We start from the raw sequence: 57,671 nt of genomic DNA, 5'->3' as shown, positions 1-57,671 counted from the left end.
GGATGGACGACCACTTGGATCTGCTCCATTACGCGAAGCAGATTGGAGATACCGCATGGCAGCAAGAAATTGTACGGACACTGGAAGATGCTAAGCGTCGGATCGAGCAAGCGAAGCTCGAAATACGCACGGAAGCATTGTGGCGGCAGTTCGATGCGATTAACACGAAAGTAGTGGAGTTGTACCGGCAATTGCGGGAGACGGGGAACGCTTATATCGCGGCGAAGATAACCGAAGAGGTGTGGCAGTTGAAAGTACGGCGCGTCGAGATTGGACGACAATTAAATGCTGCATTGCAGAAAACCTGATCACAATAAAAAAGCCCACATGCAGTGATCTGCTCTGTCGGACATCGGGTATAACTATCCAGTTGTTACATATGTGCGTGCAGTTGACTGCTCCGCAGCTTGATGTAGACGACCTTACACTTACGAGTGAGACGGGTATCCATTCCAAGATGGATATGTAAGATATAAATAATAGCTAAATCGACAACCGCTTGTATATGATTACGCCTTGGCAGAGGGGGAATCTTATACGGCGGTTTGTTTCATTTGACGCATCATGCTCATCATCATCGTCATCATCTCGTCGCACTTCTGCATGTTCGCCATCATGTCGTCCATGTTCGTATCCATCATGTTCATCTCTTGCATTTGGTCCATCATCATCTTCATCGTCGTCATTTCCATTGTTCGCACATCCTAGCTAATGGGTTTTATATGCATTCATTTCTGAGTGCGGAGGTTAGCGAGTGGCGTTCACTGATTTTATTTGTAAAAAGAAAGGTCGAGATCTGCTTGGCGGCAGCTGTCTCGACCCTTTTTCATTCAAACCTACAAATCAATGCCGATCATCGACTGTGCGGTCTCAGGAGTATCGGTGATAACACCATCGATTTTGAATTTAAGCATTTCCTTCAAATTGTGGCGTCCATTCACGGTCCATACCCAGACTTCGCGTCCGGCAGCATGGGCTCGATCGACAAGCTGCTTCGTTACCATGACCTGCTCTACCGTATAGAAATCGACGTCCAGCGACGACAGGTTCCCGACGGCAAAATACATGATTTGGCCGATTCGGATCTCGGGAGCGAGCTGACGGATTTGCCGCAGCGTGCTGCTGTCGAACGACTGAATATAGACGTCCTGTTCCATCTCGTAGTCGTGAACTAACCTTACGACTTCTTGCACGAGCGGCCCGCTTGGCCCCGTCGGCTTCAAATCGATAAGAACCTTGACCTGCCCTTGGGCTACATCCAATACTTCATCAAGCGTGGTGATAGGGATAGGCAACCCGTCCGGGTCATGGCCGATCGTGAGCTTGCTGACTTGAGCATAAGTCAGGTCGGCGACCCGTCGTTTCTCGCCAGCCATCCGATAGAGTGTAGCATCGTGATTGAGGACAGCTACGCCATCTTTGGTGAGCTGTACATCGATCTCAATGGACTGAATGCCTTTGTCAATCGAGTTTAGAATGACTGGCATGGAGTTCTCAGGACCGTTCGCGATGTCGCCTCCGCGGTGCGCCGAGATCAGGACGCTCCATTTGGCATAAACCAGATGGCTGCTCGCTCTCAGACCTACGAATAACATAAGAGAAACATAGACAACGGCCGCTGCGGCGAATAGTGCCCGTCTGCGGGTAAGCCGCTTTATGATGCTTGCCAGTCTATGCTCCCAACGTCCGAGGAAGCTGCGGTACAGCTTGAGATGATCCTGCGGCGCTTGGCCTTTCTCCCATTTGAATACATAGAACAGACGTGTTAACACGATGATGTTAAGCGGCATGATGGCCAACGTCAGCATGTATGTAAGCACAGTGGTAAGCGTCAAGGAATAGTGATCCGTGAATGCCTTGAGCACGTTATGATTAAGCCAGTTAGGCAGGAACGACAGCGATGAGAGCGCTGCGAAGCCTGTACCGACGACGAGTACGTTAATGAGGAACAACGAGACGAGCACTCTCGACTGTTTCCCCCGCGTTAATTCTTGACTGCTCCGGATCGCATTGCCGATCGTTCGGCCTTCCAAGACGATGTAATGGAGCACGAAGATCCAGCGGAGAACCAAGTAGATTGCCGCGATAAGAATAACAACGTAGACGGCAGACATAATCACGGACAAATGCAACACATTGCGCTCCAAGAAGACGGGCACGTTGAATAGGGCATAGAACGATTCCGACATCGGTGAATCGACGAACGGAATCAGTACGAGCAGCAGGACAAGCAGCTGTACGGTACCGAACCCGAGCAGGCGCGGCGTCTGGCGGAGAGCGGTTAAGAGCGCATCTGCGATAGCGACCCGGTTACCCCATAAGCGCTGCTGTACGATAACAACGAGTACACACAACTCGATGAATACGGCGAAAGATGCAATGAGACCAATGGCGGTCAGTCCTAGCATCCCCTTCCAATTCAGTCCGAGCTGGGCGATATCTTCGTTCATGAGCGAACCGGAACCAATAACCGTGAGAACACGGTTGAAGATCAGTGTAATAATCGGAACGATGATGACGCTGGTAAGCAGCATATATAAATATTCAAAAAACAACAGCTTGGGGTAAGCGGCACGGAAGTCGCGGATGCTTCGACTAAGCAGCTTAAGCATGGCGTTCATCCTTTCTTCAATGCAGCCTTAGTGTCATTCTTGTACAAGGCATAATAATAAAAATACAGGATTACCCGTCATAATACCAGCTTATGACGAATAGGACCGAACAGCTTCTCCGTAGAGAGCTATCGGTCCATGCAGACAGCGATAATTCGTGTGGGCTAGTCCACAATGATTTTCTTATTCGGATCTCGGTTATATTCGAACATGAGCTGAAGCTGTGTAAGCGTATTTCGTTCTACAGACAGCTCAGGAAGATTGTTCTCCTCGAAGAAGTCAACCGCACTCGTTTCGATGCCAGTTTGCGCATCCCCGCCGACGATTTCGCATTGGATGAACATTTTGTAGATATGATAAGGCTCGGGCGGGTGGTTGTGAAATTTCTTATCCAGGACAGCCAGCAAGCGCAAAGGTTTCACCGTATAACCGGACTCCTCTCGAACCTCCTTCACCGCAACCTCAGAGGGAGAAAGTCCAATATCGGCCCAACCGCCGGGCAATGACCATGCGCCGTCGATTTTCTCGCGAACAAGCAGTATTCGGTCCTGATGGAAGACGACAGCCCTTATATCTACCTTAGGCGTGGCATACCCCGTGTCGCTGGCAAAAGTAAGCGTAATCTTCTCTTCGCCAACCATCGTGTATTCCGACAAAATCTCGATGCTCATTTCTCGAAGGGCCTCATAGCGCTCGATATCATACACATCCTTGGCATAGGTCAGCCCTGTCTGAGCGATGGCTTGTATTTGTTTTGTCCACTCCAGCCACTTCAATTCCATCTAAGTCATGCCTCCCTTGCGATTACCTCGTGAATAGATTAAAAATACAACATTGTCCTTGTTTGCGCCAGCCAGACCAAACGAGCGAAATGGCCGCCGACTCTACGGAGCGTTTATTGTGGATGGTCCAGATACTCGATATTCTTGCATTATAGGAGGTGGGCATGATCGACAGCTATAAGGTGGGAAGGTTGATTCTGAGTCTACGTCAGGAGAAACACATGACGCAGAAGGAGTTAGCCGACCGGATGAATATTAGCGATAAGACGATTTCCAAATGGGAGCGCGGACTTGGATGTCCGGATGTGTCCCTTCTCAGTGAACTTTCCCAGGTGCTAGGGGTGCATATCGAGAAAATATTGCGGGGGGAGTTAGATTCGAGCGAACAGAATAAAGGGAATATGAAAGCCATTCGTTTCTATGTATGCGCCGGCTGCGATAATGTCATGACGAGTACTGGAGCATCAAGCCTATCATGCTGCGGTCGGATAATAGAGCCGCTTATTCCCCAAGCAGAGAATGAGGAGCATCGAATAGCGGTGGAAGAGGATGAAGATGATATGTTCATTGCACTTCAGCATGAGATGCGCAGAGACCACTACATAACCTTCGCCGCTTACATTTCTTATGACAGGCTGCAGCTCGTCAAATTGTATCCGGAGCAAAACGCGGAAGCAAGGTTTTCCAAGACGCACGGGGGTACCTTGTATATATACTGCAACCGACATGGATTATGGAAGCGGGAAATCATGAGACGCAGAGCAAAGGGGGGGAGACCGAAATGAGTAAGGCGCTTCTCATTATTGATATGCAGACGATGCCTTTCGTGTGGAAGGATTATGGCGGGAAAGCGCTCTATAAAGAAGAGAAACTAATAACCAATACGAAACATTTGATTGAGAAAGCCCGTAAGAGCGGTGCCCCTGTATGCTATATCATGTTTACCGAGCCGGAAGGCTCTCCGCGAGCGGAGAACCAGCCTCTATGGAAGGTTCACGAACACATCTCACCTCTGCCGCAAGATTTAATCATTATTAAGCATTATGCGGACTCTTTTCTTAAATCCGGGCTCCATGATCGGCTTCAAGCACATGGAGTGGATACGCTGGTGATGTGCGGATTGCAGACGGAGTTTTGTGTAGATGCGACAGTCACAAGCGGTTATTCGCACGGTTATCAAGTCGAATTAGTGAAGGACTGTCATAGCACCTATGACGCCGATGGACTAACGGCAGAACAGATTATCGACCATCATAATCGTATTCTAATTCAATTTGCTGACGTTATTCCCTCGGATCAGGTTGAGTTTCAATAAGACAATCCATTACAGACCGCTGCGAGATGCTTCGGTCTATTTATCATTTACTGGCGTCCATGCAAGGGATAATATGGTGTAGAAAGCAAGTGGAAGGGGGCATTTCGGAGAATGGTTCAATACGACGACACACAACTATTGAAAGCGGTTTCCAATCGTATGATTCCCGGAGATGAATGGCCATCGGCGGCAGATGGAGGCGTACTGACCTACTTGGAGCGCCATGCGGCCGAAGATACCTTGACCTGGGCGAACGTTATTGAGCCAGGGCTTCGTTCGCTGCACGAAGAGGCGCTAATGCGTTATGATCAGCCATTCTCCGAACTGACAGCGGATGAGCAGGATCAACTGCTGCGTGATGCGGAGCATGATGTTTATAAGGGCTGGCCGATTTCATCCAAGCAGTTCTTCCACACGCTGCTCAATTTAGTGGCCGAGGGCTACTATGGAACACCTGAAGCAGGCGGCAATATCGGGGGCAAGTCATGGGAGATGATTGGCTTTCGTCCCGGTCCGATAACGAATGCAGATACACCTGTTCCAGAAGCTGATTTGCCGCAAAAATCGATCGATCAGCTGCGTGACCGCTATGATGCGATCGTCATTGGAGCAGGAGCGGGCGGTTCGGTCGCTGCAGCGGTGCTGGCCGAGGCGGGCCTTCAAGTGCTAGTCGTTGAACGCGGCAGCTGGCTCCGCTACGGTGAAGTCGGCCGAGACCACTTGCGTAATCATCGGCTCAGCCATTACGGGCATAACACGGGGCCGTCGATGGACGGTCACCCGCGCACCATTATGATGACAGATGGCGATGAGCGGACTACAGCTCCCCATACAGGAGACTATCACAACAATGCCATGACGGTCGGGGGAGGAACGAGGGTCTACGGCGCACAAGCGTGGCGCTTCCATCCCGATGACTTCCGAATGGCAAGCCGTTATGGCGTTCCAGAAGGAAGCTCGCTGAGCGACTGGCCGATCCGCTATGAAGACCTTGAACCCTATTACGATCGGGCGGAGTGGGAGATTGGCGTCTCGGGTGACGGAAGCGCGCACTCGGGACGAGGGAAGCGGGAGCGTCCGTTTCCGATGCCTGCTATGCCGCTAACGCTGGATGCGCAGCGGCTGGCCCAAGCTGCGGAGAAGCTGGGTTGGGAGACCGGCCCTGTGCCGCTGCTCATTAACTCCGTGGAGCGAGATGGACGACCGGCATGCGGCCGTTGCGGCGAGTGCGTAGGCTTCGCATGTCCGACCAACAGCAAGAACGGCGGGCACAATACGATGCTTGTCAGAGCGTTGGCGACAGGGAACTGTGATCTGATCTGCGATACGATCGTAGAGTGTATCGATACCGAAGGCGGCAAGAATGCGACAGGCGTTCGTCTTGTACAGGAGATTGAAGGCGCTGTGCATCGGCGGCAGATCAAGGCTGGACATGTGGTGGTAGCCGCAGGCGCTATTGAGAGCGCGCGGCTCCTGCTTAACTCCGCATCAGATGCGGAACCAGATGGCATAGGCAATCGAAGCGGACAGGTGGGAAGGCATCTGCAGGGTCACGTCTATGCGGGTGCATACGGATTGTTCGATGAGATCGTTCAAGACGGCCTTGGCCCTGGGGTCAGCATTGCGACCTTCCGATTCGATCATAGCGGTCAGAATGCGGTGATCGGCGGCGGGCTGCTGGCCAACGAATTCACACGTCTGCCGCTTATTCACTGGTATCGGGCACTGGCGCCGAATGCAGCTCGATGGGGCATCCGAGGGAAGCAAATGATGCGCGACAGCTATCTGCGCACGAGCCAGATCATGGGCCCTATCCAAGAGATTCCGAGCCCGGAGTCCCGCGTCCGTCTGTCGAAGTCGGTCAAGGACCGCTTCGGCATACCTGTAGCTAGTCTATCGGCAGCGTTCATCCGGAGTCGATTCGGGCCGGGAACATGCTGGGCGAGCAAGCGGAGAAGTGGCTGTGGGCAGCAGGAGCGCGCGAAGTATGGCGAACGGGTCCTTATGGCGGCTTAAGCGCCGGCCAGCATCAAGCGGGTACGCTCCGAATGGGCAGCGATCCGCTGACTTCGGTTACCGACCCGCTGGGCCGTGTCCACGGATATGACAATCTGTGGGTCAGTGACGGTTCCGTTCACGTGACCAACGGCGGCGTGAATCCCGTGCTGACGATTATGGCGCTGGCTTTCCGCACAGCAGACAACCTGGTGAAGCAGGGTTAACGAACGATACATGAACGACGAGCATTCCTCGAGAGGGGGATGCTCTCTTTTTGCCCATTCCAATAAATATTTAACCAATTTCGGTAAAGATTTATTGTAAAACGATAAATGATCGGTTAGAATCAGATCAGAAACAGCCCTTACTGTGACCAAGATTAGGGTTAGGGAGGCATGAAGATGAGTGTTATCAACCGGGTTGCGGAGCATATCCATAACCCCCGCGAGCTGGAACGGATGTTCAGGGAGGAGCCGGAGTCGTTCCGCCAGTCATTCGCCCACGCGTGGGAACGCAATCCCGACTCGCAGGTTCTTGCCGTATGGAATGAGCGGCTTCATTATCAGGAATCGACAGCGGAGAAGAAGACCTCGTGGTTCCAGCGAGATTTTATAACTATGGGCATTCTAGCGATACTTGCGGGGATTTGCACGAGGATCCTGTTCCATTACACCGAGCGGGAAGATATCGCTATCGTGAACCTCGCATTCGGGGTGCTGCCCTTTATTGCCGCGTATTTCGCAGCAAATAACCGTCCGAGCAGACATGTGGCGTACACCCTGGCATCCTTATTCGCGATTGCGATCATCTATCTGAATCTGCTGCCGATGAAGGAGACGGACAGCGTCATTCTAGCGTATTGGCATCTTCCGGTGTTCTTATGGGTAGTCGTCGGGTTTGCATTTACGGGCAATGAATACCGCAGCGGAAGAGCAAGGCTGGCTTACCTGAAATTTAACGGCGAGTTCGGTATCCTGTACGCTTGCATGGCGATCAGCGGCATGCTGCTGACGGGTATTACGATGAATTTGTTTAGGCTGGTCGACCTCGATATAACGGAATTTTACTTCACGAACATCGTCGTCTTTGGTGCTGCCGGTCTTGCTGTTGTGGCCGCTTACCTGGTGTCAAAGAATTTGAAGCTCGCGAAAAATATAGCGCCGTATATCGCACGAATCTTCAGCCCGCTCGTATTGGTGACGCTGACGGCCTACCTGATAACGGTGGCTTGGGTTGGCCGAAGTCCATTCTCGGACCGCGATTTCCTCTTGTCCTTCAATGGGATCTTGCTTGGCGTGCTGGTCGTCACTATTTTCTCGATTACAGAAAGAGGATTCGACGAGCGGAAGAACATGACGGATTATGTGAACGCCGCACTAATTGCCCTTGCGCTTATTATTGACAGTGTTGCTCTGGCGGCTATTGTGTTCCGACTGTCCTCTTACGGCATTACAGCTAATCGTCTTGCTGTTCTGGGCATCAATGTTCTGATCTGGGCGAATTTGATCTGGATTATTAGTGCGTATATCCGACTTCTGCGCAATCGGACGGGACCTTCTACCGTGCAGGATGCTGTTACGAAGTACTTGCCGATCTACGGACTGTGGGCGGCATTCGTTACCGTTGCTTTTCCGCTTATTTTCTAACCTGACGCATGTGCAAATAAGGCTTATGGCTGCTCCTAAGGGCGGGTCGTAGGCTTTATTTGTTTTATAAGTTCAAACGATAGGAGTCCCAGATATGCTTGAGTTAAATGGATTTATCAGGATTAAATGGAAGCGGATTAGCGACAAAATGCTTTTATACCCGTATTTTTGAACTTGAATAGTCGATCAAGAAGCCATAAAATTGTAGGACGTAGTCTTTTATCACATTGATGAACTGAACATGAGCACCATTCGACATAAGACCGAGACAGGGTTCGAACATAGTAAGAGGCTGCAGATCTATTTTTGTAAGCGCTATCTTGATTAGCGTTAATGTTAATTCATCGGCTGGGCGATTGGGCCGGTGAAGAGAGGAGAGGCAGAATGAAACGATTTCCCATCATGCTGCAGCTGACGCTCATCATGTTTTGTGTAATGGCTGTACCGATTTCGATCCTGACCTGGTACAGCGGCACACAGATTCTGAAGCATTCGGAGAGTGCGATTGCGGAGTCGACGCTCGCGGGACTTAATGCGAATCGCAGACTGAACGAGACGGCTCTGAACAGCTTGGCACAGGATGTCGTGCACCTCGCGGCGACGAAGGTGTTCGATCGGGTTCGCAACTTTGAGACATTGGAAGAATTAAATAGCCAATATGTGAATATTGCCAGTACGCAGGTCGTCTTGAACGAGCTGAACAATCTGAAGAACCGACAGGATGGCATATACTCTTCTTATTTCTACCTGGATGGGTCGGATTATGTGGTCTCGTCTGACAAAGGGATAACGTCGCTTAGTCGTTATGAATCGATGGAATGGTTAAGTACAGCGTTGGAAGGAAGAAGGGGGATCAGCGGCGTCTGGTTTCCGCGCAAGCTGGCCAATGGTAAGAACGTTGTCACATACGTCCTGCCATTGAACCGTTTGTCGACTACGACCAAAGGCACGATCGTCGTTAATTTGGAAGAAGATCGAATCAGCCAGTATTTGCGTACTTCTGAACCGGGAAAGCATAGCTATATGCTGATGGAGGCAGACGGCACGATTATTTCGAACGAAGATAAGAGCCTGTTGTTCACTTCCGGCAAGGATCAGCCTTATATTCAGGAGGTCTTGGATAGCGGCAAGAAGGAAGGGTACGCTTATCATGAGCTTGACGGAGAGCGTTTAATCTATACATGGTCGCGATCAGCGAGCCAATACAATTGGCTGAACGTGAATGTGTATTCGATGGACGAGCTTATGACCAAGACGCATTCGATTCAACGCAATATTATCTTACTTACGATCGTTATTGTGTTCGCGGGGGCGCTTCTGACCATTGTTCTCTCGACTTGGCTGTCCAAGCCGTTGCGCGAGCTGGTTAGAGCGGTTCGTGCTCGGAGCAATCTGGGCATTACGAAGAAGAATGAGCTTGTCTTCCTTGATGCGGCATTCCAACGGATGCAGGAGGAAGAGGAGGGGCTGACTCGTCTGCTTCGGGAACGGGAGCAAGATACACGTAATCTTGCTGTTCATCATTTGCTGAAGGGCGAAGTGACGAGGCAGGTCGAGGGGCTGTTCCCTGAGCACTATTACATGACGGCGATTATGTCGATTGACCGTTACAGACGGTATGTCAGTCACATGAATCCCGAAACGCGCCAATACCATCGGTATGTCCTTGTCCCGCAGTGCAATAGTCTGTTCCCGGAAGGCATTCATGTGCGTACGGTTTATCAGGGCGAAGGCTGCTTTGTCATGATTATTAACTATGACGCGGAAGAGGCAGAGAATGGCGCGAAGTCGGTCCATGAGGCGCTTGCTTCCATTCGCGATATGGCAGCGGAGGTGTTGGGCCATTCGGTGACCATCGGGGTAAGCAGCCAGGCCGATTCGATCGAGATGATCCCTGACCGCGTCGTGGAAGCGATGGAGGTTATTAAGCATCGGATGATCGGCGGCAGCGGGGGCATTACGTACTGGAAGCAGGATGCCGACCAGACCGGCAAATATATTTACCCGGCGAACAGCGAGCGTCGAATTCTGAATTTCTTGGATAACGGCGATCTCGATAGCATTATCAAAGAGCTGGGGCTTATTCGCGATGAAATTCAATCGGTCGAATATATCTCGTACGACAACATTATGTTCATTTACAACCAGATCCTTGGCGTTACGATCAAGCATCTTCGTGAGAATAACGTGAGTACGTCACGTATATTCGCGGGTCGGCGCAATATTTACTCCGCTATTGCAACCAGAGATACGCTGGATGAACTCGACGAGTATTTGCATGAGTTCTTTGGAGATATTATTCAATATCTGGAACGCAGCTCGGGTGAAGCGAATTACGGGGAGCGAATCACTCGTTACCTCGAGGAGCATTATTGCGAAGAGATCGTATTCGAGGATATGGCGAAGGAAATCGGCATCAGTTATTCCTACATGCGCAAAATCGTTATGGAGCTCACCGGCAAGAGCTTAATCGACTATACGAACTCCCTTCGAATTGAGAAGGCGAAGCAGCTGCTGCTGGAGTCGAATCTTAGCATGACGCAGATCGCTGCTGAGGTCGGCTATGCGAATGTACAAAGTTTCAATCGTTTCTTCCGCAAGTATGAGGGTATGCCTCCGAGCAGTTATAAGGCCTTGAAGTCGACTGGTGCATAATCGAACAGAACAACGAATCTAATTATGATCAAAAATGAAGCTGTTCCTCTGGTCCGTCGCGGCCGTGGGGGACAGCTTTATTGTTCTTATATGCTAGTCAAAAATGATAATCATCTCTTGTTCTGCCGGCGAAACATGATTGTCAGCAGGGCCACAAACCGCGTAGTGGCGCGGCAAAATCAAAAATGATAGCTCAAATCAATACTCATGATTTACGATTGCGAGCAATGGAGGGTATGATGCAGACATAGCCCACCATCGTCTGAACACATGCATTCAGTCATCGGGAGGTCTACTGTAAGAGGAGGGTGAGACTGTGAAAGTTGAAAGCGCTTCACTAAAACATGAAAACGTTTTACTACCAAAAAAACAAAAGAGCACTGGATGGATGCACGCTCTTCGCCAAGATTGGCAGCTGTACTTACTATTAGTCGTTCCGTTATCCTTCGTATTACTATTCAAGTACACGCCAATGTTTGGTCTTGTCCTGGCATTCAAGAAGTATAAGATCGCCAAGGGCTTCTGGGGCAGCGACTGGGTCGGATTCCAGATGTTTAGAGAAGTCTTCGACAAACCTGACTTCGCTCGCGCTGTACGTAATACATTGATGCTGAATAGTCTCGATCTGTTGTTCAGCTTTACGATGCCGATCGTACTCGCATTACTATTAAGTGAGATCAAGAGCGCTCGATTCAAGAAGATCAATCAAACATTCTTGTATCTGCCGCACTTCTTCTCCTGGGTTATTATCGGGGCGCTTGCTTATCAGCTCCTGAGCCAGGGAAGCGGCGCAGTCAATAATGTCCTTGAGTCAATGGGCCTCAATCGTGTTCCGTTCCTGCAAGAAGATACCCACTGGCTGTTCAGTTACTTGGCTATCGGGGTATGGCAGAGCATGGGATGGGGAACGATCATTTATCTCGCTTCCATAAGCAGCATTAACCCGGATCTCTACGAGGCCGCAACCGTTGATGGCGCAGGCCGCTGGAGAAAGATGTGGAACGTCACGCTGCCTTCGATCCGAATGACGATTGTAACGCTGCTTATCCTGAACTTGGGTAAAGTCATGGACGGCTCGTTCGAACGGATCTACGCGCTTACGAACAAGGCTACCACCGAATACACGACTACGATTCCGGTACTCGTCTATCGTTGGGGTATTGAGTCCGGCAACATTAGCCGCGCGACAGCAGTTGGTTTGTTCCAAGCTGTCATTGGATTTGCACTTGTACTGATTGCTAACCGAGTAGCCAAGAAGCTTGGCGACGATGGGATTTTCTAGAGAGGGGGCGCACCATGAAAGCATCCACTGGCACTGTTGCCATGCATAATAAACAGCGTTTTGACATCTGGGATGTTGTAATTCGCCTCGTTATCATCCTCGTGTCGCTAGCTTGCTTGCTGCCGTTCGTGCACGTTATTGCGAAGTCGTTCAGCGCGGACGCATTCGTTATTGCGAATAAAGTAACGCTGTGGCCAAGAGGATTCACCTTTGGGGCTTACGAGAAGATTTTCCAAGATAAAAGCATTCTGCGTTCCTTGTATATATCCGTTATCGTTACCGTATTATTCACGATTCTAGGCATGATCATTACGATCTTCGCGGCTTATCCACTATCTCGTGGTCAACTGAAGGGCCGCTCGGTACTGACACTTATCTTCTTGTTCCCGATGCTCTTCAGCGGGGGCATTATCCCGGAGTACATGCTGATTAACAATCTTGGCATGATGGATACGCTGTGGGCGCTCATTCTGCCGCTCGCATTCAGTTCCTTTAACTTGCTGATTATGAAGACCGCGCTCCAGACCGGTATACCAATCAGCCTTGAAGAGGCTGCGAGGATCGACGGCGCGAACCACTTCCGTATTCTATGGAGCGTCGTTCTCCCGCTGTCCAAGCCCATTATGGCAACGTTGTCGTTGTTCTATGCGGCTGGCCGCTGGAATGCTTATCAGGACTCCTTGTTCTACATCAAACAGAATGTAGACCTGCGTCCGCTCCAATTGAAGCTGTACTACCTGGTCATTCAATCGTCTGAAAGCTTCCAACTCGAAGCATCATCGGTATCGCTCAGTAACCCTGAGGTGCTGAAAGCGTCGTGCGTTGTATTCGCAACGCTGCCGATTTTGTGTATATATCCTTTCATCCAGAAGTACTTTGTTCAAGGCCAAATGTTAGGTGCAGTAAAAGAGTAACGAAGTATCACAAAATGACTGATGGGGGTAATAAGCAATGGCGAAAAAGAGATTTGGCACTATGTTGTTGTCTTCTCTGGTAGTAATGGGTCTTATCGCAGGCTGCTCGAACAGCGGCTCGGATGACAAGAAAACCGACGACAAGGCTCCGACGACAGACAACTCGACAACGACACCTACGGACACGACTAAAGAAGGCGCATTCCCAGACTATTCGAAAGGTTTCCCCGAGAAAGTAGAACTTAATATCCCAGTCTATGAGCGTGCGTTCGAAGGCTGGAACGTTACAGATAACTACTATACACGCTACATTCAGAAGGAATTCGGCGACAAGTACAACATCAACGTGAAATTCACGGCAATCGCACGCGGCAATGAAGTACAGGACTTCGAGCAATTGCTTGCTGCTCACAAAGCACCGGACCTCATCTTCCACTACGATATGCCGCAAGCGCTTGCATACTACAGCGAAGAAGTTATGCAAGACCTGGATTACAAAGAGATTGAGAACTATGCACCAACATACTGGAAGAACATGAGCGAGACGATCGAGAAATACGGTAAAGTAGACGGCAAGAATGCATTCGTATTCGCTGCTCGTCCGGCTATTGATAACGCAACTTCGCTGATCCGTAAGGACTGGGTTGAGAAAGTGGGCATGAAGGTCGAAGACCTGACTTCCCTCGAGAAATACAATGACATGCTGCAGAAGTGGAAAGACGCAGGTCTTGGCGTGGGCGCTGAAGCATTGAAAGCGAACAACTACACGTTCAACTATGCATTCCGTGACTTCCCAATGGATGACAAGGAGCATGCGCTTTACTCCGATCTGGGCGTAGCGGATCTGACGACGCCAGCTACTGAGAAATATCTGCGCAACCTGAACACGCTGTACAACAAAGGTTTGATCGACAAAGAGTTCTACCTGCGTTCCGACGACGCGAAGATCAAAGCTGAATTCGTTGCAGGCAAAACGGGTACGTATGGTCTCTATCTTGCAAGCAACACTGACGTTATCGCTGCAACGCTTGCTAACAACCCAGGCGCAGAATTCGCAATCGTGCCTCCTGGCGCAGGCGTGCCTGAAGGTTCGAAACCACAAGGCCGTGCTTACTGGCCATTCGGCTTCATCATGGGCGTAAACTATGAGTCGACGCCGCAAGAGCGTGCAGCACTGTGGATGTACCTGGAGTGGATGAGCCAGCCAGCTAACCTGTTCTTCTTGCAGAACGGTGTAGAAGGCCAGAACTATACGCTTGATGCAGATGGCATTGCAGTTAAGAACGCTGACTTCAAAGGCGAGTCCGCACTGTCGCAAAACAACAACAAAGACTACTGGGCACTTGTAACGGAAAGCGCGCAATATGCAGATCAAGCTACAACTCGTAAGGCTCTTGCTCGTCAATGGGCGCCTGCCGGCTATGAAAGCCTGGTAGATCAACTGTTCAAGTACTACGATGAGACTGCAGAATACCGCACGCCGGATCCAATGTTCAGCGTTGTACTGGAGAAAGTAAACGAGTACAAAGCCGATCTGAACGCGCTCTTCCAAGAGCTGTACGTGAAGGTTGCACTGTCCAAGCCGGAAGACTTCGACAAAACGTATGAAGCAGCGAAGAAAACGTACCTCGATGCAGGCTACCAAGAAATTCTCGACGAGAAACAAAAAGCAATCGATGCTGGTCAATACAGCTAATCTATAACTAAACAGACACCCGAGCCCCGGCGAATAGCTGGGGCTTCGGGACTTGGAGGAGAATGGAAGACATGAAGATAACGGCCTCTCAGACGGAATTGAAGCAGCTGATCGATCAAGTGGTAGAGTACACGTTCGGTATGGATCTCACATGGGACTGGCCAGGCGGCGTTGCATTCTATGGTGTCAGCCGCGCGTTCGAAGTAACGGGTGAGCAGGCTTATCTCAATCGGATGAAGGAATGGGTGGACGAATATATCGAGGTTGGTCTGCCTGTATGGACAGTGAATACATGTGCAATGGGCCATATGCTCATTACACTGTATCAACAGACAGGTGATCAGAAGTATCTGGATCTGATCATGAGCAAGGTTGATTATCTTCGCAACGACGCTCTTCGCTTCGGCGACCGCGTGCTCCAGCATACGGTATCGGCGAACAACGACTTCCCTGAGCAAGCATGGGCGGACACGCTGTTCATGGCCGCATACTTCTTGCTGCGCGTAGGCATTATGCTGAAGGAGAAGCCGCTTGTTGACGATGCGTTGCATCAATTCTTCTGGCATATCAACTACTTGCAGGACGAGAACACGGGCCTGTGGTATCACGGTTATAATAATATTAATAAGGATCATATGTCGGGTATGTATTGGGCACGTGCGAATGCATGGGCTGCTTATACGATGTCCCGTGCGGCAAGAATACTGCCGGAAGCTTACCTGTATCCGCCAATGATGCACATCTGGAGCGCATTGCGTGATCAGCTTGCGGCGATTAAGAAGCTGCAGAAGGAAGACGGGCTGTGGGGAACCGTGCTCGATTATCCGGATGCGTACGGCGAAGTGTCGGCGACTGCCGGTATCTGCGCAGCGATGGTTACGCAGCATAACCCGATGCATTCGAAGTATGTACAGAAGGCATTGGACGGCGTTATCGCAAACATTGCAAGCAATGGACGGGTTCAGAACGTATCGGGTGGAACCGCCGTCATGAAAGATATAGAGGGTTATCTGAACATCGATAGGAAATGGGCGCAAGGCTGGGGCCAAGGCTTGGCATTGGCACAGCTCACAGCTGTATTGGAAGTTATCTAGTTATTTAATAGGAGAGATCAGGTGGCGCTTACTTCCAAGAGGGGTAAGCGTCATTTTGTAATGAGATTAGGATCGAGAAGGGAGCATTCGGCGTGTATAACAGACGGTATAGCTTCGCGGAGCAGTATGTTCAAGAAGGAAGCATTCAAGTGGGCGCTGCAAGCATTTATAACGAGGAGGCCGGGTACGGGCTTCTAGAGTGGACGGACCCAGCAGATAATGCCGCCGATCGGTTCAAAGGTTATGGCGGATGGCTTCCCCGTCCGGCGGAAGGTCGGATTGAAGCCGATATTGCTGATACGGTATATGGGGTTGAGCTTCGTGAGCCGGGCCTGCCGCTTCGCTTCCGGGCAGCCGTCCCTGAAGAAGGCGTCTATGCCGTAACGGTTCGCATTCATGGTGGAGATGAGGGCATCACTTCTCTGAACCTCTACACAGGAAGACGCAACATGGTAAGACGGGACATTACGGTTGCGGCGGGAGAGGTGTTCGAATACCGGTATTACGTGCATGTGTGCGACTACATTCCAGTCGTCGGGAAGCCGGCGAGAAGCGATCTATCGATCTACATTACAACTGTAGGCGATATTGCCCGTCTTAGCGAGGTAACGATTGAGCGTTCGGAAGCACCAACCCTGTTCTTGGGCGGCGACTCTATTGTTGGGGATTACGATACACGTTATCCGTACAATCCGATTATTAGCGGGGGCTCTTGGGGTCAAAATGTGCTGCAATACTTTGATGGCGTTGCAGTCGATAATCAGGCGCATGGCGGCATGACGACCAACTGCTTCCGAGACGATGGGCACTGGGCGATCATTACGGAACGAATTCGTCCTGGCGACATCTTCATGTTCCAGTTCGGTCATAACGATCAGAAGCGGCGATACCTTGCACCATACGCAGGCTACTCAGCTAACTTGAGATGGTACATCCAGCAGGTGCGGCAGTTGGGAGCGACGCCGGTTATTGTCACCTCGCTTAGCCGCATCCCAAGTCGAGATGAGGATGGCAGCTATTATGATCTGCTGGAGGAGCATGCAGAAGCGTGCCGCAAGGTAGGCAGAGAGCTGCATGTGCCTGTTATCGATCTGCATGAGCACAGCTTCCAGTTGTTCTGCAAGATGGGGACCGATGCGCTCGGAGGGTATTTCAATGATGCAGCACATACGAATGACTATGGCGCTGTGCTGATGGCCCAATATATTGCCTCGGAAATAAAACGCCAGCAGATTGAGCCGTTGTGCAGCCTCATGAACGATTATGATCCAGCGCCATGGACCCCGGATGAATCGCTGCGCCCGCCGACACAGGTGTCGCCAACAGATAAGCCGGAGCGTCCGATTCTGCCGACCGACTTGCCCGAGCTGCCCTATGTCGACTGCACGGGGATTAAGCAATTAGCAGGAATAAAGCAAGCGATGGCTAGGGGATTGCTTGACCCATGCTTGAAATATTTTCACCCGGAAGCAGAACTGCCGCGTGGACAGTTCCTGTTCCAATTCTTCAAGGCGGCGCAATCTCCGCCGAAGCGGGTTTATCAGGGTAGATACTGCGATATTTATAAGTACGAGTTTGACGCGCAGAACGTACAGGCTGCACTGGATGCAGAGCTTATTGATGAAGCAACGACGCCGAATGACCGTTTCCGACCGGATGATGGCTTAACGGGCAGCGAACTGCTTAGCTTTATCGTGCGCGCGCTTCATGAGCCGGAGGAACGAGCGAAGCTGGGTTTGGCGGCATGCGAGATGCAGGCGCGAGCTTTGGGTTTGATCTGGGACGGGTATGAACGGGATGGCAAGGTGAATCGTGCGGACTGTACTGTCGCGTTGGTTGAGATGATGAAACTGGCAGATGCGGCGAAGAAGAGGGCGGCAGACGTCTAACCGAGCAGCTGACCCGACGAATCTTAACACATCGTTGATTTACAAATGAAGGGAAATGGTTTACCATCTGGGTGAAATCATTCCAATCTGAGGTGATGTGTGTGACGATTAAGGAAGAACTGCAGGGGAAACGCATTATCGTTCCAGAGAACCCAGTTTCTAATTTTCTGTTCAACAACACGAGATCCGGACTGCTATGGTTAATCATTCGGCTGTACTTAGGTTATGCGTGGATCAATGCGGGTTGGCATAAGCTTACGAACGAGAACTGGGTCGGAAGCAAGGCAGGCACAGGGCTTACTGGCTTCGTGAACGGCGCTCTCGGCAAGGCGGCCGATGGGAAGGACGTAACGGGCTGGTACGCATCATTCCTTGAGAATATGGTGCTGCCACATGCCAAAGTGTTTTCTTATATTGTAGCTTTTGGCGAGACGGCGGTCGGGCTGGGGCTTATTCTCGGCTTATTGACGGGCGTTGCGGCCTTCTTCGGAGCCTTCATGAATGCGAGCTTCCTGTTCGCCGGCACGCTGAGTACGAATCCGCTGCTGTTTATTCTGGCGACATGGCTTGTCCTAGGCTGGAAGGTAGCTGGCTGGTATGGGCTCGATCGGTGGGCGCTTCCGATACTAGGCACGCCGTGGAGCAGGCATAAGACGAATTCGAACGATCATTCCGCTTCGGTATGATAATCAGTGGGACTCCCGCGGGTAAGTGGCGGGGGTCTTATTTTATTTGCCTAGGAAGGACGTACTTAATTAATAAGCGAATAACTACACTAGGTTTTTTATTACGGTTAGGAGTGATGCGCTATGACCAAGACCAATATGACAGCCGCTATAAGAAAGGTTACAAAATAATCGCAGAGGATGGATTCCTCTGCAATACGGAGGAATGATCGCGTGACAGTTACCCTACAGCCAGTATCGATCGACAACTGGTATGCATGTACCCAGCTTAATGTTACACCCGAGCAGCGCAGTGTTTTTCCTGCACCTGTCGTCTACTGGATTGCAGAGTCTAAGTTTGTCCATGACTTTGAATTGCGTGCCATTTATGCGGAAGGCCGCGTAGTTGGATTCCTCGTTTATTGTACGAGCGCGGATCAGGATGATAACTGCTGGATTCCAGCCCTCATGATTGATGAACAACATCAAGGCAAAGGTTATGGCAGGGAAGCGATGGAGGTCCTGATTCAGCTGATGAGTGAGTTAAGCTGCAAGAGAATTATGATTGGGCATAGGCCAAGTAATGAAATTGCAGGGAAGTTATACGAATCGTTAGGATTTATGCGAGTTAGTGAAGAGGTAATAGACGGCGAGATCGTACGTCTGCTTCAGCTCGAATAGTCCTAAACATGGACTGCCGGCATCCGTCGGCAGTTTTTCATTATTGAAGGAAATTTATTGAGTGTGTCCAAAAGAAAATCGCCTTCCCGCAGGAAGGCGATCCATCTTTACTTAGGGCTTACCGTAATCCATTCGCCAACGAAGCGATGCTTGTTGGCCCGGATGATCTCATCCAGCGGAGTTGCTTCATCGAAGTCTCCGTCGAAAGCGATGAATCGAATGTACGGTCCCGTCGACTTCTCCTTGAAGCTTGTGCCATCAGGAAGCGTGATCGTACCCCCGCTGTCCGTATACATTCCGCTTAGCGAGAACTCGATATCCTTGGCATTAATGACCTTCGGAGAGTCTGTATGGTTGGCAACAAGCAGCTTGCCTCCAAAGTTGTAATTATAGTATTGGTCCTCGAATTTCTGAACGTTGCTTCCCGCCGTTACGTACACTGCGCTGTAGGCAGGCAGCGTGAACGAGCCGACGTTGTGGATGTTATACATATTGTATGCCGAACCGTCTGGCTGCGGGAAAGATTGGCTCACATACGTCTCGAACCAGCTTCCGTTAAGGCTGTCCGCCATTCCTGTCGATTCCGTCTGACTGTAGGACGTTCCTTGGCTGCCGACCTTCAGAAGTGTCAGCTTCAGCGTTTCATTCGGATTCTTCATCGTACCGGTCAGGTAGGAACCCCGTATGCCGTTGCCGTTGAAGAGGAATGGATCCTTCATGAGATCGAAGCCGAAACGAACGCCTTCGCCTGTCGTGTACAGCTCATATTTGAATGTGTAGTCGACTTGTCCCGAGGAGAGAGGGACGTCTACGGGAACGATCAGTTCGCCTTCTACCGTCTTCGTATTCCCTTTGAAGATCAGCTGCGTCTTTACATCATGGTAAGAGACATAGTCTCCGTCTTTCCATTGAAGGCTCAGAATCGCCCACACGATCGTGTCCCGCGTAACTGGAATTTCGGCGTTGAAGGACACTTTGATGCGGTAGTCGTTCGACGATGGAGCAACCGCATCACTGAAAGCAGTGGGATAACGATCGGTATCCCAGTGGATTTCATTCAAGCGTTGATTTTGCGAGAGATTGAAGTGGGCACGTTTATAGAAGTTGTTCTGCTCCTCTTGCAACCATGGATTACCATCATCCCAAGTCGCATCGACATGCGCGTAAGCGCCGTTGATTTTGACCAAATTCCAAGCATGTCCGACCCCGCCGAGCGAGGTGCCCGATACATACATGATGTCTAGTCCAGCCAAATGGCCGAGAACATTCATCGCTTTGGCATAACCTTCGCATACCGAGATGCCTTCAACCAGCGCGCCATAGATGCCGCCAGGGTCGGTGCCTGTCTTAATGTTATAGCTGTAATATTGCCAGTCGTAAGTGATTTTGCTGAGCAGATAGTCATGAATGGCTGTTTCCTTCTCGAGATCGGACATGCCTGGCTTAATGAGGCGTGCGATAACATCCTTCGCCTCTTGACCGGCAGTTGCAGCATTCTTCAGCGCCTTATCCTCATCATGACCTTCCTTGCGAAGGGCAGGAGCGGCATCCAGCAATGGGTTATCTGCGAATCGGACGCCCTGCAGCTTAGGCATCTGATCGATGATCGAAATATCGGAGATGACATTATTAGAAGCCTGCAATCCTTCCAATCGGGTCAGGCTTTTCAGTGCACTAATATCTCGGACGTTGTTGTAAGAGATCCAGAGAGACTTGAGTGTCGTAACACCAGCTATTGGCTTCACATCGGTTATAAAATTATAAATCGCATGCAGCTCTTCCAGCTTCAGATTCTTCAGCGGCGTGAGGTCCCGAACGCTGTTATAGCCGATATCGAGCTTCTTCAATTGCGTCAAATTCGCTAGTGGGCTAATATCGGTCACCAGGTTGTTGAACAGATCCAACGAAGTCAGATTGCGAACAGCCTCAAGGCCGCTCAGATCGCGGATGCGAGCGGTTGAATAACGATAGATTTGAGCGTTCGTTATTGCCTTAATGCCTAGTACGTCTTTGACCAAAATGTCGCCGCTCGGCTTCGCGATAATGCCCCGAATAACGGCTTCTAGATTGGGATCTTTGAAGACAACCTTCTTCAGATCAGCAGGGTTGGTCGTATTCGAAGTCGTGCTGGAGCCGCCGGTGCCCTTGGCCGCCGTTACCTCTACAGTGATGGATGCGTATCCCGTGTAGCCCTTCTGCGTCACTGTTGCTGTGATTTTTGCTTTGCCTACGCTTTTGCCTGTCACGACGCCCGCCTGGGTAACGGTCGCTACCTTCGAGCTGTTGCTGGAGTAGGCGAATGTCACTTTCGGCTGCGTTGTGGCACGCAGCGTAAGCGTGCTTCCTACTGCCACTTTGTATGTCTGGGTAGGGAATTGAACTTTGACGGCGCTCGTCTTGGCTGCCGCGACTGTCGTAATGGCGTTCATCGGTACGAGCATAACGACTAGAAGAAGGAGGATAACATATTTGAATCCAATACGATTGGTTACCACGAACATCACCTTTCTAGTAGAATATTCCGAATAATCGTACCATTATTCGACAATTTTTTCTATGAATTTCATGGAATTACCGATGATAGAAGGTGAATAATACGAGGTAACCATGCTGCAACAATGACGTAGAAAAGGCCGATATTCTCGCAATGAGAATACCGGCCATACATTATCGCTGCCGTTGTTTATTTCGTTAACGTGACGTCAAACTTAGCTCCTGCATCGCCCGCGAATACGATCGTACCGTTCTTCGGCAGCACGACTGGCCCGTCATTGATGATGCTGAAAGCAACAATCGCCCCGTTCTCGTCATATACCGCATAGGAGCCAGCTGAAGGGAGCGTCACGTGCATCGTCCGGCCTGCTGCAGCGTCAGGAATCGTATACCATTTGGCATCGCCGCTTGTCGGGATCGTAACCCAAGCGTGCTTGCCTTGATAGATCGGCCACACATTATCTTGGCTAATATACCGATAGCCGGAGGCTTGGAGATACTCCGCAGTGGTATCGCCCTGCTGCTGATTGAAGAATTGAACGGGACCATTGTCTCGTCCGCCTATTGCCGGAATCTGAAGGTCGGACGCTGCGGTGTCCGGACCCGTAATTTTATGGGACATGATATAACCAGGGACGTTCTTGAACAGCTGAACCTGTGCGGAGGAGGCTACCAAGTAGGCCATCGACGTATATTTCTCGCTGACGAGAAAATAACGTTTGCCATCCCGCCCCTGCCATGCAGCGCGCGTCTCGTCGGAGATGTCGTTCGCCGAGAGCTTCTCGTCGACATATTCGGATACAGCAATCTGGCCGAGTCCTGGCACAAGCGCGTATTGGCGAACCCATAAGTACGTACGGCCGTTCCTCTCCTTCACGAGATTGATCTTCGCGCTTCCATTCGCATTGATGAACGAGCCATCCGCTGAGTACGTATACGTCTCGGCAGGGGAACTAGGATCTTGAGGCGACGCAAGCGACAACAGGCCGTCCTTGGTGATGCCCACCATCAGAAGCTGAGTAGACGATCCATAGACGCCTGCTTCTCCAAGCAGTTCCTGAGGCATGTCAGCCTTAACAGGCAATCCGAACGATTTGCCAGGCTTGATATCATCGATGGCTCCTTTCTCCTTCAGCGCTTGGAGCAGAATTTGGGTAGCCAACAGTTGGTTTAACGCGCTGCTGCCTCCAGACGATAGAACTGCAGCGGCCATGTTCTGCTCAGGGAGCACAACGATCGACGAGTGATACAGAATCGTATCCCCGCCTTTGGTCAGCGCCTGAATACCGTAATCCCCGAACGGGAATAGATCGACGCTGTCCCAACCAAGCCCATACCCGATCGAGTTGTCCGCGTCTTCCGGCCATAGGCCGTTCTTGTACTCCGGCTGCGCCATTGCGTTCGCGGATTTGGAGGAGAGTCCTTCCGCTTGACCTGTGAAGATCTGGGAGAACCGAGCGAGATCTGCGGCCGTAGAATAGATTCCGCCAGCACCAATGAAGTTAGTCGTCTCATTCGGAAGCTGCTGCTCGTAAGGCGAAAGATAAAGTGCAGCCATTCGAGACTCGTCCAAGTCATCTTGCGGTGTCCCTGTATTCGTCATACCAAGGGGCTCCGAGAAATGCTCATGAATGTAGCTTGTGAAGTCAGTGCCGCTCACTTTCTCAACAAGAATCTCGGAAAGAGAGAAACAATCATTGCAATACACCGAGAAAGCGCCTGGATCGGCCTTCAATACTTGTGTCGACAACTGCTTGAGAAGGTTATCGTGCGCGAATGTGTCGTTGTCGGAGAAGAGGGAGGCGTTCCGGGACGCAGTTCCCGCGATGCCGGCGGAATGGTTAAGCAGCATACGAGGCGTAATTTGCTTATACCGCTCATCCTTCATCTTGAATTCCGGAATGTACTGCACAACCGGCTTGTCGAGGTCGACTTTCCCTGCATCGACGAGCTGCATGACAGCTGCCGCAGTGAACACTTTGCTGGTCGAGCCGATGCCGTACATGGTATTAGCGGTTAGGGGGATCTTCCCAGCGACATCGTTCTTGCCCGATTGTCCGGAGACGACGATCTTGCCCTGATCGATAAGCGCATATTGCACGCTTGTCGTGCCGTATTGCTTGGTCAACAGGGACGCCTTCTCAGCAGCGGCCTTCGTTGTTGTCGCATAGGAAGAGGACGCATCGCCTGGCGTGGCTGCGAATGCATTCAGCGGGGCAAGCACCGCTAGCATCATGGACATAATAGACGACAGCAGAAACAATCTCTTAGCTCTCATAATACCTCCTGAATTCATAGTCTACATTTATACGGGAAATGCCTCTGTTGGTTTCTTGTATTTGGTATAAATGTATATCCATATAATAGGCTATCATGGGGAACGAGAGTACGCAAGAATGCTATGTTAACTGCTTTTGTTGGAATTTGGTGGATGGTGTGATATATTCAGGACACTAGCAATGGGAAGGGTGACCTAAGCCGATGATTCACTAATTCTATCTCTATGAACAATCGTCCCAACGATTTTCTTGGATAGGGTTAGTGCGGGCTTTTTTCGATATAGGCAGAAGGAACATTGTCTCCGAATGAGGCAAGGGGTCCTTGTGTCTGCACGCATATGCCTCCTATCCGAGAGATCGGTAGGTGGTTTTTTTGTGTTTCACCAAGCTAACAATCCAACTAAAGAACGGAGTCTATCTATGTCCTTCTATCAAATAGAACAAGCTGAACGAGACTTATTCGCCGTGTATCAGGTGCTGTATGCCAATGCGGATATCGAAATGTGGTACGACTGGAAAGCCCGGCTCGAGGATACGAAGTTCACGGATCAATGCTACTGGGTCGTGCGTGACGGTGTTCGGATTGGCGGCGCAATTATTATGAACGATACGGTCATCTATCCGTTTCTGATCGCACCTTTTGCAGACAGAACGATTTTCTGGAAAACTTTATTTAGCTGCTGTAAGACTATCATTCATATTAGAGGCGTTCTCTCACAGGACGTAGAGATATTGCAATCGTTCGCATATCGGCTGGATGTCACACGGCAGGTCATGTGCTGTCCGACGGACCCTGACATAGTTGCAGCGTTGCCTGAGGGATACTCCTTGCATGTCCTGGATCAATCTGTAGATCGGACAGCGCTCGCCAGAGCAATAAGGGAAGGCTACGTCGGGGGAACAGACTACGAGATTTATGGTACGCCGACCGAAGAGGAAGTTAAGAAAGACGTCGAGCGTTTACTGCAGATCTACGCGCCAAACAATCTGTCACTATATCTGTGGAATGATCAGGATCAGCGGATTGCTGGTCTGTGCATCGCAGGTATTAGCGCTGCGATCCCGCTGAGATTCGCCGAGATCGGCGAGATCTGTGTGCTTCCGTCATACCGGAACAGACGTCTGGGCGAATATATGTTGAATTGGATCAGGGCGAAGGCGCACCCATATGCGCCTGTCGTTAAGCTATGTGTAACGGTGGGCAATTCTGCTGAAGGCTTGTATCGCAAGGCGGGCTTTATACCCGGTCCGCGATTCGCGAATATGAGCAGGAATAACCAAATGGAAATTTGAGCAATTTATGGTTGCGAAGAGGGTTTGAAGATCAAAGACCGATCGGGGGAGGTTATTGATGCCACACCAGCGATTCCAGTCATCCAGCATAAACCCCCGTTATCCCAAAGGGAAAATATCCGTTTTTGGAATCAACTCGGTGTACCCTCGTCCGCCCTGGATTGCGGCTTGGTGGGCGGCATCTTTTCCAGGGTTCGGGCACATGTTTATCGGCAAGTATTTTTACGGCTTCGTGCTGGTCATATGGGAGCTAGTTATAAACAGTAAGGCCAATATCAATATGGCGATCGCATTATCGTTTCTTGGGCGCTTCGACGAGGCGAGGGAAATCCTGAATGAGGATTGGGCTCTGATGTACGTAGGTGTATATGTGTATAGCATATGGGACAGTTATCGATGCGCGGTTGAGATAAACAAAAGCCATAAGTTGTCCGAGATTGAGGATGCGCCTATCACACCTTCTGAGGTTAGTTTCTTCGACGTCATCGTCCTTGATAAAAAGCATCCGTGGCTAGGCCTGGTCTGGTCCGTCATATCTCCTGGCTTGGGTCAGCTTTACGGTGGCAGTACGATCATTGGCACATTTATATTGGGCTGGTGGATATTCGTCTGTTATAAAGCTGTCGCTATCCGATCATGGCTGTATTCGTTCCTTGGCGATTTCAGCAGCGCAGCTGCTATTGTAGATTGGCATTGGTATCTCTTCTTGCCCTCCATCTACTCGTTTGCGATTTATCAGGCCTATTCATCGGTCAATGAGAACAATACGTTGTTCGACATTGAACAAGTACGTTACCTTAGAGCGAGGGCGGACCATTTGGCACAACAACATCCTGCCGATGATGTACAAAATACGGTGCAAATCATCGCAACATTCGAGCACTCGCCTTTCGTTGAGATGGCCATCCATGATTTAGAGAAGCTGGGTGTGCCTCCGCATCGGGTCGTCGCAATGCCGGTAGAAAACCTTGTAACAGATACACATATTATTGATTCGATTCATCAAGTTGACGGCAGGAGTATATTGGACGGAGCGATGATGAGTGCGGCAATCTTCTCCATACTGGGAACGATCTATGGATTCGTATGGTACTTGGGGCCGATCATATGGGGATTAATCGGTATGGTTGGAGGTTTCCTTATAGGGCTAACCATCGAGTTATTGTTCACTAAGGGCAAGTTCAGGTTCACTTCCCGCCGCAAAGCCGAAGTCATTATTAAAGTCACATGCCAAGTCTCGCTGCAGCACCAGCTTCTTCATATTCTGAAAGCAAGGAAGGCAAGCGGGTTCGTAATCATGCCTCAGATGTCTGAGAGCGTATAGAGCATGAAGAAGGCCATCCCCGGTGGATGGCCTTTCGACATCTGTTACTTGTTAGAATCCAAATCCATCACATGCGATACTCGGTTGCGACCGCTGGTCTTGGATCTGTATAGGGCCTGATCGGCCTTGCTGATCAGCTTGTCATCGGAGTCCTCGCTCGTCATCGTTGCAACGCCGATGCTTGCCGTAATATGCAAATTACCCATAGGCGTCATCTGAATGACAGTCCGTATTCGTTCAGCGATATGGACGGCATTGATCGCATCCGCTCCCGCCAGCAGCATGACGAATTCTTCTCCGCCGAAGCGCGCTGTAACGTCTGTCTCGCGAGACGAGGCATGGAGCAATTCGGCCAATTCGGTCAATACGAGGTCACCGACAGGATGGCCGTATGTATCGTTAATGGACTTGAACCGATCGATGTCGATGAGCGCAATCGAGAATGGATCGCCTGAACGATGGAATTTATTAATATGCGCAAGCAGGCTCTCGTTGAAATACCGTCTATTCTTCATGCCGGTCAGCGGGTCCGTTAAAGCTAATGCCTCTAACTGCAGATTAATGCTGAGAAGCTCGCGTTGTTTCGCTTCATACTCTTGATGCAGCAGCTCCAGCTTACGGTTCGTTTCGTTCGTTTCCTGTACGAGATGTTCAAGCCGTTGCTTGGTTGCGAGAATATCTTTCTCATGCTCGAGACGTCGCCGCATCTCGACAACGACACAATCCATGAATGTTTCGCCTTCACGCGTCTGGCGAACACCGTTCAGCAGCATCGGTATATCGTGGTGGCTGCTTGACTGCAGCGACAGGTAGATCTCGCTTACATGCCCGTACAGCTGCATATAAGGGTAGAAATAAGTGTGGAAGAAGAGCTTGTTCGTCATCGACATGAACAACTCAATGTGTTTGCCGAGCAGTTCGTCCCGTTCATAGCTGAGCATGGTGGCGAAGGTCTGGTTAGCGGATTGGATAATGCCCTTGTCCGAAATCGAGAAATAGCCGCAGGGTGCGTAGTCTAATTGCTGATCCATGAATCCGATCCTCTTTCTATTGTTGGTGAGCGGTCAAATACTGATGAATGAACGAGGCGGTTTCTTCAGGATGACTTAATTGTGGATAGTGGCCCTTAGCATTCATCAGGCGAAGCGTACTTTGCTGCAGATGGGCGTGCAAGTAGTTGCCGACCTCAATGGGTGCGATGCTGTCATCTGAGCATTGTAGAATAAGCGACGGGACGGAGCAGTACTGCAGATCCTTACGGCAATCGGACAAGAAGGTCGTCTCCGCGAACTGGCGCGCGATGTGGGGGTCGCGGGAACAGAACGTTTTCTCCAGATCATCGGACAATTCCTTACGATCAGGATTGTTCATGACGATCGGGGCAAGATAGCTTGCCCAGCCGAAGAAATTCATCTGCATCATGTTCAGCAGCTCATCGATATCCGATCGTTTGAAACCGCCGTAATAGTCAGGAAGGTCGTTAATATAGCGTGGTGATGGCCCGATCATAACAAAATCACCAAAGCGCCGTGACTCCTGATTGGCAGCCAGCAATCCGATCATACTGCTGACAGAATGCCCGACGAATACAGCGTTGCTTAGATCGAGTACATCCATAATCTCAAGCACGTCTTGGGCGTAGCCGTTCAAATGGCTGTATTTGATCGGGTCGTAGTGGTGGAGCTGAGAGGCTCCCGATCCGACGTAGTCGAATAAGACAATCCGATAATCGCGTTCAAATTGAGGCACGATATAACGCCACATATCCTGATCGCAGCCGAAGCCATGCGCAAATACGATCGGGCGAGAGCCTTGTCCGAATTGTTTGACGTTGTTGCGTTCGAGAACGTTAACGGTCATATCGATTCTCCTTCTGTTAAGGGATTATTATTGTCGAAAAAGCTCGTCAACTCATTATATTCGATAGAGTAGGGGATGAGTATTAAAAAATAGGTCAAATTGACTAAGGGCCAAGGATTTTGTTCACAAATGTGAACTCCTTGGCCCATGAAAGGCAAACATTCTTGTATATTTGAGCCATTAACGCTCGATATCCTTGTTTAAGTGTCTCTTGGAAGGCCGTGGCCACAGTGTATAGCTGAAACTGATCAGAAAATCTATGCCGACAATAATAGACCATAAGCGGATGATATCCCGCAGGCTTTCGGTTCGGCTGTCATCATTGACCCACAACAACATGATGACCAGCAGGGCGCAGCCAATCGCCCATGACGCGAGATGGCGGTACCAGCCGTGTCTTTCGTTGCGCGCGTGCGCGGGACCGTGCTTAGGCCGCCGTTCCGGCGGCGGGCCAGAGGCGAACCGATGTGCGAAGCGAACATCTGCCCAGCGTATAAGACGGTGCCCATACACGATGGAAGCGCCGATGTAGATGGCGGCGACGCCGTGTTCCCATCCTGCGACTGCCCCTCGCCTCAAGTCGGCGATGGCCGCAATGAGCAGCACCAGATCAATAATCGGTGTACAGAACAGCAGCAGTGCTCCCGCCTTGGGCAGTTTCAGCACATATCGGAATGTCAGTCCCAATAAGACGAACACCCAGAAGGCTGCCTCGCATCCAACAATTAACGCAGTAATCAAAGGACTCCACTCCCTTATATAGCACAACTGTATTATATAAAATCATTATAGCACATCTGTATTAAAAAGATACTTTGATCTATAATAAGGATATGCCTAAAATCGTCGATCACCAATTACGGAAAGAACTGCTGGCGGAGGCAGCTTGGCGGGTCATTCAACAAGACGGCCTTGATGGGCTGTCGGTCCGCCGGGTAGCCGATGAAGCGAACCTCTCTCTGGGAGCGCTCCGTCATTATTTTGATACGGTAGATGAGCTGCTTGCTTTCTCGATGCGGCTTGTTTCCCAGCGTGCGAATGCGCGAATTGAAAGCTTGCCGTTCACCGGCAACGTCCGTCTCGATACGGAAATGATCATTCTGGAGCTTATTCCGCTTGACGAGACCCGTCTTGCGGAGGCGCAGGTATGGCTTGCATTCGCAGGGAAGGCGGTCTCGTCTCCGGCAATACAAGCGCTCAGCCTTGAGGTTCACGAGGAGCTCTATACTGGATTTCGGCGCACGGTTGATGTATTGGTTCGGGAGCAGTGGGTCGATACGGTTCTGGATGCTGAGCTGGAGACCAAAGCGCTCCATGCGTTTGTAGACGGCTTAGTCGTTCATTGCGCGACCTTCCCGGAGCAAGTGCCGCCGGAGCAGGCTAGGCGTATGGTCTCGTATTATCTTGACGGGTTGTTCAGGTCATAGCTGCACATTGCGAATATGAATATCGTGCGAGGACAATGACAGGCTGCGAGTAAGCAGTCTGTTATTGTCCTTTTTGTCTTGCTCTACAAGCAGACGCTGTTCGTGAGCAGCGTGCATAATCATTCCATTGTATGGAAAATATACCTTGAAATAAGAATGGTAAGCGAGGGGGACGACAGTGGAAACGGGTTACTCCAAGCTGCAGCTATTGTTCCTGCTGCTGCTATCGCTCGGTATATCGAATCATGTGCTTATTATTCCATATCTTCTTCAGCAGGCCGGACGCGATGCTTGGGTGAGCGCGATAATCGCTTTTATTTTGTTGCTTATCTGGGGATTGATTCTTTATTCCATCTGTCGATCGATTCGACTGCAGACGTTTAATGATTGGCTTAAGCAGCGCACAGGAAGGTTTGTATCAGGCATTATAATTGGAGCCTTCTTTACTTACTTCTTGATTTCCGCTTTGATGATCGTGTTTGATGCGACCAAATCCATCAAAATATACTTTTTGCCGAGAACGCCCTATTTCGTCATCGTGATTACCTTTGCGGCTATCTGCTATTCCGCTGCGAAATCGGGGCTGCGCGCCATCATATACATGTCGGCCATTCTGCTTCCCATCGTATGGTTATTGGGGACGGGAGTTTCGGTCGCCACTTCGCCAAGCAAGGAGTACAGCATGCTTTTCCCTATTTTCTCGAACGGATTCGGTCCTGTCTTACATGGGGCAGGCATCGTCTTCGGGGGATGCATGGATCTCATGGTCATCCTGCTGTTGCAGTATAAAATGAAAAAGCCGTTGAACATTCCGTTTATTTTCGTCTCTGTCTTTCTCTTGGTAGGACTTATTCTTGGCCCCGTAACCGGCGAGATCGCCGCATTCGGGCCAAACGTGGCGAGCAACATGAGGTTTCCCGCCTTCGAACAATGGAGGCTTGTCATGATCGGACCGGAAATTTCGCATGTCGATTTTCTTGCGGTTTTTCAGATGATGGTGGGCGGTGTCATTCGCAATGCGCTCTGTCTCTACTTGTTGGCGGAGCTGATTCAGTGGCGCCCTGCTGCATTTCCACGAGCCGTGATGGCCGCTGTCAGCGTGCTTTTTTGTTTAATTCCGATTTTCAAGATAAGCGATATTTGGTTTCAGTCGTTCGTCCAGAGATACTTCTACATGTTTTCTATCGTGTTTGGCATCGCGATGACCTGTTTGCTGCTCATCATTAGCAATCTGTCTCCCAAGAAGGAGGGAGGAACGGCATGACATTGTCTCCTGAGGAACAAGGGCTGTACGCTTCATTGGATCAAGAGCTTCGCAGCGGGAAGCTGAATCGAGCGTTGCTGGTGCAGGCTTTCTCAGCGCAGGCTGATATTGTTTTTCCCTCAGTCGTTAATATGGGAGGATTCGATAAGCTGACGGCTTTCTATTGCGAGGGAATGATCGACAAGGCAAGGCTGAATCAATACTTCGCAAGCATCTGTCAGCATATTGCACAGGATTCCGTGGGCGCGCAGAACGAAGGCGAAGATGAGTCGCTGCCTATTATGGAGGTCCAGCAGTCAATTGAAGTAATGATCTCCAATGTATTCTCGGGCAACCTGATTATTCACGAGGAGGGCAGCGCCGAGTATTGGATTGCAGATATCTCGAACATCCCGAGGCGGATGCCCCAGGAATCGAACACCGAGATTTCGATTAAAGGACCGAAGGATGCGTTCACGGAGGAACTGTCCACGAATATCGGACTTATTCGCAAGAGGCTGCGAACCGGTTTGCTGTTTAATGAGTCGTTCAAAATCGGCAGTGTAAGCAAAACCCAGATATCTTTGTTATATATGAAGCATAAGGCAAACCCCGACACCATATCTGAAATACGCAAGCGGCTGCAAACGATCGATATCGAGAATTTGCTGAGCGCCGGCCAATTGGAGCAGTGGCTATCCGATCGGACTTTATCTCTGTTTCCGTTGTTCGATTACATCGGAAGGCCTGATTATGCAACAGAGGTGCTGTACCAAGGGAAGTTCGTCATTATTGTCGAGGGCTCGCCCATGGTGCTGATCGGGCCTGTCTACTTTTTTGAACTGCTCAAATCGCCGGAGGATGCTCATTTTCCCTATCATTACATCATTCTTCAAATGACCATACGTACTTTGGGCATGCTGATCAGCCTCTTTCTGCCGGGCTTCTGGATTGCGATCTCCAGCGTTAATGTGGAGCAAATCCCATTGAAGCTGCTGGCGACTGTCGTCATGTCTCGGGAAGGATTGCCGTTCCCTCAAATATTGGAGGCCATGATGCTCATTTTCTTGTTCGAATTGCTCCGCGAGGCAGGCGTCCGCCTGCCGAAGGCGGTCGGCCAGACGATCGGCATTGTCGGAGGCATCATTATCGGGGATGCGCTTATTCGAGCCGGTCTCGCATCGCCTACGCTTTTGGTTACTATTGCGATTTCGGTCGTAGCAACGTTTGCGCTGGTTAATCAGTCGCTGACGGGGACGGTCAGCCTGTTACGAATTTATATCATCCTGCTGTCGGCCGTTCTTGGCGTATATGGTTTTGTTCTCGGATTGCTATCCATTCTGATTTACTTGTGTCGACTTGAATCGTTTGGTCTGGCCTATCTAGGTCCGGTTGTTGCGGTCGGCGAGAAGGTTACCTTTTCCACTTTCATGACAGCGTTGATGCAAAGGTTTAAATTCTCTTCATCGATGCTCAAGAAGAGAAGGTGAGAAACATGGGACGAACGATCATGGCCATCGCGGTCCTTATTTTCCTGCTGTGCGAGACAGGCTGCTCAACGGATATCAAGCAAATCGAACGATTGAATTTCGCGAATGCGATCGGCATCGACTTCCAAGATGGCGAATATTACATTTATGTGCAGTTAGTCAGTTTCCAATCTGTAGCGAAGTCGGAAGGACCGAGACAACCTGCTAAGACATGGGTTGGCAAAGGCAACGGCAAATCGTTCGAAGATACGTTCTTCAGAATCTATCTGACGGCGCAGGAGAGAATTATATGGGCGCATGTGACAGCCATCGTTTTCAGTGAGAACGCATTGAAGGCAGGCCTTGCGCCGGTTATCGATTCCATTAACCGATACCAAGAGTTTCGGATGACGCCGTGGGTTTTTGCCACGAGAGGCGATGTGAGAGAGATGTTATCCGTGAATGGATTTTATGATAAATCTCCGCTTAGCACCATCCTTCATGCTCCTATTGGGACCTATTCGCAGAGCTCCAATATCGAACCGATGAAGCTTTTTACCATGGTGAAGGATATGACCGAGCCCGGCAATACTACCGTTATTCCCGTGTTGAAAGTCAATAAGGAAACATGGACAATGACCGACCATAAGACGGATCCTAAATATGAGATCGAAGGCGCCATTTTCATGAAGAATACCGCTTTTAGAGCTTATATTCCGCTTAAGAAGCTGAACGGCCTGCGGTGGATGCAGCGCGGTACGGTCCGAGCAGCGGTCTCGCTCCCCAGCCCCGAGCAGATGTTAGTGGAAGTCATTATGGAGTCACCTAAGGCAAAGGTGACCCTTGTGAACCGAGGAGGGCAGCCGCAATATAAGATCGACGTTAGAGCAACGGGATATGTGATGTATCGGGAGAACAACGCGTACCCTGAATTGTCGGAGTTAACGTCAGAGACGGAGAAAGTCATCAAGGAAGAGATCAGGCAGTTGTATGACCTCGGCGTGAGGAAGAAGACGGATGTGCTTAATCTGGAGCATGCCTTATATGTTAAGAACAATCGACTATGGAAGCGAGCGCATCCGATCGAGGATTATTTGTCATCGGAGGAGCTTTTGAAGACCATAGACGTCCATGTATCCATTACGCATTCCAATGCATCGAAGAATAAACGAGTCAACTTTCCAGAATGAATAAAGTTTATGGCTGCGATGAGTCCGTGCTTGTCGCAGCCTGATTGCGCTTGATTCCCTTTTCCTCGTAGTAGATCTCTTTCTCCATCTATCGTTCCCCTGCAGGCTATTGGTATAGTTGAAATATTACAATTTATATGCAAAAACAAATTTAATCATTTCATGGCTTACCCATTTCTTCGACCCGCTCGTATCCGTTATTCATACTGAACAACAAATTGGGAGGGATTAAGGTGGCGGCAGCAAGATTTCATCTGCAAGTGATTGAAGTGCCTGTACGCAATGTGAAGAAATCGGTGGACTGGTATACGGGCATGTTCGGACTCGAGTTCTGTTTCCCTCGTTGATCCGGATGGCAACCGTATGGGTATATGGGGTGGGTGGCCGGAGGAGTAGAAGTAAGGTTTCTTTAAATAGTAAATTTTGGGTTGCAATGATATAGTTATAGGGGTGAGTTGGGGAGATAAATCTATAGGTATCGGGGGGGGGGGGCAAACGATGAAGGTTAGACTTGAAGGTGTCACTTTAATCGCAAGCGATGTAGGGGTGCTGGCTGCCTTTTATCGGGATGTCATTGGGTTTCAGATTGTCGTAGAGGAAGAGCATTATGCAGAACTTAAGAACGAAGGGGTTCGGCTCGCAATATGCTCCAGATCGCTTATGGCTGAGAATACGTACGGCCACTCGTCCTACATTGAACCGCATAGAGGACAGGCTGTTGAGCTTAATTTCGAATGCGAATCCCCAGAGGCTGTACGCGAATTGTACGAACAGTACATTGCGCAAGGTGCCGTATCGGTTGCAGAGCCCGTCGTTAAGGATTGGGGACATACGACTGGATTTTTCGCCGATCCCGAAGGCAATATTCACTCGCTGTTTGCGGTGAATTCGGTGAGTGTGTGAGTGAACAAGAATGAACGCGGGGCGTAAATGCCTTCGCGTTTTTTTATTTTAACCAATCGTAACTTTCGGTGTGGAAGTCTCGTTTAATTAATTAGTAAAAATTGTATGAATTAGCAGCGGGGGGGGTGTTCGATTCCGATGATAAGAGTTCGAGGCGGAATGGCAGTCTTTACGATCATGATCATCCTCACGCTGGTGCTGCAAGCATGCAGCGAGGTGACGACAGTCGATGACAAGACACCTGATATAACCGATAAGCAGGAATCTGTCACTCACAATAACCTACCGACCAACATGCCTCTATCGGACAATACCGAGCTCGTCGAGCTGCAAGATGAATCTGGCGCGAAGGTGCTTGTGGAACACAAGGATCCTGAAGTCATCCAGCAATTGCTGCAGGGAATGAGGGACGCGCAGCCGTCGTATATAGGGGACCCTGAACCGAAGGGTACTCTGTACAGAATAACGCTGGTCAGCGGTGAAGAGAAACTTACTTACGCGATTAATGATTTAAGCAGAACGAATGCTCTAACGGAGAGCATTAAGCTCTATGATATGCCCCGCAACGGAGAAGGAACAAAGGCCTGGCTTGTACCAACGGCTTGGTTTCAGCTTCTGATGGATGCTCGGACGAATCATAACGAGCCAGAGATAGCTGCCATCCCTGATGAGGACAGTGATAGGGTGATACTCATCGCCAATCGGGATATCGATCAGCAATCGGTTGAAGCGTCGATCGCGTCCACGCTGATGGTCAATTCAGGGCAGGACAACCCGCAGGTGAAATTTACGATTCAAGCGACTGATCCACGCCGGATGGTCGTACAGTTTCCTGATCCTCCTCAAGGGGTGGTGGTTCGGTTCAAAGTGGAGGGGGCTAAGTCAGTGGACGGGCACCAGTTCCGTGCTCGTCTGCAGGAGGATGGCGAGTTATTGATAACGATCCATCTGGGCCTTGCGTGGAGCGGGCTGCGCTGGCTGGATACAACAGGAGCAGTCGTTCACGAGCATGGTTTCGACTCGGCACGGTTCATTGAGCCCTCTCGCAATGAAGATGGTAATGAGCGGGAGCTAATGATTTATAACCAAGACAACTCCGTGTATCGGCTTCCGCTTGAGGAAGAAGGCGAGATTGAGGACGTCACTATTCGAGACTGGCCAATCAGCCAAGACACCGGTAAGTACAATAGCGAGTATGGTATTAATACAATCTATTCCTACTCGGATGACCATGCCAACCTCTATGTGGCGCAGGGACTCCAGACGATATATAAAGTGAACCCGGAAGAAGGAACGAAACAGCCTATCTACATGTCAGATCGACCGATTTACGGGATTGCTTCTTCTCCAGACGGTAAGCATGTTGCTATCCTTGTCGATGTCGAGCATCTAGGAGCAGCAGCCGATCTCATCGTGATCGATGCCAAGGGCAAGGTCGTTTCGAAGTTCGCGAAGGCAGCGAGCACGGGGCATAGCGATGGTTTTCATTTTATATACCCTGTCAGATGGACGAATAACAGCACGATCGAAGTACCGTGGATTAACGCGAAGCGAGAAACCATCCAATATGATTACAAGAAGGGACTGCTATCCAAGGCGGACAATGTGAAGCTGCCTGAAGATGCGCGTCAGCTTCTCGAAGAGAAAATCGGGAAGCGGGAAGATACGTCGATCATCCGAGTATTGCAGAAGCCAGGAGACAGAGAAGGAAGGTACTATGCTGTGTTTGTGGCTGACGGCATAGGGAGCTGCCTAATTGATCTGCAAGAAAAGAAGGTCATCCTGCTTGGTTCCGGCGCGCTTATGGCATGGACGCCAGTGGGGCAAGTCGTAGTCTGGCATTCGACGGAAGGGAAAAACGCGGATTTTATAGGGTGAACGAAATTAGACGTGGCGTAACGCAACTCCTTGCTCAGCACACCTACCGATCTTGACATAATCGCATCGGTTAATGTCGGATCGGGCTGCGCATATGCGGGGTAGAATCGCATTCATCGTCCGCGCAGCAGCCAAGCCAACATGAAGAGGATTCTAACCCAGTGGGTTAGAGTCCTCTTCATGTTGCAGGAGATGCTTTACTTGATATACACGCTCCCGAACGGAAGCACCTCGCGCAGAATGCGTTTGATCAAGCCGCCGTCCTGCAGCTGAGCTTCAAGCTCGGCGTCGCGCGAACCGGTCTGGATAAGCACAGGGCCGCTGCCCCGCAGCTCCCACTGCACGTTCATATGCTGGCTGGCCAGCTTATTGCCGTACACCGACAGCCGGATCGAAGCCGTGCCTGGGTACGAGATCAAAGCGCCCGCCTCCACGAACAGCGGCTTGTCCGGTTGAAGCTGAATCGTCATCATGTCGCCCGATGTGATGATGCCGAGCCGCCCGGGTCCGGTGAACCGCATGCGGGTCAGCTCTTTCGTAATCCATGCGTTCTTGAGCTTCTGAACGATAGACTTCATCGTCATGCCCTCGGTGAAGAACATCACATGCCGCAGGTCGAACAGCAGATTGCTCTTCTCGTCGATCTCGACGACTTCGAGCGAACAGCCAGCGGGCAGCCCTATTACGAGCTCGGATGGTCCTTGGAATTGAGATTGAATCATTTTGCGCTTGTGATAGATGCGGGCAAGGTTCATCAGCCGGTCTTCGCGATGCTGCGGCGAGCCTTGGAAAGCAACGACCGACTTCGGATGCAGCAGATGCAGCTTGTCCGCCTCTTCAAGCGAGATGTGCACATGACCAAGTCGTGCGGGTGTTACGATGTTCATCCGCTGATCCCGCCTTCACGGAATGGCCGATGTCTGCGCCATGAGAGGTACCGCCAGATGCGGATCGCTAGGAAGTAGGCAATGAACAGTCCCGCAACGATACCGATGCCGGTGTACATTTTGCGTTGAAAAGCTTCCTTCTTCTTCTGCACCTGCTCGGCTTCCGCCTGCAAAGCGGCGTTCTGTTCCATTAGTTGTTGATTCTGCTTCTGAAGCTCTTCCTGTTGGCGTGCCAGTGCCTCAGCTGCTTTCCTGGACTCCTCCAGTTGCTGGGACAGCTGTTCATTCGCTTCTTTATATTGCTGCTCAATCTCGCTGATCTTGTCCGGTGCGTTATAAATATCTTGGACCCGGCTGATGAAGCTTGCGTGAACAGGCTCGGCTGGCCATGCGGATACTATAAGGCCAACTATGAATAGTATGCCAATCGTTTGAATAATTGCGCGCATAGGACAACCTCCTATCCCGATTGCAGTGATGCAATAATGTTATTACATCTATAATACCTCGAATCTATTAGAAAAGTTGCAGCATTCATAAAGCCCCTTCGTTTTCCTAATGGAAAGCGAAGGGGCTTCTCGTTACAATGCTTGTTTTATTCCTCTTCTTCCTTCACCTCGACCTCGACCCGGTTCGATTCCTCTCGGAATTCGGGGCCAGAGACAACGACTCGGAATAACGCCTCTGCTTGATTGGATACTTTCTCGGTTTCGTTAATCTGCTCAGGAATGGCTTGAAAGGTAACGATAATTTCACCGCCTGGCGCGATCGAACCCAGCTTAATCTCTTCGGGGTTGGCCCCTGGATGACGGCGGCCGTTAACCCTTACACTGTCTTCCACGAATTGCAGCGGCTTCTGCACGACATCGATTAGACGCAGATCGACCAATTCCACTCGTCCCGCGTTGGCGATGACAATCCGATATGTGATCGGATCGCCTACAGCAACCTCTTGAGGTGAAGCCGACTTGGTAACGTGAAGCGGCGGCGGGACAACGGTGACTTGATTCGAATCACTGGTCGGCGGCGCTTCGACGGAGACGACGGTTGCAACGTTGCCAATGATGGCGCCATTCGCAGCGTCGGACGGAACAACGAAGGTGCGCTGGATCGTTACGGTCTGTCCGGGAGCAAGAGTGGTAATCGTCTCAACAACGCCAAGAAGCGGGTCTGTAAGTACGATGCCCGTCAGAGGGATGTTGCCCGTGTTGGATGCTTTGATCGTATACGTAATCGTATCGCCGGGAGCAGCAGTCGTTCGATCGGCGGACTTGGTTGCTTCCAGCCTCGGAACTGGCGGCACGATGACGGTGGCCGAGGCCGACACTTGGCCAGTCTGGTCGGATGATGCGATAGCGGTATTCAACAGCGTCGTGTTGCCCGTTGTGCCCAGCGGTATCGTGAACGGTACGCGGAAGGTGACGGACTCGTCAGAGGGCAAGTGCGGAATATTGTGCTCAAAATGAAGCGTCGGGTCCGTGACATTCACATTGGTGAGCGGAGCATTAGATAAGTTCGTTATTGTAATCGTATAGAAGACAGTCTCTCCCGCTATCGCGGAAGCTCGATCCACAGTCTTCGTTATAGCGAGCTCATAGATCGGCGGCTCAATCGTTGTAATGACTTCGTTGGACGGAATATCGCCTGTGTTAATCTCCCCGCCGGCAATGCTCTGGTATTGGAACTCCACAAGCGCTTCATTCCGAATGACGCCGACTTCCGGGAACGAGACGATAACGGCTTGATACGTTACCGTAACCGACTCGCCTGGTGCAAGAGATCCCAAGCTAATGCCGGCAAGCGGGTCGCCAGCTGTCGGGACGCCATTGACTGCAAGGCTGCCAGGGACGAATGCCGTATCGTTCGGCAAACTGTCCAGCAGGAACATCGCATCAGCCGATACCGTGCCCGAATTGCCGATGACGACCGTATAAGTCAACGTCTGGCCAAGCTCGGCAGAACTAGCATCAACGGCTTTCTCAACTGTAATGCGAGGAGAGTTAATATCGATGTAGATGCCGACCGCAATGACAGAGTAGCCATCGTTCGTCGTCCGAAGCTGGAAGACGGCGGACGTCTGATTGTTCGTCAGCGTCTCGGAGATGTCTACGTTCGTAATGTCCCAGCTCTGCCTGCCGCCAACGATCTGCGTGCCTGGTTCTCCATTGATCTGATTCCGATCCCCGAACGTCCCCGATGTATCCAAGTTGCCGCTGTCATTATTAATCTGCGAGGCGAAGAAGTTGTTAAGGAAGTTGTTTGGCCCGCTAAGAGCCGTCAGGCTGGCCTCGTTAGGACCGAATGCAACCTGATCGCCTACCTTGTTAGCATCCCCATCCTGTGCGACGAGAGCCATCCGACCGCTAACGGGACCGGAGATAGGCGTGGCGAAGCCGGTTAAGGAGGTAGTGACGGAAGGATCGCTTCCGGTCGCGATCTCGACGATACCGACATTGAGGCTCAAATTGCGGAATGGCATGTCTGGGTCGCTGTAAACGACGCATAATACCCAGCCGCAGCTGTTGGCCGTGCTGTTGCCGAAGTCGATATTGCCGACGACGCCTCCAACCGTGTATGTACCGGCGCCACTCTGCTGGATGATGGAGGTCACGTTCGCGGAACGGAGGTAGTTATCCGTTGCGTTTCGATGCGAGATTTGTGCAGTCGCTGGATCCGGCGCAATAGCGAACGTCATCCCCTGCGGTGTCGTCAGTGAAACCGATTTGTCGATAAAAGCGAAATAGTTATTCGTTCCGCCTGTCACGTTGTACGTCCCTGCCCATACCAGTTCTGCATAGAGCACTTCGCTCTCGACAGGCAGACGGAGAATGGCGCTCGCGCTATTCATGTTGAAGTCGGATACCGTGCCCGCAGGGTAGCTGCCGAATTGCAGGTTCGTATCGATGGATGTGAAAGCGCCGATATAATCGCGGGTGCCGGGAACGCCTTCTTGGGACGAACGGCTAAGTCCAAGCGTATTGCCCGTGAACGTAATCGCCCCGGTGTCGTTGCCGCTGAAACGAAGGATGAATGGCATAAAGTCACCGCCTATTCTGCATAACTTCTTCGTATCAGGTATATGCTTAGCGGCTTGGCACTATGTTTCCAAGGCCAAACACAAAGAACGCTTCCCAGCAGTGTCCGGCAAGCGTTCTTTGTGTTTGGTACGACAGTACCGTCTATTTGCTCTTCACATAGTCGAGGAACATCCCTTTGAGGATGAGCAGCTGCGGTCGTGACTCGAGGTCCGACTCGAACAACAGAATGTTGTTCTGCAGCGATAGCTGTCGGGAGAACTGCCCGAAGGCATTCATGATCGTGGTCAGCGTCTCTTTGACTTGCAAGTCCTGGCGGATCGAGCCGTCTTCCATCCCCGACTGAACAATGGCGGCAAAATGCTGCGAAATACGTCGATGCAGCGCAACGAATGTCTCCATATCTTCAACAGGCTCAAGCGAATGAGCGGCATAGCTGTCGAAGTCGATCATATATTTGGCGCTGGCGCGGTCATGCTCCTGAATGAGGAAGTCGAACAGCCGCTCCAGCTTGTCCAGGCAAGAGCCTGGCAGCGCCGCAGTTGTCATGAAGGCATCATGAATCGGCTGCAGCAGCTTAGTCGCCACCGCAACGATCAGTTTCTCTTTCTTCGGAAAATACCGGAACAGCGTCGCGATGCCGATATTGGCCGCATCCGCGATATGCTGCATCGATGTTTTCTCGATTCCTCTGTTTATAAACTCGCGCTCCGCCGCTTCTACAATCGATAGCTGCCGCTGCTGTTTGCCGTCTTGCCGTTCTTTCTCATACCGTTCTTTAGCGTCCATACGTGGTTACCTTTCGTGGATCGATTAGCCATCAATTATAAGGGTATTATAACGATGTCAACTACTACTAGGCAAGGATGCGTTGCGTTCTATTTGCGATAGTGATATAGTCTGTATCATAGTGATATATACACTATCATTTTGCTTCTAAGGAGAGATGATCATGAGTCGTCTAGCAAATAAAGTAGCCATCATTACAGGTGCAGGAAGCGGTATGGGCCGGGAAGAAGCACTGTTATTTGCGCGCGAAGGCGCGAAGGTGGTTGCAACCGACATCAATGAAGCAGCGGTGCAAGCCGTCGTGAAGGAGATCGAGGCAGAAGGCGGAGTCGCGACAGCAATCGCCCACAACGTCGCTTCGGAAGAGCAATGGGTCAGCGTGGTTGCAGCAACGATCGAAGCGTATGGCAAAGTCGACATTCTCGTCAATAACGCTGGTATTTCTTTCGCAGTCGGCATGTTGGATACAACGGTCGAGCAGTGGGACAAAGTAATGAATATTAACCTATCCAGCGTGTTTCTCGGCATGAAGCACGTGGTTCCTTATATGCAACAGAACAATGGCGGTTCGATCGTGAACATCTCGTCGATCGCTGGCCTTACCGGAAGCCAAGGGGCTGGTGCTTATACGGCATCGAAGGGCGCTGTTCGCATGCTGAGCAAGGCAGCGGCTGTCGACTACGGCAAGGACAACATCCGCGTCAACTCGGTTCATCCGGGCTTTATTGAGACGCCGATGAGCAAGGAGTTCGTCACGAACGAGCAAATGCTCCAGTGGTTCCTGTCCCAGACCGCGCTGCCGCGCGTCGGACAAGCTGTTGAAGTGGCGAAGGCCGTCTTGTTCCTCGCGTCGGACGACGCTTCTTACCTGACAGGCATCGAGCTTCCGGTAGATGGCGGCGTGACGGCGAAGTAAGAAGCAATCGGACTAGAGCAATTATTAGATTGATTGTTATACCAAGAAGGAGCGGTCTCGAAAGCCCACAAGTTGGGCGAGACAGCTCCTTCTTTATGTTGATATATGTTTATTCATGTTGCTCGATTGCGACCTTGATCTAGACGCTGCTCTTCGTACCGAGCTTCAGCAGCTCGGAGCTCTCCAGAAACGTTGCCGTATTGAACAGGAACAGCACCTGTTGAATGCCGTTGTCTTTCATGTATTGACTGATATTGCCGTTGTAATAGCGCATATCGATGACATGCAGCTCTTGCACATGCGATGTTAGAAAAGGAAGCATGCTGTGCGCATACGAGTCTTTGATGACGAGAAGTTTATCCAACTGGACATCAGCGGCCGGAAGCTCGGTCTTGATCGTCATAAGCGCGTGAACGCCGCCAAGAAAGTAGGAATATTTGTCCTTCTTGGACAGGAAGCTGGTGTCATACAGCGACTCGCTCGTCGAGCGATCATCGGCAACCGACACGGTCGTATGCAGCGGCTTCTTCGGCGTATACACCTCGATCGAGTCGGGCTTCACACCGCTGAATTGGCTGCGGGTATGATAGCTTCCGAGGAACGAGCGAGTCACCGTCTCGATGTTGAACGCCGACTCCGGCAGCGGTTCCCAGCCCATCTGCTTCGAATAAGCCGAATAGGCGAGATAGGCGCCGTATGTCGTCCAGTGATGATCGGTCCGATAATAGATGGGGCGATTACCATCGGTGGCATCACTCAGAAAATCAAACCCATTCAGAAACGTCAGCTTCCCCTTGAGCTGCTCCTTCACGAACGCATTCACATCCCGCTGCGAGTCGGCGGACGCCAGCCAAGGCAGCCGCTCTGGATACATGCCGATTGAGGTTGGCGCCAGCATGAACGTCATGCCTGCTTCAGGATGCATAGCGGCCCAGCGCTGAACGACCTCCGCATATTCCTTCGCTTTCGCATCATCCGGCTGTTCGAATTTCTCGAACAAGTAGCCGCCTTTTCCTTTGTAGATGCCATTGTTCTCTTGTTGCAGCCGCAGCTGCTCCATCTCCGACTTCAACTGCACCCAGCTCGTCCGCATTGGAAAATGGTCCGTCACGAAGCCTTCAGCTTCCAGCGAGAATTGTTTGTTCCAAATATGGCTCCAGCTTAGCTCAGGCGGACGCTGCAAGACGCGGTTCTCCGTCTCTGAGAAGGTCTGCATCGGGAGCGCAAGGAACAGCACCGCCGCTGCAAGCAGGGCGGAGACGAAGCCGCCGACTAGAATGCGATCGGATCGTTGACCCTTATTCATAGATGACAACACCTCCCCCTTCTCTCTCATTCAGTTAGAACCTGAAGTATAAGAATGGATTAAACGTCGCATCCACGAGGTAAGCGACCGATAGCACGAACAGAACGAAGCAACAGATCAGCTGAACGGGGCCGCGCCGCGGCAGCTTTAGCAGCGGCGTCGAGGCGATAGCGAGTATGACAAGCAGAATCGCATTCGTGTAGAACAGATAGCCGGTGTTCGCATCCCACAGCGGGCTGCCGTTGCCTCCTACCATTGCGAGTAAGAAACCGCCGAGCTGTTCCATCTGTTCGAAGGCGAACAATACCCAGCCGACGAGAATGAGCAGCAGGGCGTAGATGTGCCGAACCCAGCGGGGGCTGCGCTCGAGCAGTCGGAGCAGCCACGTTTTTTCGAATACAAGAATAACCCCGAAGTAGAGCCCCCACAGCATGAAGTTCCAGCTCGCCCCATGCCAGAAGCCGGTGAGCACCCAGACGATGAGGATGTTACGCAGTTGCAGCCAAGTGCCTCGTCGATTGCCGCCCAGCGGAATGTACACATAGTCGCGGAACCAGCTGCCCAGCGAGATATGCCAGCGCCGCCAGAAGTCCGTAATGCTCTGCGCGGTATACGGCTTGTTGAAGTTCTCGTTGAACCGGAAGCCGAACATGTGGCCCAGTCCGATTGCCATATCCGAGTACCCGCTGAAGTCGAAGTAAATCTGGAACGAGAATGCGATAATGCCAAGCCATGCAGTTAAGGCAGGCATCTCGCTTGCACTCGAGTTGGACACCGTATGCCACAGCAGGCCGATGTTATTAGCCAGCAGCACTTTCTTGGCGAGACCGATGATAAATCGGCGTACACCTTCCGCGAACAGCTCTACCGTTACTACGCGATTCTTCAACTGCTCCGCAATGACGGAATATTGGACGATCGGTCCGGCCACCAGCTGCGGGAACAATGCGACGAATGTGCCGAAGTCGATCCAGTTGCGCTGCGCCTGCACTTTGCCGCGGTACACGTCGACGATGTAGGACATCGATTGGAACGTGTAGAACGAGATGCCGATCGGCAGCGCTAAGTCCGTCAGCGGGATATTCGTACCAAGCACAGAGTTAACGTTTGAGATGAGAAAATCCGCGTATTTGAAGTAGGAGAGCAAGGCCAGGTTGACGACGATAGACGAAGCGACAATCCCTTTGCGCTGCCTTGGAGACAGCTTCGGCCTGCTGAGCAGCAGGCCGAAGCTGAAATCCGTCACGGTGGACAGCAGCATAATGACAATGTAGACAGGCTCGCCCCAAGCGTAGAAGACGAGGCTGGTCAAGAACAGGATCAGATTCCGAATCCGCCGCGGAGATACGTAGTAGAGTATGAGTACGGCGGGCAGGAACAGGAATAAGAATAGCAGGCTGCTGAACACCATAGGCGGTTACTTCGCTGCGAAGTACGTATCGAATTGCTTCGTCAGCTTCTCAGTTGCGTCTGCGTCAGAGATGACGAACAGAATGTAATTGCCTTTGGTCACGAGCTTATAGTTCTTCGCGTTCTCGTATTGATCGGGCAGATACGTCTCGAATGTTTTCTGAACGTCCGCTGCACGCAGCTTGATCGCGTCTTCGACAGTCTGGACGTCTTTCGCGTCTTTGACCTTTATAACTGCGAGCTCATTCGTCTTCACGTTCATGAGCGGGATTTTGACAACATAGGATTCGAGCAGGGCAGGGTCAAGATGATAAAGCGTCTTGATGTCTGCTTCCGTCAGATCTACAAGCGGTGGCTGTTCCGCCTGCTTGAGCAGATCGTCGGACATTTCAGCGACCGTCATGGACGGCTCAGGTGCAGTAGCTGTACCTTTATCGTTGCTAGCGTTCGAGCCAGTCTCTGTAGTGCCTGGTTTAGAGGAAGTATCGGCGTTGTTATCGTTATTGGACGAGCATGCGGACAACATCAGACCGACGAGGGCGACGCTGATAAGAGTTGCGATACGTTTTTTCATGATGTAATTCTCCTTTGGAACAAAAGTTAGTATTGCACGGCTGCCGTTGCCATTAGAAACGACCGTTAGTTCGGGAATGTTGCATGCAATAAATGTAAGGGGGCTATTAAGCAGGAGATAGAGGCAGAGAAGAGGCTCGCAAATATCGCCACAGGAGGTATTTGAGACCTGTTCGAACGATATGCTATATTGATCTCGCAGCTGCATGAAATAGACATTTAGTGGCACAAATTCTCCTAGGAGGCCCCGATAGAATGGACCACAATGAAACGGACCGGCAGCGTGAAGATAGACCGCTCTACAGGAGAGGCAGACAAGTTATTCGCTTTCTCATTCCGATTGCTGTGCTGCTGTTCCTATATACGCAAACTCGGCTTTTTATTAGAGAGATCAGTCTGCCAGCTGCTCTTCATACGCTGAAACATATCCAGCCATTAGACCAACTGCTGATGGTTGCTGTGTGTCTGTTCGCAATTGCGTTGATGACGTTATATGACCTGCTTCTCTTGAAGTGGAACGGGCATAAGCTGACTCTGTTGTCCATATGGAAGGTTAGCTGGATCGCGAATACGTTCAATAATGCGATGGGCTTCGCTGGCTTCACGGGGGCGGGGCTCCGTCTGACGCTATATCGCAAGTGGGGCATCCAGGGACCGGGCTGGATGAAATCGATCCTCTATCTGTCATTGGCGGGGCCGATAGGTCTGTCGCTGCTCGCGCTGCTGCTCTTGTTCGGTGTCTGGCATGATCAAGGGCTGCGTATCGATCATCCTTGGCTGCTGATCGCTGAGATTGCAATAGCTTCGTATGCCATCTTGTTTTTGCTGCTTCATAAATTGCCCATCATTCGTGCAAAGCTTGGCTTGTCCGATGAGGGGAGCCATATGAGGCTAAGGTCTCCTCTCACACTCATCGGCGTATCCGTGCTGGAATGGGCAGCGGCCGCTTTTGCATTCTGGACGCTCGTATGGCTATTCCATCTTCCGCTAAGTTTTCGGGACACGACCGGCATCTATGTGACGGCTGCAGTAGCAGGCGTAGCGAGTTTCATCCCAGGCGGACTTGGTTCCTTCGATGCCGTTATGCTCCTTGGTCTTCAGAGCGCAGGCGTGTCCGCTAACCAAGCGTTTGCAATTATTTTGCTATATCGCGTCTTCTATTACTTCATTCCATGGTGCATCGGATTGGCATTCGCCTCGACGGAATGGATGCCTAGCAAGGATAAATGGACGCAGGCGCAGCATCAACTGCTTAAACCGGCAATTAAACGATGGCTGACCTTATGGAACTGGCCAAGTCAAACGGCGTTCATGCGTGATATTAGCAACTGGGCGCTGGGCGCATTGGTGTTCATCGGCGGCCTCGTTCTTCTAGTGTCGGCGGCAACGCCCGGGCAATGGCATCGCATGAGTGCGCTGGAGCATTACGTAACCCCGCTGACGATGAAGAGCTCCCACCAGCTCACCGTGCTGATCGGGTTATCCATGCTTATCGTCTCTGAAGGCATCTACCGACGTGTGAAGCGGGCCTATTACTTCACGCTAGTTCTGTTACTAAGCGGTTCCGTATTCTCGATCCTCAAAGGGTTTGACTACGAGGAAGCGTTGTTCCTCGCCGTTATATATGTCCTGCTCTGGCTGTCCAAGGATCGGTTCAATCGGAAGCAGCTGTCTTTTCATTGGCACAAAACAGTTCTATGGGCTGGTATTACACTGATCGTTGCACTGCTGTACGGGACGATTGGATCGTTGGCCAACAATCCAATCCCTTCTGCGGCATCGCATCTGGCGCACGAGCATATGAGATGGCTTGCGAAATTCGCCCTCAAGGATTATGAGCTCCGCAGGGAAGCTGTGCTTGCCCTTGCTGCCAGCTGGCTGCTGCTGTCGATGAGGTGGTTCCTCCGGCCGGGACTCCCTCCGGCTGCGCAGCCTGACCACCTGGAACTCGCGAGGCTCCAAGAGCTTCTGAAGCGAGAGGATGGGAACTACCTAACGCATCTTCTATTCCTTCGAGACAAGAGTCTGATGTGGTCCGAGGATGGCAAGGCCGTCATCGGTTATGGCCGCTCCGGCAAAACGCTGGTGGCGCTCGGCGACCCGATCGGGGACCGCGATTCTGCTCGGGCGCTAGTGGGACAATTCCGCGATTTTGCCGATCGTTATGCAGCCGTTCCAGTGTTCTATCAGGTTAGAGCCGAATCGCTGCCCCTGTACCATGAATATGGATTCCACTTCTTCAAGCTGGGTGAAGAAGCGGTCATTCCCTTAGCGGACTTTAAGTTATCCGGCCGCCGTAAAGCCGATCTGCGCGCGGCATTCAATCGGTTTGAGCGGAATGGTTACACCTTTCAGATGGTTGAGCCGCCTTTTTCACCCTTGCTGCTGATGGAGTTAAAGGAAGTATCTGACGAGTGGCTCGGCGATCGGACGGAGAAGGGGTTCTCGCTCGGCTGGTTTAAGGAAACCTATCTCGAGCTCGCGCCTGTCGCATTGCTTCGGGATGGCGATAATCGACTTGCCGCGTTCGCCAGTATGATGCCGGTGTATGATAAGGGCCGGACCGCCTCGATCGATTTGATGCGGCACCGCAAGGACCTTAGCGGCATCATGGATGCGTTAATGGTGCATTTGCTGCAGTGGGCGAAGGATCAGGGGTGCTCTTATTTCAATTTAGGCATGGCCCCGCTGGGGAAAGTCGGCGAATATACTTACTCCCACGGCGGCGAGCGGGTTGCAAGGCTCGTGTTTCTTAAGGGGAATCATTTCTACGGATTTCAAGGCATTCGGCGTTTCAAGGACAAATTCGACCCTGTGTGGGAACCGAGATATTTGGCTTATTCGAAGAAAACAGTGTTCGCGAAGACGCTGTTCCAAGTTACGAGATTGGTCTCTAGGAGTCCGGATGACGATACGCTCAAGCTGTAGTCAGTAGCAGGTGGGAGAAAATTCCCCCAATCATCTGGGCATCAGCCTGCATATCATATTTGACCGAACCATTGGGAGGTCAACATGAATGCACTGGTTAACGATTACAATGATCGGCATTGCCGCTAATCTAGATAACTTGGGAATCGGGATGACGTATGGCGTGCGTAAGGTGCGCGTTCCGCTAGTATCGAACGCAGTAATCGCGTTGATGTCGATGATCGCGACATGTCTGTCTATGCTGCTGGGCTATTACTTATCCGGTCTGCTGCCAGCTTATTGGGGCAATTTGATTGGCGGGCTGATGATAATCGTGCTTGGCGTCTGGGGGTTGGTCGGCAGCCTGCGCAAGCGCAGCGACACCATTGCTCAGATCGCTGATGACAAGGATAAGAACAAGGACCAGGTCATCTCATGGATCGAATCCATCTCATTGGGATTCGCCTTATCTGTTAACTGTATAGCAAGCAGTCTAGGGGCTGGCGCGAGCGGCGTGTCGCCATGGTTCACGGCATTGTCGGTCGGCGTATTCTCCCTTGCATCGATTGAGATCGGAGGCAGGCTGGGCGTTCGCATTGCTCATTCCTGGGTGGGCAAGTATGCGGAATTGCTGGGCTGCTTGCTGCTGATTGCAATCGGCTGTTATGAGGTTGTGGTATAAATCATACTTGAACGATCGTTCCAAATTGGATATACTGGAAATGAACAAAGGGGAGACGCGTATGGTACGTGCCAAGGCATTCGATCCGGCGGTCGCGCTGGATAAAGCCATGCACGTGTTCTGGAAGCATGGCTACGAGAAAACGTCGGTCAGCGATCTGCTGGAAGCGTTGGGCATCAATCGAGGAAGCATGTACGATACGTTCGGTGATAAGCATGCGCTGTTCCTTGCTTGCTTGAGACGGTATGCGCAAGTTTATATGTCCCGAGCGATCGATGCGCTGTCGCGGCCGACGCCTGTCATTCCAACGCTCAGGCAGCTGTTCCGCAACGTGAAGGACCTTGTGCATGAGGATCGGGCCAGCTGGGGCTGTCTAATGGTGAACACGGCCAATGAGCTGGGCATTCATGATGCCGCTGTAAGCGAGATGGTGACCAACAACTTCTTGCAGCTGGAACAGGCGTTTGCTGGTTTCCTAGAAGCGGGCAAGGCGCGTGGCGAGGTGCGGACGGAGACCGATACCGCGGCGACGGCGAGGTATCTGGTCAGCGCCTTCGCAGGCGTTGCTACGATGGCGAAGACGGATGTGACCGCGCCATTCATCTATGACGCGATTGAAATCATGCTTAAGGGGATTTAAGAGTTGGCCTGTCGCTTGGATGACAGGCCGCTCTTTTGACCATATTGGAATGATCGTTCAAATATGAGAGGAGATTGATGAACGATGAACGAAACGCGGAACACGCGTCGTCCATTAGCGGTTATTACGGCATCCTATTCGGGGCTCGGAACCGCACTCACCAAGCGACTGGCACAGGCGGAATATGATCTGGTTCTTATTAATCGAGATCAGGAACGAATGAACAAGCAGATGCAGGAGCTGCGGGCGGCGAACCCGTCGCTCTCCGTCCAAGGGGTAGCTGCGGATCTATCGGATCAGGGGGCAATACGCGGGGCAGCCCGACGGGTCGCCGAGCTGCATTCGCAAGTGGACCTTCTCGTTCATAATGCAGGAGCCTTGCTGGACCGTCCCGTTCTATCCCCTCTCGGCAACGATGTCCATTATGAGGTCAACACCGTTGCGCCTTTCCTGCTGACCGAGCTGCTGCGGGAGCAATTGGCTGCCTCGGGCGGCGCGACCGTCGTAGCGGTTGGCTCAAGTGCGATGAGGATGGCGCGAAGGCTGGATCTGGCGGGACTTCGCAGGCCGGAGAAGTTTAAGAAATTCACGCCGTATGTGCAGTCGAAGCTAGCAGCCGCCGCTGCATTCCAGGCGCTTGCCGCGGATTATGCGAAGGATGGCATATCGCTGCGAGTAGTGGATCCCGGCCCTGCGAAGACGTCGATGTCGAAGAGCGCAGCGCTTCCGAGTTGGTTCCGTCTGTTCCGCCGCTTCTTCGCTGCGCCTGAAGCAGGCGCGGCCCGCATCTATGAAGCGGCAACGGCAGCCCGATTCGCAGACGCGCCGAGTATCTATATCGAGCGGGGCAGATCGGTTCCGCTGCCCGCAGCAGCATTGAAAGCCGAGACGCAGCAAGGGCTGCTTGCGCTGCTGAGGGAGACGACAGAGCGGACGGGGGCGTAATTGGTCTCGGCCATAATAAAAAGCTGTTCCGAGGGTCAATGGTTCTGACCCTCGAGACAGCTTTTTCCCAATGCGAATTAATGTGATGCCGGTTTATAGTCTGCCGCATGCTCCATCTCGCTCAGCTTCTTGCGGCCCATGAAGAACGTGAAGAGCAGCGCCAGAACGGAAGGAATGACGGCCCATGCGAACGTATGCGTGATCGAGTAGGAGAGACCGGATGTGATCTTGTTCAGAATCGGTTCCGGAATGAACTTCCGCATCTCAGGAGCCAGAATGGCGCGCGGATCGCTGAGGTTGACGTCAGTCGGAAGCTGGGCCTTCTCGTCAGCCGTGAACAGCTTGCCGAATTGATTAAGCATCGTATGGCTCTGAATAATGCCGAATACCGTAATGCCGATCGTCATGCCAAGCGATCGGAGGAAGTTCAGCGTCGCAGAAGCCGTCCCCCGTTCCTGCGGCGAGAAGGAGAAGATGGCGGCGTTACTGAGCACGGAGAACGAAGCGCCGATGCCGAGCCCGACCAGAATCATGAAGATCACGACCGTATAACGATGCGAATCGACGCCAAGCGTCGTAAGCAGAATCGTGCCGACCGTCAGCAACGCAAGCGTCGGAACCATGAGGGCGCGGAACGACAGCTTCATCATAAGCGCGCCGCCGAAGGATGCCGTCACGACGGAGCCAAGCATCATCGGCAGCAGCACTAGACCGGAATCCGTCGACTTGCCGCCGAATACGCCTTGAATGTAGATCGGGATGTAGACCGAAGCCGTAATGAAGGCGGCGCCGCTGAACATCGCGATCGCGTTGCTCGACCAGTACAATCGGTTTTTGAACATGCTGAATTTGATAATCGGCTCTGCTGCAATTCGCTCGAAGAGGATGAAAGCAAGGATGAGCACGGCGAATCCGGCGAACAGACTAAGGATGATGCCCGAATCCCATGCATATTCTTTGCCGCCGAGCTCCAGTGCGAACATGAGGCAGATAACAGCGCCGACAAGCGCTGCTGCGCCAAGCCAGTCGATTCGCTGCTTGCTGTGCTCGACCGATTCTTTGTAGAAGAAAGCAACCAAGATGAAAGCAATGAGGCCAAGCGGAAGATTGATGTAGAAAATCCATTCCCACTGAATATAGTCAGTAATGTAGGCTCCAAGCAGAGGTCCGAAAATACTCGACATGCCGAATACGGCGCCGAACAATCCACCCAATTTACCGCGGCTTTCAGGCGCTACGGCGTCGAACATGATCGTGAAGGCAACCGGTACGAGCGCGCCGCCCCCGATCCCTTGAATCGCGCGATAAATACTTAACTGTACGATCGATGTTGCGGTTCCGCATAGAATCGATCCCAGCATGAAGACGAGAATGCCGAATACGAAAAATTTCTTCCGTCCGTACATATCGGACAGTTTGCCGAAAATCGGCATCCCAGCCATCTCAGCAACCATATAGGCCGATGTAACCCATACGAATTTGTCTAGTCCGCCCAGTTCACCAACAATGGTGCCCATAGCTGTCGCGACAATGGTATTGTCCATGGACGCCATGAGAATGCCGAGCAGCAGGCCGGCGATTACGAGGCCAGCGCTTTTACGTTGTACGGTCATGGTAACGTTGTTCCCTTCGATTGTAATTTGGAGTTTTGCAGCTGTGCGTCATCGGCAGGTGTGGTCATATGCCAGATGGTTTCACCCTCTGATTGCTCTGTCAGGCTGCCGTTCTTGATGTCTTCCTTGAATGCCGTCAGCCACCGCAATTCACTGTCTAACTGATGGATGATGTATTCGGACTCGATGACGAATATTCTTGAAAGACCGATCCCTCTTGCGAATTCAATGCCCGCCCGCCGTTCAGCGATCGACTTATTGATGAACCCGATACGGAGTTCCAGCAATTCGATCATTTCCGGCGGAGGAATATGTCCGATAAAAGCGAGCGCCGCGGGAAATTGAGGATATTCCTTTGCCGGCTCGTAAACCATCTCCCGGAGCCAGTCGTGAAACCCTACCCTTCCTGTCTCTGTAGGTGCGTAGATCGTTCGCTCGGGGTGCCTCCCTTCCCGCTGGGTTTCCAGCGGAATGATCCATCCTTGCTTCAGCAGCGCCTCCACGACGGAATACAGTGAACCGTTGTTCAGCTTAATGACGTCGGGTATGCCGCGCTCCTTCATCGTTGCCGATATCTCATACGGATGCATCGGCTTCTCATGAAGCAGCGACAGGACGGCAAGTGCCAGCATATTGGATATTTTGCGGGCGGCCATCGCCTTCACTCCTTCCTTTCTAACAGTCGCGAGCCATATAGTCGATCTCGAGTATACGAGATCAAATAATGGCTGTCATCGTTCTGGAGACCGATAACCAACGATTTGTCGCAAGAAGCGGACGTAATCATTTTCTTACTATATCTGGAAGGGTTGTTCGGATACAATAGAAGTAACTCAATCCCAGTAGGAGGTTCACGATGATAGCAGAGTCTCAGAGCGGTGGACGCATGATGCGGGCGTTGGTCTACGACCGATACGGCTTGCCGGATGTGCTTCGTATTGAAGAGGTAGAAAAGCCTATACCGAAAGAAAATGAAGTGTTGATCGCGGTCCATGCTGCATCGTTGAACTCCTGGGACCTGGATCTTCTGACCGGTAAGCCATTAGTCAATCGGTTAGGCGCGATGCGTAAACCCCGTTATCGGATTCTCGGCGCGGATGTGGCGGGGAGAGTGTTGGCTGTGGGTACGGAGGTAAACCGCTTGCGGCCAGGCGATGAGGTGTTCGGAGATCTCTCTGGCTGCGGGTGGGGCGGATTCGCCGAATATGTGTGCGCGAGCGAGGCGGCCCTGACGTTGAAGCCAGAAGGAGTAAGCTTCGAGCAGGCAGCGGCAATCCCGCAGGCGGCAGTTCTTGCCCTGCAAGGTTTGCGTACGCAAGGCGGGTTGGCGAAGGGACATCGTGTACTCATTAATGGAGCTGCAGGCGGCGTTGGTACGTTTGCGATTCAATACATAAAGCTGCAAGGGGCAGAGGTGACGGGGGTAGACGCAGCCGAGAAGCTGGATTTGCTGCGCTCCGTGGGAGCGGACCATGTGGCGGATTATCGGACAGAGGACTTCACGGCGGGCGGACCGCAGTATGATCTCATCCTCGATGTTGTCGGCACAAGGTCGGTATTCGAGATGAAGCGGGCGCTGAAGCCGGGCGGCACTTATGTGATGATCGGCGGCACTTCGAATCGTATTATACAAGCGGCCCTAACGGGGCCTTTACTGGCTTGGTTTTCTCGTAAAAAGGTTAAGGTGCTCCTCCATAAGGTAAGCCACGACGACCAGTTGATCTGGAAGTCGCTCGTCGAGAAAGGGAAGGTCGTGCCTGTCATCGACCGGCAGTTTGCATTCGACGATGCGGTCGAAGCGTTCCACTATTACCAAGAGGGCCGCGTGAAAGGGAAGATTATCGTTAGCATGACGGAAGCGCGATAAGGGCCGAAGCAGCGTCAAGAGACAAGATTCCAAACTCCGGTTTCCTTGCTTCAGAAAAATAAACGCAAACACAAGAAGCATGGAGAGCCGTCTCCATGCTTCTTGCGCTTAGTGAACATATTTGCCGCTAGCTGGTACCGCAATGCGATCGAATTCTTCTACCAGCTTGTGAAGACTTGCTGCGAGCTCATCGCCTGATAGTGGAATGCCGTGTCCAGTGACCGCTGCAGATGGTTGTAATTCCGCAAGCTTACAGACGGAATGAAAGGCCTCCTGCCAATCGGGCGTAAAATATTTCGGCGGACCGCTGATCTCCGCCTTCTGCGTGAATACTTTATAGATCGACTCCTGCTTCACCGTAACGAATGCGTCGCCTGCGATTAAAGCTCGGTCCGCTCTTCGGAACAGGGAGACATGTCCCGGTGTATGGCCGGGCGTATGAATCCACTCCCAGCCTGGCATATCAGGGACAGAGCCATTGGCAGGGAGGGCGGCGACTCGCGAACCTAAGTCAATCGGCTCGTTCGGAAACCAAGGTGACATCTTGGCGACCAGTCCGTTTGAAACCGCTGGGTCGGCTGGGGGATAAGCCTGCTTGCCCGTCAAGTACGGGAGCTCCTGCTCGTGGGCGTAAACCGGCACGTTCCATCGCTCGACCAGCTCTATAATGGCGCCGACATGGTCGAAATGACCATGCGTAAGCACAATGGCATCAGGGCGTGCATCCGTACCGAATCGTTCCTCGGCGGCAGCCACAATGTCATTAGCTGATTTGGGCATCCCGGCGTCGATCAGAACCCAGTTGTCCTTATCTGCGAATCCGACGAAGCATACATTAACGATCTGGATGGTCACAACGTATAGATCTGAGGCTGCTTCTATTCCTACGCCGCTGTTTACCGAGGTGACGGGCAAATAATGATAGTCCTCGCCGTATTTCATTTCCGTATCCACCGTGGTCCTCCCTTGACATGTGATGCCGCTTCAAATAACATCCCTCATTCTGAATTTTGTTAATCCGTGCGTACAGAGGAATATTTTGCAGGGTGGGATGACATCTTAATAGTCGTTGTTCAAATCAAAGGAGGTATTACCCTTGCAATTCAACAATCAATCGTATAATCAATCGCTTCAACAAGCCGAGCAGCTTGTTCAGCAGCTTGTGCAGCAAACCCAGCAAGCTAGCCAGAACTATCAACAGCTGCTGCAGCAGGAACAGCAGAATGCACAACGTCTCCAAGAGCTGGCTCAACGGGAGCATCATGCAGCGCAAGTCATCCAGTCAGCACTGCAAGGTCATCAATTGGCGATTCAGCAGCTCAATCAGATCTCCAACCTATGCCGGCAAGTGGAGCAGTCTATTCATACGCAGCAGCAGTCGCAGCACGCCTATAATCCTGGATTTATCCAACCGGCGTTTGCCGCTTCCCCCGGCATGAATAACAATTTCAATTCCGTGCAGTAGCTTCTGCCTGCAAAATAACAACAGGCTGCCGATCGGCAGCCTGTTTGTGTATGTTGATGGGACTCCCGGTAGGCTTGTCCTACTGTTCCAGCGTCACTGGCAGCACGCCCCACGGCTCCAGTTGGCCGAGCAGCACCTTGATGCCAGCCGCCGTATTCGGCTCCTGCTTGCCATACACAGCTAGGCTGGAACGGATGCCGCTAACGTACAGCGTCTCGTAAGGATTGCCAAGTGAGAGCAGCGAGTAGCGCTTATTGCGGCTGTTCAGGAAGTCGACAACGGCTTGCGTACCCGACCAGTTGAACTGGCTGGCCACATTGCGGAACTGATAGGAAGCCACAATGGCGTAGTCGGCCTTATCAAGCAGCGCATTCGTGCCCGCCTGCCCAATAACCGCAATGTCCGTCTTGAGCGACAGCGACGAACCCGCTGCTTGCGTTAGCTGCTTCTGCAGCTGCATAGCCTGCTCCTCACTCGCCGCCGCGATGACGACGCGATCGCCAGACTTAATCGCGTCAGGATGCACGCCATCGCGACTCGCCAGCAGCGTGACCGCTTTCTCCGCGATTTCCTTCTCTACCGCGCGATGCGCGTCCGATCCGATGAGCTTGCTGAGCGCAGCAAGCTGCGAGGACAAACTCTCCTGCGGCTCGAATAGGCCATACTTCGCCTTCAGCTCCAGAATCCGTTTCACCGAAGCGTGAATCGTATCATCCGCGATGGTACCGTTCTTCACGGCCTGTACAAGCGTCTGATGTGCAGCAGCCGAGTCCTGCGGCATTAAGATGATGTCTACGCCTGCTTGGACGGCGCGGATGACGGATTGATTTTCGCCAAAATGGTCTGCAATGGCCTCCATCGTGAATGCATCCGAAATAATGATGCCCTTATAGCCGAGCTCCCCGCGAAGCAGCCCCGTAAGCACCTTCTTCGACAGCGTCGTCGGAATCGGTACGCTGCTGCCGTCTTTCAACGATGTGACGTGGTCATTATCTACGGCAGGGAACGCAATATGCGCCGTCATGATCATCTCTACACCGTTGTCGATCGCTGCGCGGAAAGGCTTCAGTTCCACCGCATCGAGCCGTTCACGCGTATGATTCAGCACCGGCAGGCCGAGATGGGAATCGACTGTCGTATCGCCGTGTCCTGGAAAATGCTTTACTGCGGCGATAACCCCTGCCTGCTTCAGGCCGCGGATCGTCGATAGGCCAAGCTTCGTCACGAGATCCGGGTTCGAGCTGAAGGATCGCATCCCAATGATCGGATTGTCGGGATTGCTGTTAATGTCGAGCACCGGGGCAAAATTAAGCTGAAGCCCAAGCGCCTTCAGCTCCTCACCGGTCAGCCGTCCTGCAGCTTCTGCGAGGGTTGCGTCACCGGTCGCGCCAAGCGCCATCTGTCCGGGCAAGTTCGTGCCGCCTGGAATCCGTTTGACGACACCGCCTTCTTGGTCGATGCTCAAGAAGAGCGGAATGTCGCCAGTCTCGGCTTGCAGGTCATGTGTAAGCGTCGTTAGCTGCTTGGCGTCGATAATATTTTTGTCGAAAATAATAAGTCCGCCCAGGTTTTGATCATGCAGGCTGCTCTTAATCCCTGCGTTCACGGTCGTCGTTACTTTGCCGTTATACTGCCGAATATCGGGCATGAGCATCTGACCGACCTGCTCGCTCACGGTCATATAGGAGATCAGTTTATCCCAGTCATGGGCTTCAATCGCAGTGGCCCGCTCGAAGCGGATCACTCTTGTCATGAAGACAGCGAACTCCGCCCGCGAGACCGATTGATTCGGGCGGAAGGTGCCGTCGGAATAACCGCCAATCAGTCCATTGGAGCTCATCGTGCGAATTGGATCGACAGCCCAATGCGTGGATGTGTCAGTCAGACCAGTAGTTGACTGATTGCCATTGGTCAGCTCGTACGCCCGTGTAAGAAGCGCCGCCGTTTCTGCGCGTGTAATCGGCGCATCCGGATGGAAGGTGCCGTCAGGGAACCCGCCCGTCAGCCCATTGCGTGCTGCAATGGAGATTTCACGGTAGAACGGGTAG

General features: G+C 51.6%; 48 protein-coding genes (2 of these 48 cut by a window edge). 29 read left to right on the top strand and 19 right to left on the bottom strand.

Annotation, left to right across the window (positions count from 1 at the left end; all coding sequences use genetic code 11):
- Window positions 1-308, top strand: the 3' portion of a protein-coding gene (locus tag H8B09_RS24895) for a hypothetical protein (RefSeq protein WP_191206298.1). It extends 34 nt beyond the left edge of the window; only the last 308 of its 342 coding nucleotides appear in the window; the start codon falls outside the window, past its left edge; it ends in the stop codon at window positions 306-308.
- A gap of 225 nt (window positions 309-533) precedes the next feature.
- On the opposite strand, the gene H8B09_RS24890 is transcribed toward H8B09_RS24895, so the two are convergent.
- From H8B09_RS24890 to H8B09_RS24880, 3 genes are all read right to left on the bottom strand, one after another.
- Window positions 534-692 (bottom strand): hypothetical protein, encoded by a 159-nt coding sequence (locus H8B09_RS24890; protein ID WP_191206297.1) that lies wholly within the window; start codon window positions 690-692, stop codon window positions 534-536.
- Between the two features lie 144 nt (window positions 693-836).
- Window positions 837-2,612 carry a glycerophosphodiester phosphodiesterase gene (locus H8B09_RS24885; protein WP_191206296.1) on the bottom strand — a complete coding sequence of 592 codons (1,776 nt, stop codon included), beginning with the start codon at window positions 2,610-2,612 and terminating at the stop codon, window positions 837-839.
- A 164-nt stretch (window positions 2,613-2,776) separates the two neighbouring features.
- Window positions 2,777-3,394: an NUDIX hydrolase gene (locus tag H8B09_RS24880; RefSeq protein ID WP_191206295.1), complete on the bottom strand. Its 618-nt coding sequence runs from the start codon at window positions 3,392-3,394 to the stop codon at window positions 2,777-2,779.
- 164 nt (window positions 3,395-3,558) lie between these two features.
- Here H8B09_RS24880 and H8B09_RS24875 point away from each other — a divergent pair, with 164 nt between their 5' ends.
- The 13 genes from H8B09_RS24875 (at window position 3,559) to H8B09_RS24820 (ending at window position 19,229) form a co-directional block, all read left to right on the top strand.
- Window positions 3,559-4,179 carry a helix-turn-helix domain-containing protein gene (locus tag H8B09_RS24875; protein WP_224753967.1) on the top strand — a complete coding sequence of 207 codons (621 nt, stop codon included), beginning with the start codon at window positions 3,559-3,561 and terminating at the stop codon, window positions 4,177-4,179.
- Window positions 4,176-4,709 carry a cysteine hydrolase family protein gene (locus H8B09_RS24870; RefSeq protein ID WP_191206294.1) on the top strand — a complete coding sequence of 178 codons (534 nt, stop codon included), beginning with the start codon at window positions 4,176-4,178 and terminating at the stop codon, window positions 4,707-4,709. The genes H8B09_RS24875 and H8B09_RS24870 overlap by 4 nt, the downstream gene beginning before the upstream one ends.
- A gap of 111 nt (window positions 4,710-4,820) precedes the next feature.
- Window positions 4,821-6,725 carry a GMC family oxidoreductase gene (locus H8B09_RS24865; RefSeq protein ID WP_224753966.1) on the top strand — a complete coding sequence of 635 codons (1,905 nt, stop codon included), beginning with the start codon at window positions 4,821-4,823 and terminating at the stop codon, window positions 6,723-6,725.
- Window positions 6,644-6,931, top strand: a complete 288-nt coding sequence (locus H8B09_RS30755; protein WP_224753965.1) for a GMC family oxidoreductase — start codon at window positions 6,644-6,646, stop codon at window positions 6,929-6,931. The genes H8B09_RS24865 and H8B09_RS30755 overlap by 82 nt, the downstream gene beginning before the upstream one ends.
- Window positions 6,932-7,108: 177 nt before the next feature.
- Window positions 7,109-8,353: a DUF4153 domain-containing protein gene (locus H8B09_RS24860; RefSeq protein ID WP_191206293.1), complete on the top strand. Its 1,245-nt coding sequence runs from the start codon at window positions 7,109-7,111 to the stop codon at window positions 8,351-8,353.
- Window positions 8,354-8,737: 384 nt separating this feature from the next.
- Window positions 8,738-11,008, top strand: a complete 2,271-nt coding sequence (locus tag H8B09_RS24855; RefSeq protein ID WP_191206292.1) for an AraC family transcriptional regulator — start codon at window positions 8,738-8,740, stop codon at window positions 11,006-11,008.
- Between the two features lie 388 nt (window positions 11,009-11,396).
- Window positions 11,397-12,290, top strand: coding sequence for an ABC transporter permease (locus H8B09_RS24850; protein ID WP_191206291.1), 894 nt, complete (start codon window positions 11,397-11,399; stop codon window positions 12,288-12,290).
- 14 nt (window positions 12,291-12,304) lie between these two features.
- On the top strand, window positions 12,305-13,204 hold the full coding sequence (locus tag H8B09_RS24845) for a carbohydrate ABC transporter permease (protein WP_191206290.1): 900 nt from the start codon (window positions 12,305-12,307) through the stop codon (window positions 13,202-13,204).
- A gap of 37 nt (window positions 13,205-13,241) precedes the next feature.
- Complete coding sequence (locus H8B09_RS24840; protein ID WP_191206289.1) at window positions 13,242-14,900, top strand: type 2 periplasmic-binding domain-containing protein; 1,659 nt, start codon at window positions 13,242-13,244, stop codon at window positions 14,898-14,900.
- A 71-nt stretch (window positions 14,901-14,971) separates the two neighbouring features.
- Entirely contained in the window at window positions 14,972-15,994 is a 1,023-nt protein-coding gene (locus H8B09_RS24835) for a glycoside hydrolase family 88/105 protein (protein WP_191206288.1), read from the top strand.
- Window positions 15,995-16,086: 92 nt separating this feature from the next.
- Window positions 16,087-17,883 (top strand): rhamnogalacturonan acetylesterase, encoded by a 1,797-nt coding sequence (locus H8B09_RS24830; protein WP_191206287.1) that lies wholly within the window; start codon window positions 16,087-16,089, stop codon window positions 17,881-17,883.
- 119 nt (window positions 17,884-18,002) lie between these two features.
- Window positions 18,003-18,569 (top strand): DoxX family membrane protein, encoded by a 567-nt coding sequence (locus H8B09_RS24825; protein ID WP_224753999.1) that lies wholly within the window; start codon window positions 18,003-18,005, stop codon window positions 18,567-18,569.
- A gap of 213 nt (window positions 18,570-18,782) precedes the next feature.
- Window positions 18,783-19,229 (top strand): GNAT family N-acetyltransferase, encoded by a 447-nt coding sequence (locus tag H8B09_RS24820; protein ID WP_318152753.1) that lies wholly within the window; start codon window positions 18,783-18,785, stop codon window positions 19,227-19,229.
- Between the two features lie 107 nt (window positions 19,230-19,336).
- Here the strand turns inward: H8B09_RS24820 and H8B09_RS24815 are convergent, their stop codons facing one another.
- Both H8B09_RS24815 and H8B09_RS24810 read right to left on the bottom strand, forming a co-directional pair.
- On the bottom strand, window positions 19,337-21,724 hold the full coding sequence (locus H8B09_RS24815) for a leucine-rich repeat domain-containing protein (protein ID WP_191206285.1): 2,388 nt from the start codon (window positions 21,722-21,724) through the stop codon (window positions 19,337-19,339).
- 188 nt (window positions 21,725-21,912) lie between these two features.
- Window positions 21,913-24,000, bottom strand: a complete 2,088-nt coding sequence (locus H8B09_RS24810) for a serine hydrolase domain-containing protein (RefSeq protein ID WP_191206284.1) — start codon at window positions 23,998-24,000, stop codon at window positions 21,913-21,915.
- A gap of 421 nt (window positions 24,001-24,421) precedes the next feature.
- Between H8B09_RS24810 and H8B09_RS24805 the strand changes: the two genes are divergently transcribed.
- Complete coding sequence (locus tag H8B09_RS24805) at window positions 24,422-25,294, top strand: GNAT family N-acetyltransferase (protein WP_191206283.1); 873 nt, start codon at window positions 24,422-24,424, stop codon at window positions 25,292-25,294.
- 202 nt (window positions 25,295-25,496) lie between these two features.
- Window positions 25,497-26,618 carry a hypothetical protein gene (locus H8B09_RS24800; protein WP_224753964.1) on the top strand — a complete coding sequence of 374 codons (1,122 nt, stop codon included), beginning with the start codon at window positions 25,497-25,499 and terminating at the stop codon, window positions 26,616-26,618.
- Window positions 26,619-26,662: 44 nt separating this feature from the next.
- Here H8B09_RS24800 and H8B09_RS24795 read toward each other — a convergent pair whose 3' ends face one another.
- From H8B09_RS24795 to H8B09_RS24785, 3 genes are all read right to left on the bottom strand, one after another.
- Window positions 26,663-27,649 carry a sensor domain-containing diguanylate cyclase gene (locus H8B09_RS24795; protein ID WP_191206281.1) on the bottom strand — a complete coding sequence of 329 codons (987 nt, stop codon included), beginning with the start codon at window positions 27,647-27,649 and terminating at the stop codon, window positions 26,663-26,665.
- A 16-nt stretch (window positions 27,650-27,665) separates the two neighbouring features.
- The gene (locus tag H8B09_RS24790; RefSeq protein WP_191206280.1) at window positions 27,666-28,478 is read right to left on the bottom strand and encodes an alpha/beta fold hydrolase; all 813 of its coding nucleotides are present in this window, start codon (window positions 28,476-28,478) and stop codon (window positions 27,666-27,668) included.
- A gap of 180 nt (window positions 28,479-28,658) precedes the next feature.
- Window positions 28,659-29,219, bottom strand: a complete 561-nt coding sequence (locus H8B09_RS24785) for a hypothetical protein (protein WP_191206279.1) — start codon at window positions 29,217-29,219, stop codon at window positions 28,659-28,661.
- A 92-nt stretch (window positions 29,220-29,311) separates the two neighbouring features.
- On the opposite strand from H8B09_RS24785, the gene H8B09_RS24780 reads away from it, so the two are divergent.
- The 6 genes from H8B09_RS24780 to H8B09_RS24755 all read left to right on the top strand — a co-directional run bounded on the left by H8B09_RS24780 (window position 29,312) and on the right by H8B09_RS24755 (window position 36,588).
- Window positions 29,312-29,905: a TetR/AcrR family transcriptional regulator gene (locus tag H8B09_RS24780; protein ID WP_191206278.1), complete on the top strand. Its 594-nt coding sequence runs from the start codon at window positions 29,312-29,314 to the stop codon at window positions 29,903-29,905.
- A gap of 178 nt (window positions 29,906-30,083) precedes the next feature.
- A complete protein-coding gene (locus H8B09_RS24775) occupies window positions 30,084-31,169 on the top strand; it encodes a GerAB/ArcD/ProY family transporter (RefSeq protein WP_191206277.1) in 1,086 nt (361 codons plus the stop codon).
- Window positions 31,166-32,638, top strand: a complete 1,473-nt coding sequence (locus tag H8B09_RS24770) for a spore germination protein (RefSeq protein ID WP_191206276.1) — start codon at window positions 31,166-31,168, stop codon at window positions 32,636-32,638. Before H8B09_RS24775 ends, H8B09_RS24770 begins: the two co-directional genes overlap by 4 nt.
- Window positions 32,639-32,643: 5 nt before the next feature.
- Window positions 32,644-33,807 (top strand): Ger(x)C family spore germination protein, encoded by a 1,164-nt coding sequence (locus H8B09_RS24765; protein ID WP_191206275.1) that lies wholly within the window; start codon window positions 32,644-32,646, stop codon window positions 33,805-33,807.
- 498 nt (window positions 33,808-34,305) lie between these two features.
- Entirely contained in the window at window positions 34,306-34,710 is a 405-nt protein-coding gene (locus tag H8B09_RS24760; protein WP_191206274.1) for a VOC family protein, read from the top strand.
- A gap of 138 nt (window positions 34,711-34,848) precedes the next feature.
- Complete coding sequence (locus H8B09_RS24755; protein ID WP_191206273.1) at window positions 34,849-36,588, top strand: NHL repeat-containing protein; 1,740 nt, start codon at window positions 34,849-34,851, stop codon at window positions 36,586-36,588.
- A 197-nt stretch (window positions 36,589-36,785) separates the two neighbouring features.
- Here H8B09_RS24755 and H8B09_RS24750 read toward each other — a convergent pair whose 3' ends face one another.
- The 4 genes from H8B09_RS24750 to H8B09_RS24735 all read right to left on the bottom strand — a co-directional run bounded on the left by H8B09_RS24750 (window position 36,786) and on the right by H8B09_RS24735 (window position 41,299).
- Entirely contained in the window at window positions 36,786-37,475 is a 690-nt protein-coding gene (locus H8B09_RS24750) for an AIM24 family protein (RefSeq protein WP_191206272.1), read from the bottom strand.
- A complete protein-coding gene (locus H8B09_RS24745) occupies window positions 37,472-37,924 on the bottom strand; it encodes a hypothetical protein (protein ID WP_191206271.1) in 453 nt (150 codons plus the stop codon). Before H8B09_RS24745 ends, H8B09_RS24750 begins: the two co-directional genes overlap by 4 nt.
- Before the next feature lie 146 nt (window positions 37,925-38,070).
- Complete coding sequence (locus H8B09_RS24740; RefSeq protein WP_191206270.1) at window positions 38,071-40,512, bottom strand: CLIPPER-2 domain-containing protein; 2,442 nt, start codon at window positions 40,510-40,512, stop codon at window positions 38,071-38,073.
- A gap of 142 nt (window positions 40,513-40,654) precedes the next feature.
- Window positions 40,655-41,299 (bottom strand): TetR/AcrR family transcriptional regulator, encoded by a 645-nt coding sequence (locus H8B09_RS24735; RefSeq protein ID WP_191206269.1) that lies wholly within the window; start codon window positions 41,297-41,299, stop codon window positions 40,655-40,657.
- Between the two features lie 163 nt (window positions 41,300-41,462).
- On the opposite strand from H8B09_RS24735, the gene H8B09_RS24730 reads away from it, so the two are divergent.
- Window positions 41,463-42,215, top strand: coding sequence for an SDR family NAD(P)-dependent oxidoreductase (locus tag H8B09_RS24730; protein WP_191206268.1), 753 nt, complete (start codon window positions 41,463-41,465; stop codon window positions 42,213-42,215).
- A 139-nt stretch (window positions 42,216-42,354) separates the two neighbouring features.
- Here the strand turns inward: H8B09_RS24730 and H8B09_RS24725 are convergent, their stop codons facing one another.
- From H8B09_RS24725 to H8B09_RS24715, 3 genes are read right to left on the bottom strand one after another with little or no spacing between them, the layout of a single operon-like run.
- Window positions 42,355-43,521: a DHHW family protein gene (locus tag H8B09_RS24725; protein ID WP_191206267.1), complete on the bottom strand. Its 1,167-nt coding sequence runs from the start codon at window positions 43,519-43,521 to the stop codon at window positions 42,355-42,357.
- Window positions 43,522-43,555: 34 nt separating this feature from the next.
- A complete protein-coding gene (locus H8B09_RS24720) occupies window positions 43,556-44,932 on the bottom strand; it encodes an MBOAT family O-acyltransferase (protein WP_191206266.1) in 1,377 nt (458 codons plus the stop codon).
- Window positions 44,933-44,938: 6 nt separating this feature from the next.
- Window positions 44,939-45,505, bottom strand: a complete 567-nt coding sequence (locus tag H8B09_RS24715) for a DUF4358 domain-containing protein (RefSeq protein WP_191206265.1) — start codon at window positions 45,503-45,505, stop codon at window positions 44,939-44,941.
- 254 nt (window positions 45,506-45,759) lie between these two features.
- Between H8B09_RS24715 and mprF the strand changes: the two genes are divergently transcribed.
- The 4 genes from mprF to H8B09_RS24695 all read left to right on the top strand — a co-directional run bounded on the left by mprF (window position 45,760) and on the right by H8B09_RS24695 (window position 50,678).
- Window positions 45,760-48,432 carry a bifunctional lysylphosphatidylglycerol flippase/synthetase MprF gene (gene mprF, locus H8B09_RS24710; protein WP_191206264.1) on the top strand — a complete coding sequence of 891 codons (2,673 nt, stop codon included), beginning with the start codon at window positions 45,760-45,762 and terminating at the stop codon, window positions 48,430-48,432.
- Window positions 48,433-48,520: 88 nt separating this feature from the next.
- Window positions 48,521-49,093, top strand: coding sequence for a manganese efflux pump MntP (locus H8B09_RS24705; protein ID WP_191206263.1), 573 nt, complete (start codon window positions 48,521-48,523; stop codon window positions 49,091-49,093).
- Window positions 49,094-49,154: 61 nt separating this feature from the next.
- Window positions 49,155-49,733: a TetR/AcrR family transcriptional regulator gene (locus tag H8B09_RS24700; protein WP_191206262.1), complete on the top strand. Its 579-nt coding sequence runs from the start codon at window positions 49,155-49,157 to the stop codon at window positions 49,731-49,733.
- 84 nt (window positions 49,734-49,817) lie between these two features.
- Window positions 49,818-50,678, top strand: coding sequence for an SDR family NAD(P)-dependent oxidoreductase (locus H8B09_RS24695; RefSeq protein WP_191206261.1), 861 nt, complete (start codon window positions 49,818-49,820; stop codon window positions 50,676-50,678).
- Window positions 50,679-50,755: 77 nt separating this feature from the next.
- Here H8B09_RS24695 and H8B09_RS24690 read toward each other — a convergent pair whose 3' ends face one another.
- On the bottom strand, window positions 50,756-52,291 hold the full coding sequence (locus tag H8B09_RS24690; RefSeq protein WP_191206260.1) for an MDR family MFS transporter: 1,536 nt from the start codon (window positions 52,289-52,291) through the stop codon (window positions 50,756-50,758).
- Window positions 52,288-52,947, bottom strand: a complete 660-nt coding sequence (locus H8B09_RS24685; RefSeq protein WP_191206259.1) for a PadR family transcriptional regulator — start codon at window positions 52,945-52,947, stop codon at window positions 52,288-52,290. The genes H8B09_RS24690 and H8B09_RS24685 overlap by 4 nt, the downstream gene beginning before the upstream one ends.
- A gap of 200 nt (window positions 52,948-53,147) precedes the next feature.
- Here H8B09_RS24685 and H8B09_RS24680 point away from each other — a divergent pair, with 200 nt between their 5' ends.
- Entirely contained in the window at window positions 53,148-54,158 is a 1,011-nt protein-coding gene (locus H8B09_RS24680) for an NAD(P)-dependent alcohol dehydrogenase (RefSeq protein ID WP_224753963.1), read from the top strand.
- Window positions 54,159-54,266: 108 nt separating this feature from the next.
- On the opposite strand, the gene H8B09_RS24675 is transcribed toward H8B09_RS24680, so the two are convergent.
- Entirely contained in the window at window positions 54,267-55,112 is an 846-nt protein-coding gene (locus H8B09_RS24675; RefSeq protein ID WP_191206258.1) for an MBL fold metallo-hydrolase, read from the bottom strand.
- A gap of 142 nt (window positions 55,113-55,254) precedes the next feature.
- Here H8B09_RS24675 and H8B09_RS24670 point away from each other — a divergent pair, with 142 nt between their 5' ends.
- Entirely contained in the window at window positions 55,255-55,623 is a 369-nt protein-coding gene (locus tag H8B09_RS24670; RefSeq protein ID WP_191206257.1) for a hypothetical protein, read from the top strand.
- 79 nt (window positions 55,624-55,702) lie between these two features.
- Here H8B09_RS24670 and H8B09_RS24665 read toward each other — a convergent pair whose 3' ends face one another.
- Window positions 55,703-57,671 carry the 3' portion of a glycoside hydrolase family 3 N-terminal domain-containing protein gene (locus tag H8B09_RS24665; RefSeq protein WP_191206256.1) on the bottom strand. The gene runs 296 nt beyond the window's last position, so the window shows 1,969 of its 2,265 coding nt (coding positions 297-2,265); its start codon lies off the right edge, out of view; the stop codon is at window positions 55,703-55,705.

Origin of the sequence: Paenibacillus terricola (assembly GCF_014779765.1) — a bacterium.
GTDB lineage: Bacteria > Bacillota > Bacilli > Paenibacillales > Paenibacillaceae > Paenibacillus_T > Paenibacillus_T terricola.
Note: the sequence above shows the minus strand (reverse complement) of the source record. Positions and strands in the feature narration are given on the sequence as shown.

Bases quoted from the DNA above. Each gene is read 5' to 3' on its own strand.
- H8B09_RS24835 (WP_191206288.1), top strand. From the start codon at position 14,972: ATGAAGATAACGGCCTCTCAGACGGAATTGAAGCAGCTGATCGATCAA.
- H8B09_RS24870 (WP_191206294.1), top strand. From the start codon at position 4,176: ATGAGTAAGGCGCTTCTCATTATTGATATGCAGACGATGCCTTTCGTG.
- H8B09_RS24695 (WP_191206261.1), top strand. From the start codon at position 49,818: ATGAACGAAACGCGGAACACGCGTCGTCCATTAGCGGTTATTACGGCA.
- H8B09_RS24885 (WP_191206296.1), bottom strand. From the start codon at position 2,612: ATGCTTAAGCTGCTTAGTCGAAGCATCCGCGACTTCCGTGCCGCTTAC.
- H8B09_RS24745 (WP_191206271.1), bottom strand. From the start codon at position 37,924: ATGCGCGCAATTATTCAAACGATTGGCATACTATTCATAGTTGGCCTT.
- H8B09_RS24705 (WP_191206263.1), top strand. From the start codon at position 48,521: ATGCACTGGTTAACGATTACAATGATCGGCATTGCCGCTAATCTAGAT.
- H8B09_RS24735 (WP_191206269.1), bottom strand. From the start codon at position 41,299: ATGGACGCTAAAGAACGGTATGAGAAAGAACGGCAAGACGGCAAACAG.
- H8B09_RS24805 (WP_191206283.1), top strand. From the start codon at position 24,422: ATGTCCTTCTATCAAATAGAACAAGCTGAACGAGACTTATTCGCCGTG.
- H8B09_RS24750 (WP_191206272.1), bottom strand. From the start codon at position 37,475: ATGAACATCGTAACACCCGCACGACTTGGTCATGTGCACATCTCGCTT.
- H8B09_RS24850 (WP_191206291.1), top strand. From the start codon at position 11,397: ATGCACGCTCTTCGCCAAGATTGGCAGCTGTACTTACTATTAGTCGTT.
- H8B09_RS24880 (WP_191206295.1), bottom strand. From the start codon at position 3,394: ATGGAATTGAAGTGGCTGGAGTGGACAAAACAAATACAAGCCATCGCT.
- H8B09_RS24770 (WP_191206276.1), top strand. From the start codon at position 31,166: ATGACATTGTCTCCTGAGGAACAAGGGCTGTACGCTTCATTGGATCAA.
- H8B09_RS24765 (WP_191206275.1), top strand. From the start codon at position 32,644: ATGGGACGAACGATCATGGCCATCGCGGTCCTTATTTTCCTGCTGTGC.
- H8B09_RS24760 (WP_191206274.1), top strand. From the start codon at position 34,306: ATGAAGGTTAGACTTGAAGGTGTCACTTTAATCGCAAGCGATGTAGGG.
- H8B09_RS24740 (WP_191206270.1), bottom strand. From the start codon at position 40,512: ATGCCATTCATCCTTCGTTTCAGCGGCAACGACACCGGGGCGATTACG.
- H8B09_RS24690 (WP_191206260.1), bottom strand. From the start codon at position 52,291: ATGACCGTACAACGTAAAAGCGCTGGCCTCGTAATCGCCGGCCTGCTG.
- H8B09_RS24715 (WP_191206265.1), bottom strand. From the start codon at position 45,505: ATGAAAAAACGTATCGCAACTCTTATCAGCGTCGCCCTCGTCGGTCTG.
- H8B09_RS24860 (WP_191206293.1), top strand. From the start codon at position 7,109: ATGAGTGTTATCAACCGGGTTGCGGAGCATATCCATAACCCCCGCGAG.
- H8B09_RS24755 (WP_191206273.1), top strand. From the start codon at position 34,849: ATGATAAGAGTTCGAGGCGGAATGGCAGTCTTTACGATCATGATCATC.
- H8B09_RS24725 (WP_191206267.1), bottom strand. From the start codon at position 43,521: ATGAATAAGGGTCAACGATCCGATCGCATTCTAGTCGGCGGCTTCGTC.
- H8B09_RS24700 (WP_191206262.1), top strand. From the start codon at position 49,155: ATGGTACGTGCCAAGGCATTCGATCCGGCGGTCGCGCTGGATAAAGCC.
- H8B09_RS24810 (WP_191206284.1), bottom strand. From the start codon at position 24,000: ATGAGAGCTAAGAGATTGTTTCTGCTGTCGTCTATTATGTCCATGATG.
- H8B09_RS24875 (WP_224753967.1), top strand. From the start codon at position 3,559: ATGATCGACAGCTATAAGGTGGGAAGGTTGATTCTGAGTCTACGTCAG.
- H8B09_RS24800 (WP_224753964.1), top strand. From the start codon at position 25,497: ATGTTTATCGGCAAGTATTTTTACGGCTTCGTGCTGGTCATATGGGAG.
- H8B09_RS24685 (WP_191206259.1), bottom strand. From the start codon at position 52,947: ATGGCCGCCCGCAAAATATCCAATATGCTGGCACTTGCCGTCCTGTCG.
- H8B09_RS24730 (WP_191206268.1), top strand. From the start codon at position 41,463: ATGAGTCGTCTAGCAAATAAAGTAGCCATCATTACAGGTGCAGGAAGC.
- H8B09_RS24865 (WP_224753966.1), top strand. From the start codon at position 4,821: ATGGTTCAATACGACGACACACAACTATTGAAAGCGGTTTCCAATCGT.
- H8B09_RS24680 (WP_224753963.1), top strand. From the start codon at position 53,148: ATGATAGCAGAGTCTCAGAGCGGTGGACGCATGATGCGGGCGTTGGTC.
- H8B09_RS24855 (WP_191206292.1), top strand. From the start codon at position 8,738: ATGAAACGATTTCCCATCATGCTGCAGCTGACGCTCATCATGTTTTGT.
- H8B09_RS30755 (WP_224753965.1), top strand. From the start codon at position 6,644: ATGCTGGGCGAGCAAGCGGAGAAGTGGCTGTGGGCAGCAGGAGCGCGC.
- H8B09_RS24780 (WP_191206278.1), top strand. From the start codon at position 29,312: ATGCCTAAAATCGTCGATCACCAATTACGGAAAGAACTGCTGGCGGAG.
- H8B09_RS24790 (WP_191206280.1), bottom strand. From the start codon at position 28,478: ATGACCGTTAACGTTCTCGAACGCAACAACGTCAAACAATTCGGACAA.
- H8B09_RS24845 (WP_191206290.1), top strand. From the start codon at position 12,305: ATGAAAGCATCCACTGGCACTGTTGCCATGCATAATAAACAGCGTTTT.
- H8B09_RS24890 (WP_191206297.1), bottom strand. From the start codon at position 692: ATGGAAATGACGACGATGAAGATGATGATGGACCAAATGCAAGAGATG.
- H8B09_RS24795 (WP_191206281.1), bottom strand. From the start codon at position 27,649: ATGGATCAGCAATTAGACTACGCACCCTGCGGCTATTTCTCGATTTCG.
- H8B09_RS24720 (WP_191206266.1), bottom strand. From the start codon at position 44,932: ATGGTGTTCAGCAGCCTGCTATTCTTATTCCTGTTCCTGCCCGCCGTA.
- H8B09_RS24840 (WP_191206289.1), top strand. From the start codon at position 13,242: ATGGCGAAAAAGAGATTTGGCACTATGTTGTTGTCTTCTCTGGTAGTA.
- mprF (WP_191206264.1), top strand. From the start codon at position 45,760: ATGGACCACAATGAAACGGACCGGCAGCGTGAAGATAGACCGCTCTAC.